The sequence below is a fragment of the Halococcus hamelinensis 100A6 genome (genome assembly GCF_000336675.1).
Taxonomy (GTDB): Archaea; Halobacteriota; Halobacteria; order Halobacteriales; family Halococcaceae; genus Halococcus; species Halococcus hamelinensis.
The window spans coordinates 1-54,557 of sequence record NZ_AOMB01000009.1; the positions used below are offsets into that span (position 1 = coordinate 1).

Here is a 54,557-nt window from a genome sequence, read left to right on the forward strand (position 1 = left end):
CCCCCTCCGGGCCCCGGCACACCGAGACCACGGGATGCCGACCGCCGCTCGTCCCGTCGGCGAGCCAGGACTCGACGAACCGCGCGACCTGGAGGGTCTGGCACTCCTTTCGGACCTGGGTCTCGCCGTCGCGGTACTTCCTATCATACTCCCGGTCGAGGCTCGCGCCGAGCGCGAGCGCCGCCTCCACGTCGCCCTCGATCCCCTGGCCGGTGTAGGCGTCGAGGAAGGCGAGAGTGAGGTCGTCGCGCCCCTCGGGGTTCGCGACTTCGAGGTCCTCCCAGTCCTCACCGACTCGTTCGCGTTCGCCAAAGCCCAGTTTGTCGTCGTAGGTCGAGAGCAGCGCGCCGCGGAACGCGCTCACGACGTTCGTGGCCTTCTCGGTTCGCGGGTCGTCGGCGTCTTCGAGTTCGGCGAGCGCCGAGTCGAGGGTGGTCTCGGTCAGGGTCCGGGTCGCGTGTTCGCGCGCCGCGCCCTCGACGTTGTGGGCCTCGTCGAAAACGGTGATGACGTCCTCGGGGTCGCGGCCGAGCCAGCGGAAGAACTGCTCGCGGATGTTGGGATCGAGGATGTGGTGGTAGTTGCAGACCACCAGATCCATCGCCTCCATGCCGTCCTTCAGGAGTTCGTAGCCACAGAGCCCCTCGCGCTCGGCGTAGTCGTAGACCTCCTCGGGGGTGCGGACGTCGGTCGTAAGCCACTCGTAGAACGCCTCGGTGTCGGCGGTGAGGTTGTTGTAGTAGTGTTCGCAGATCGAGCCCTCGCGGAGGTCTTCGAGTTCGTCCTCGACGGCGTCGAGTTCGTCCATCACCGCGCTCCGGGCCTCGGCGGCGTCCGCTTCGCCCGCCTGGCTCGCGTCGAGCAGGTCGCCCTGGGCCGCTTCGAGTTCGCGTTTCTCGCTCTCGGCCTCGACGAGGTTCTTCGTGGTGTCCCGGAGGACCTGACACTCCTCGTAGTCGACCCCGATGTGGCACATCGAGGCTTTGCCCTTGAAGACGGTGGCCTTGAGGGGTTCGTGTTCGTTAATCGCCCGCGCGTCGGCGACGAACTGGCGCATCTGCTGGTGGACGCTCGTCGTTATTACCACCGTCTTGTCCTCCTCGCGGGCGAACTCGAGCGCGGGGACCAGCGCGGAGAGGGTCTTGCCCGTACCGCAGGCTCCCTCGAAGAGGACGTCGCGCTCCTCGTCGAGGGCGTCGTGGATGCGTTCGATGGCCGCGCGCTGGTTCTCGTAGGGCGACTCGTAGGGGAAGAACCGCCACGCGCGCTGCGAGTCGGCCGCCACAGTGGTTGGATTCGGGCGCGTTCGGGCATAAGGGTTCGTGTGGCACGGTGGAAGTGGTCCGTCGGAGTCGTGGGTCGGCACTCGTACGTCAGGACCACCCACCGTGGCGCGCGCTCGCGGTCCTGCGTGAGCGACGAGGTTCGAGCGAAGCGAGAACCTCGATGCGAACGGGGAACGAGGCGTGGCCGACCACCGGGAGGTGGTTCAAAATCTCCGATTTTCGTCACTGAGCGGAGCGAAGCTCCGCGAGGTCCAAAAGAGTCGGAGACTCTTTTGACGATCACGNTTCAAAATCTCCGATTTTCGTCACTGAGCGGAGCGAAGCTCCGCGAGGTCCAAAAGAGTCGGAGACTCTTTTGACGATCACGAGAGAGCTTCGCTCTCTCGAACGACCACGAGGCGAACGGCGACCGCGGACACTGTGCGAGGTCCGCGCGAGCAGCGCGAGCGCAGTCGGTTGGGGAGGCTCGTGGCCGTTGCGGGGCGGTGCGGTGTCGAGTTTTGAAAGCGCGTACCGAAACGGAACAGCAGACGAAACCCTACCCGAACCCCATCCGCGACAGCGCCCGGTCGCGCTCGCCGGCGGTCACCCGATACGGCACCAGCGCGGCGTCGAGGTCGTCCTCGCTCGGCCGTCGGGCCTGGTGGGCGTCGAGGAAGTCGGCGATCCGGTCGGCGGCGTAGGTTTTGAGCTCGCCGCTCAGGAGGTCACCCGAGCGGTACTCGTGGGCGAGGCGGTCGAGTTCGTCGTCCTCGGGCTCGAAGAAGGCGTGGAGGAGTCGAAACGCCACGTCGACTTCGGGGTCGCCGCCGTGTTCGCGGTGGGCGTTGAGGCTCTCCCGACCGCCGGAGTACGCCCGCCCGAGCTTCCCGTGGACCGTCTCGCGGTCGTCCGTGAGGTGGATGGTGGGGGAATCGTCCGAGGAGCTCATCTTGCCCGGCCCGTCGAGCCCCGGGAGGAACTTCGAGAGGAGCGCGCCGGGTTTCTCGACCGGCAGGCGCTCCTTCGCGGCGACGTCGCGGGCGAGTCGGACGTGTGGGTCCTGGTCGACCGCGATCGGGACCGTGGTCGTATGCGGGCCGTCGATGAGTTGGGGGAGCAGGAGGTGAGCCGCCTGGACGGCGGGATAGAACCCCATCCCGATGTTCGCCGGCTCGCCGTAGACCGCGTCGCGGGCGGCGGGCGTGACGTGCTCGGCGAGCGCGACCGCGAGCGGGTAGACGAGGTCCGCGTCGGCGGTGTCGACCACTATCCGCGTGCGTTTCGGGTCGAACCCGACCGCGAGGAGGTCCCGGAGGTTCTCGCGGGTGTAGGCGCGGGTCTCGGCTCCCGTCTGGTCCTTCGAGAGGAACTTCTCGTCGTCCGAGAGCGGGATGGTGACGTGTGCGCCGGTCTCGACCTGGAGCCACTTCGCGAAGTAGAAGGCGAAGACGTGGCCGATGTGCATCGGCCCCGACGGGCCGACGCCGGTGACGACTGAAACCCGCTCGTCGGCCTCGACGGCGGCGAGAAGTGGTTCGACGTCGCGGCCCGCGTAGTAGATGCCACGCCGGAGCAGTGGGTGTGGCGGCGCTGGGAAGCGGTCGAGCTGGCCGTCGGTGAGTTCGTCCGCACCGAACCGATCGAGGAGCTTTCGGTAGTCGACCTCGCCGTCGACGGCATCGGGCGTGACGGTGAACTCGTCGTCGGTAGCGGTACGGTCAGTGGCGGCGCGGTCGGTGGCTGTGCGGTCGGGGGAGTCGGTTGCTGGGTGGTTCGTATCGTCCATCTATGTCGCTGGTGCTGGAACTCGGTCGTCGGCGGTGCGAAGGTGGGAAAAGCGGAGGGAGCGCCAGCACGCGCCCGCGGCGGTTAGGCCGTCGCGGGGGCGACCGCTGGACTGTCCGCTGGCGAAAGGGTGTGCCAGCGCCACAGTCCACGGCTCATCGTCGGTACTATCTCGTCGGACGACATGACTGTTCCGCTCGAAAACGGACGTCAGCGAACGGTCGATCCGGCCCGATCAGACGTCGCGGTAGTAGACGAACTCCGGGAGCGTTCGGTCGCCGACCGCCCGGTTGCGTTCGCTGGTTCGCTCGAAGCCCCGAGACTCGTAGAACGACACCCCGACCGTGTTGTCGCCGAGCACCTCCACGCGGAGCCGCGAGACGCCGCGGTCGGAGAGCCGGTCGAGCACCTCGTCGAGGAGCGCGGTGCCCGCGCCGCCATCCCAGTGGTCGGGGTCGACGTAGATCGCGTAGAGCTGGCCCTCCTCGTTCGCGGTCGGGGCGGCGCTCGCGTAGCCCACCACTTCCCCGTCGGTCTCGGCGACGAGGTAGACCGTTCGGGCGTTCTCGATCGTGGTCTCGAGCTGGTCGGTCGAGTACCAGTCGTCGAGGATGGTCTCGATGGTCCGTTCGGCGAGGAAATCGCCGTAGCTCGCCCGCCACGCGGCGTCCGCCACGCGCTGGATGCCGGGGAGGTCGTCGGTCGTCGCGCTCCGGACGGAGGGGTTCATGCCGGAGTAACGACCGCCGAGGTAATCAGTCTTCGCGCGCGGCCGTCACGTCCGCGAGCAGCTCCTCGCCCGTGGTTTCGAGGCCCTGGCGTGCGAAGAAGTTCGCCACGTTCTCGCAGTCGCGTTCGAGAAATTCTCGACTATTGGGGTGGTGAACCGTCACGGCCTGGCCGAGGTCGATGACCCAGAGCTGGGAGTCGTGGACCACGATGTTGTACTCGGAGAGGTCGCCGTGGACCAGTCCGGCACGGTGGAGGCGGCACATATACTCCCGGACGACTTCGTAGGCGGTCTCGGGGTTCTCGACCTCGACCTCGCCGAGCCGTCTGGCGCGAACCCCATCCGACCCCAGGAACTCCATCACGAGGACGTTGCGCTCGACCGCGATGGGGTTCGGCACCCGGACCCCCGCCGCCTGGGCGCGTTTGAGGTTGGCGAACTCCTTCTTGGTCCAGGCCAGCACGACCTTCTTCTTCTTCCCGCCGATGTCGTCGAACCTGGGGTCGCCTTCGAGGTAGCGGCGCATCTGGGTGAAGTCGCTCGCGTTGATCCGGTAGATCTTGACCGCGACGTCGGCCTCGGGAGCGGCGGCGAGGAAGACGTGGGCCTCCTTTCCAGTGGAAATGGGACCCCCGAAGGCGTCGATGTGGCCGTGCTGGACGAGGGTGTAGAGCGCGCGGAGGGTGGCCTCGTCGAAGACCCCGCCCTCGACCTTGAACTGGTCGGCGTCCTTGATCCGCTCGCGGAACTTCGAGAACTCGCGGTCCTGGCGACGCGCGGTACGGTCGACGTCGGTGTCGGAGACGTCGAGCGCCTCCCACTCGTCGCCGGGTTCCTCGGCTCCCTCGGCGTCGATCAGGCTGTGCTCGTCGCTCATGGGTTAGCGACCTCCTGGCGGCTGCGGTTGCGGTGCGGCCGCCGCGGTGGTTGCGGTTGCGGCCGCGGTGGCGCGGCCGCGGTGGTTGTGGCGGTGCCGTGCGGAGCGGGTGCGGAGGACACGGCGTCCGCGCGAGTGGAACGAGCGCGGTTCACCGCGAGCGAGGCCGGCGGCCGAGCGAGCGGCCCTTTTTAGTCCAGGTTTTTGGAGGGGGTTCGACCGAGCGAACGCAGTGAGCGAGGGAGGACCTCCTCGAAAAAAGTGGTGGTTCAGGATTGAACGTGCCCCTCCTCCCGCAGCCGGTCGGCCGCGCGGTTGTCGTAGCGCCACTCGACGTCGGCCTTCTCGTCCTGCCAGTCCCAGGGCGACACCAGCACGACGTCGCCCTCGCGGATCCAGACGCGTTTTTGCATCCGACCCGGGATCCGGGCGGTGCGGTCGGTGCCGTCCATACACCGGACCTCGATCCGATTCGCTCCCAGCATCCCGGTGACGACGGCGAACACCTCGCCCTCGTCCGGCATCCGCAGCTCCGTGTTCGTCCCCTCGCTCATGGGTCGACTTCGGTTGCGAGCGGTTTAAACCCACAGCCCGAGCGGGGGATGGTCGGGAATCGAGGCATGAACCCGTAGAGCGCGCCGGTGAGCCCGCCGTAGCGGACCCACGCGGCGAAGCCGACGGGCGCGAGGGTCGGAAGCGAGCTGCGTCGACCACGACGACCGTGAGTCAGAGCGGAACGAAGAGGACGTAGAAGCCGAGCGTCAGCCGACGACCGACCATCGCCGTCGAGACAGTGGATTTACTTCCGTCTCGAAGTACACACGAGTATGCTCGGAAAGCTCGGTCTCGCCGGTGCGGTCGGCGTGTGCTGCTGTCTCGCCGGTATCGGTGTCATCGCCTACGTCGCCCCGGTCGTCGCCGGCGGTCTCGCGCTCGTCCTCGTGGGGCTCGTGCTGGTGGCCCGCGGGCTGCTCTCCGGCGTGCTCTCGGCGTTCGGGATGGACGGGATGTTCTAACGCCGGACGACGAGAACGTAGACCACGAGCGCCAGTAGTCCAGGGATCAGCCCGGCGAACAGCAACGCGCCGACCGCGACGCCGGCCTGCCAGGCGTAGCCGATCCCGCGGCGGCTCGCGTCGCGGTAGACGACCCACGCGGCGAGCGCACAGCCCACGAGGAGGATCGCGAGCCCGAGTGGGTCGGCCCCACCCGGCATGCCGGGGATCTGGAGGGGGAAGGACACGACTCGTCCGTGGGCGAGCACCGACGAAAGCGTTCCCCTCGATCCGGGCTATCGCCGCACCACGAGGAGATAGACGACCAAGCCGAGCAGTCCGGGGACGAAACCGAAGAGGAAGAGGACCGCGACGCCGACGCCCCACTGCCACGCTCACTCGCTCCCCTGTCTTTTCACGTCGCGATAGACCCATCGGCCGACGAGGCCGAACACCACGACGAGGACGAGCAGCATGACGAGGACCTCGGGTCCGCCCGGGATGCCCGGTATCTGGAGTGCGAACATGCCTTTCCCAGATACCTCATCCTCATAAAAATTTATCGCTACTATCTCCCGAATTCCTCGTCACGGTCGCTACGCACTCGTCGCCGGCTCGTCGGTTCAGGCACCCTCGCCACGTTCGGCGCGGTGCTCGCTGATGAGTTCGTCCACCATCGACTCGTTTTTCTCCTTTCGGCGTTCCTCGGCGCGCTCGCGCCAGCCCTCGATGGCTTCCTCGACCTCGCTCTCGCGGGCCACCGCGAGGTCGTCGAGCTCCTCGATGGTGACCTCGTCGGCGGGCGCAGTGGGAACATCGTGCTCGAACAGCACCTCGCGGGCGACCTCCGAGAGTCCGCCCTCCTTCAGCACGATGCGTGGCTCGCGCTCGGCGAGCGTCTCGGCGGTCGAACGACCCGCGCCGCTCGCGTCCCGGAGGTAACAGACGTCGCCGGTCGTGAGCTCCCAGCGCTCGTCGGCCTCCCTGAGCGCGCTCTTCGTGAACTTCGCGACGGGTTTCACGGGCACGAGCCCCTGTCGCTCCTCGGCGACGTCCGCGAAGTTCGAGTGGTCGAGCCGCCAGAGCTCCTTGAGCCGGTCGAGTTTGGCCTCGATCGCCTCGGTTTCCTCGCGCTGGTCGTCGAGTTCGGTTTCGAGCCGCTCGTTCTCGCGTTCGAGCCGGTCGACCTCGCGGCGTTCGCGCGCCTCGCGGCGCTCCTCGCGCCGGGCGTCGGTGAGTTCGCGTTCGTACTCCGCGATGGTCGCCTCCTTCTCCTCGATGGTGTCGTTCAGCGACGCGACGTGGTCGTCGAGGCGCTCGACGCGCGATTCGAGCCGTTTGATACGGCGTTCCTCGGGGGTGAGCTCGCGGGGTTCGTGCTCGGATTCGTCCTCGTCGGACTCGTCCTCCTCCGTGAGGTCCGTGAGGACGGCCTCGACGGACTCCTCGCCCGCGACGACGCGCCCGATGACGGTGCCGACGTCGACTCGCGCCGGGACCTTCCGGGCGATGCGCTCGAACCGGCTCTCGTAGTCGTCGAACGCGAACAGCGCGGCGGCGAGCGCGTCGCGCTCGTGGTCGTTCTCGTAGCCCTCCTCCCTCGTGCGGTGTTGTTTCTCGTCGATCGGGAGGTCGGTCTCGGGGACCCAGCCCGCCGCCGAGAAGCTCCGCCGGATCTTCTCCACCGTCGAGGGCATCCGCTCGACGTCGGCGGCCACCACCACCGGCCGGCCGCGCTCGATGATCCACTCGATCACCCGGGCGGTATCGGCGGTCCGGGTGCTGAGGACGTCGAGCACGCCGCCGTCGAGCCCCACGATGGCGACCGCGGTCGTCGTCCCGGGGTCGATCCCCACCAGGACGTGGTCGCGGCGCTTCGCGAGCGGCTCGAACTCGATGCCGTCGCGGCGCACCCGCTGGATCTCGGTTCGGGTGTCCCCCGCGCGGTTCCGCGAGACCGGGATGTCCGAGGGCCGGGCTTCCACGGTGAAGACCGCGTTCGAGTAGCCACCGTATTTCTCGGTCTCGTCCATCTCGTAGTCGAGCCCCGCGTCGTCGAGCGCGGCCGCGACCTCGCGGGCGCGTCGCTTCACCGAGCCGTGGATCCGGCGGGTGAACCGGTCCGCGGACCAGCCGCCGCTGCCGGTCGAACGTCCGCGCGAGACCTTCACCTCGGTGGTGTCGGTGAAGGCGGCGACCTCGTAGCCGACGTTCGCGGCGGCGAGGCGGGCGGCGGCCTCGGCCTCCTTCATCGGCTTTTTCCCGTACGGAACCCCGTGGCGGTTCGCCACCCGCGAGAGGGGTTCGGGTTGCTGGTCGCCGGTGACCTGGACCAGCCGCGTCTCGTCGGGCAGGCTCCCCAGAAATCGGACGAGGGCGTCCTTGTTCTCGGCGAGTTCGTAGACGTTGTCGGTGGCGACGATGGCCGGCTCCTCGCGGTCGATGAGCCGCCGGAGCTTCCGGTAGGAGACCACGTCGCGGTCGAAGTTCTCGCCGTCGAAGGCGACGACGGCGTAGGAGGGCGCGTCGCCACGGACGTCGCCGCTCTGGATGTCGACGCCGAACACCACCGCATCGAGCGCGCTGATGCGACTGCTCACGGGAACGGGTAGGCGGGTGTCCGGCATAAATCCACGGCAGGCTTTCACACCACCCCGCGCGCGACGTTACGACGAGGCCGACAGGAGCGACCGCACCGCCCACTCGTTGCCACTTCCGACCCGCTCTCGAAGGGCCTCTGGCTCGGTCTCGCCGTCGGCGGCGACGAGGGAGGTTCGTCCCCGCTGGTCGCCGTAGGAACGGTGGAAGTCGTAGACGAAGCCGAGAACCGTCGCGTCCGTCGGGATCTCGTCGGCGTTATCGAGGAACGCGACCTGTTCGCGGACGTTGTACTCGACCAGTCGGTCGACCACGCCGTCGCCGTCGACGACCGGCCCCGAGAGCGCCTCCTCGACGACCGGAACCAGCGGCTCGATCCGTCGCCGGACACCCGGCTCTTCGGGGAGACTGCCGTCGGTAGCCGCCTCGTAGGCCGCGGTGACGGCTCCACAGCCGGTGTGTCCAACTACGACGACGGTTCGCGTCCCCGTGTTGGCGACCGGGTAGAGCAGGTTCCCGTCCACGGAATCGGGGTCGGCGAGGTCCCAGGCGACGTTGCCGATGTTCGAAGGCGTGAACAGCCAGCCGGGTTCCTCGACGGCCCACATACCCTCTTGGGAGACCCGTGAGTCGGCACAACAGAGCGAGACCACTGGGGGCTCCTGGCCATCGAGTACGTGCTCGAAGTGCTCTTCCGGAAGCCCGTCCGCGTGGGCACGGTTGCGGGCCAGCAGGTCGGAGACGGTCGCGTTCGGCATACGGGCCGAACATCGCGGGGGACCTTAGTCGTGCGCCTCGGGATAGGGGACCTCGACCCGGTCGCCGTCGTCGGGGAAGAACGCCGAACCGAAGACCTCGCGCGCCTCGGCTTCGAGTCGGTCGGCCTCGCCCGCGTAGCGCGAGGAGAGGTGCGTGAGCGCGAGGCGTTTCGCGTCCGCGCGCTTGGCGATCTCGGCGGCCTGTCGGGCGGTCGAGTGGCCCGTCGAGCCGGCGCGGTCGGTCCGGTCCTCGGCGAAGGTGGCCTCGTGGATCAGGAGGTCCGCGTCCGTCGCGGCCTCGACCGTCGCGCCGGTCGGGCGGGTGTCGCCGGTGTAGACCAGCGTTCGTCCGGGCCGCTCCGGCCCGACCACCTGCTCCGGATCGACGGTCGTCCCGTCCTCGGCCTCGACCGACTCGCCGCGGTGGAGCCGCGAGAACTTCGGGCCCTCGGGAACCCCGAGTTCGACCGCGCGCTCGCGGTCGAACCGGCCCCGGCGGTCGTCCTCGACCAGCGCGTAGCCGACCGACTGCGTTCGATGATCGGTCTCGAACGCCCGGACCTCGTAGTCGTCGTTCCGGAGGACGGTCGCGCCGGGGTGGGCCTCGTGGACCCTGACCGGGTAGCCCGGTCGCGCGCCGGTGACGCCGACGAGGTTCTCGACGGCGCGTTTGGTCCCCGGTGGGGTGTGGACCGTGAGCGGCTCCTCGCGGTCGTTGAAGTCGAAGGTCTGCGTGAGGCCGGGAAGCCCGAGCACGTGGTCGCCGTGGAGGTGGGTGAGGAAGACGTGGGAGACGCCGAACCCGGTGGAAAAACGCATCATCTGTCGCTGGGTACCCTCGCCGCAGTCGAAGAGAAACCGCTCGCCCTCGCGGCGGACGAACACGGCGCTGGTGTTGCGCCGGGTCGTCGGAACCGCACCGCTCGTCCCGAGGAACGTCGCTTCCAGACTCATGTGGACGAATTTCCGCGTCACATCGCTTGAAACTGTCGTCTTCCGTACCGACTCGCCGTTCCCGCCGGCGGTCCGGGCGAGGCTCCCCGCGAAGCGAGCGAAACCACCACAAAGCTCATTACGGAGACCCGAAAAGTCGGGGACGGGACGAGGAATACTCCCGCCCGAGGACCGGTTCGCAAGGGGCAACCCGTTGCGTGGCATCACCCGTCCTCGGGGTTTTCGGATCCAGTTCGTTCGAGCGGCGGTGCTACACGGGGTCCGGCGTGGTCGGAAAGCGCGACTCCACGACCGCGAACGCCAGCGTGCTCACGAGCCCGAGGAGCGTGCCGGCGGTGAGCGCGAGCGCCGTGTACGACAGCCCGACCTCGCCGAGCAGGAAGCCACTCACGGCGTGGAGAACGGCCGCGATGGCGGCGACGTAGACCGGCGCGTTGAGGTAGCGCCACCGGAACCGCTCGGCGAGGTAGGTGTCCGTGATCCGGCCGAGGCTGCTGGTGACGCCCGCCGCGGCGACCCACGGTACCGACCCCACGGTGAACGCCGCGAGGACCTCGACCGCGTTGACGGTGGTGTGGGCATCGAGCGCACCCAGCCCGCGAACCACGCCGACCGCGACCAGCGCGACCGCCACCACGGTCGTGATCACCATCACGCGACCGGCGTAGAGCCCGCGCCGTGCCCGCGCGACGCCCTCGTCGATGACGCGTTCGAGGCCAAGCCCACGAAAGAGGACGTAGAGACCCAACAGTGCGGAGAGGACCCCGAAGACCGCCGCGCCGGGGACGCCGAGCTGGGCGGCGGTCTCGGCGAGCGGGTAGATCAACAGGAGGATCCCGAGCGGGACGAGGATCGTCCCGCGCGTCTCGGGGTCGTCGAGGACCTGTTTCATCGTGTAGTACATCGATTCGAGGTTCTGGGCCTGCCGGACCACCACGCGCCGGACGCCGTCGATCGGCAGCCGCGAGCGGATCACGGGGATCACCGACTCGTCCTGGGCCCCGTCGGTGACGACCACCGCGCGGATCTCCTCGCCCGTGGCGAGCCCCGCGAGGATCTGGTCGATCTCGTTGCCGACCTTTCGGTTGGCGGCCACCCCGCCGCTCTCGACGCCCGTGACCGCGGCGACCTCGACCTGCTCGTCGGTGATCTCGTCGTGGATGTGGAGCCCCTCGAAGAGGACGTTCGAATCGGAGTCCTCGGGGTCCGTGGTAGCGAGCGCGACCGCGGCGTGCTCGACCCGGTCGCGACCCACGACGGGGGTCTCGACGCCGGCCTTCCGCCCGAGGTCGTCGTCGAGGTCGATACACAGCACGAGCAGCATTGGACGACGGTAGGCGAGTAGCTCTTATGTGCCTTTGGGGGTCGTTGGCGGTCGAGACGCGTTTCAGACGGTTTTTGAGGCTCGGACGAGTAGGAGGGACAGACAATGATCTCGAAGGGCTGTGAACAGTGCGCCAAGGGGGGCAAGATGGTGCTGTTCGTCTACGGCTACTGCGACCAGCGTGACTGCTTTTACTGCCCGCTCGGCGAGAACAGGAAGAACGTCACCCAGACCTACGCCAACGAGCGCAAAGTCGAGTCCGACGCCGACGTCCTCGAAGAAGCCCACAAGATGGACGCGCTCGGGACGTCTATTACTGGTGGCGAACCCCAGGAGGCGATGGAGAAGACCTGTCGCTACCTCCGCCTCCTGAAAGAGGAGTTCGGCGAGGACCACCACACCCACCTCTACACCGGGATCACGGGCGGTCGCGAGAACATGCGCCGTCTCTCGGAAGCGGGCCTCGACGAGATACGCTTCCACCCACCGTTCGAGCAGTGGGGCGATCTTCACGGAACGGAGTGGGAGGACATCCTCTACATCGCCCGTGAGGAGGGCCTGACGCCCGCGTTCGAGATCCCCGGCATCCGCGCCGAACAGGAGTTCATCGACTTCCTCGACGAGGGCGCGGCCGACTTCTGCAACATCAACGAGTTCGAGATGAGCGACGGGAACTACCGGCGAATGCAGGAGCAGGGCTTCGAACTCCGCGAGGGTCACATGAGCGCCGTCGAGGGGAGCCACGACATCCTCGAAGCGATGGGCGACCACGAGAAGGTCTACTTCTGCACCTCCGTCTTCAAGGACGCCGCCCAGCACCGCAATCGCCTGAAACGGATGGCGAAGACCATCCGCCGGGAGTTCGACGAGGTCACCGACGACGGCACGCTCGTCTACGGCAAGGCCTGGGAGACCAGCGAACAACTCGCCGCCCTCGGCGTTTCGGAGGAGTTCTACAGCGAGAAATCCGACCACGTCGAACTCGCGTGGTGGCTCCTAGAGGAGATGGTCGAGGACGGCGAGGTCGGCAAGGGCGAGATCGTCGAGCAGTATCCCACTGCCGATGGAACCGTGGTCGAACGGACGCCCCTCGCGTAGTGGGTCTGAGTGAGTATCGACGCTACTGTGTGTTGTCTACGGCGAGAAGCACAACTCGTCGAGCCGAAGCAGCGTAAATCGTACTTCAGTCGTCGCCTTCGCTGTTCTCGCGGCGGAAGAGCTTCGTGAACAGGGCGGGCGTTTGTTTACTCCGCTGCCCGTATCGTTCCAGTTCCTCCTTGCTCTTTGCCATGCTCGTCTGGTAGCCGGAGCTACACCTACTAAATGACTGCGGATAGTGCAACGAAAACGACACCGATGAAGAGAGACGCCTGAGCGACGGTCAGTGAAGCACCGTTGAACTCGATGTCGTCCGCGTTCTCGTCGACGAATCCAGCGAGAAATTCGGGCAGGTCCTTCTCCCATGTATCGCTTCGAGCGAACTCGTCCGCGATTAACTCATCGATATACTCCTGATTCAGCCCGAGATACGGATCGGTTTCGTTGTACGTGAAGATTCCCGCCCCCAACGAGGCGGTCAGGGCGAAGCCTCCAATGATCCTCGTGACCGGCTCAAAGGTGAAATCGGAGAGTCGGGCGGCTGAAACGAATACGCCAAGGAGTATCGTCGTTATCCTTACGTTCTCGATGGCTTTGTTGTCTATCTGGGTGAGGGCCGCCTGTTGTGCACCCAGTGCTGCACGTGTCTCCTGATAGGCGATTTGCCGACGCTTGCTCGACCACCCCGACTCCGGAGAACCGTTTTCGCCGTTCCCCATCAGTCCGGTTCGATATCTGAATCTACTAGCTAAGGAAGTTATCCTTAGAACGATAGAAGGCGAAACAATACCTCACTGACTGCGACCACCATGTTCATACGATGCTCGAACGGATCCGGACGAATGCAGGCGTCCCCAGGATCGCTCAAACGCCGGCTCGCGACGACCGGCGGGGGGCTCCGCGGCGACGGCCGCGGCTGGATGCTCGCCGTGGTCGCCGCCGGCTGGTTTCTGATCCTCGGCGGTCGGTATCTCTTCCCCGAGATCCTCCCCCACATCCGCGCATACTTCGGCGTCAGCAACGCCACGGCGGGCCTCGCGATCACGGTCGTCTGGGCGGCCTACGCGCTGATGCAGTTCCCCGCCGGGGCCTCGGCGGACCACTTCGGCGAGCGCACGCTGCTCGCGACCTCCCTCGTGCTTTCGGCGGGTGCGGTCGTCGCGGTGAGCCTCGCGCCCACCTTCGGGCTGTTCGTCCTCGGCTGTGCGCTCTTCGGTCTCGGGACGGGGCTCTACGGGCCGGCGCGCGGGATGGTCCTCTCGGACGTCTTCGGCGACCGTGACGGCACCGCAATCGGTGCGACGCTGGCCGCCGGGAGCGCCGGGTCGGCGGCGATCCCGCTCGTCGCGAACGCGCTCGTCGGCCCGCTCTCGTGGCAGACCACCGTCGCGCTCCTCGCGGTGCCCTTCCTCCTCGTCGCGGCCGGGATCTATCGGGCGGTGCCACGGCGGACCCCGACCGACCCGCCGCCGCGCCCGTCGGTCCGTGGGGTCGCCTGCTCGCTCGCCACCGCCGTCTCGCGCCGTTCCGCGACGGCCGTCGTCGCCGCGACCCTGTTGTTGTTCGTCGTACAGGGACTCTCGTCGTTCCTCCCGACCTACCTGATCTCGGTGAAGGAGCTCTCGGGCGGGGCCGCGGCCGGCCTGTTCGCGCTCTTTTTCCTCTCCGGCGCGCTCGCCCAGTCGATAGCGGGCAACGCCGCCGACCGCCTCGGCGACCGGACGGTGTTGCTCGCGCTCGCCGCCTTCGGCGTGGTGCCGCTCGCCGTGCTCCCGTTCGTCGAGGGCCTCGTTCCCCTCGCCGTCGTCACGATACTCCTGGGAACGCGGCTCGGCCTCGATCCGGTCAGCAACGCCTACATCATCGCCGTGATGCCGCCCGCGGTCCGCGGGATGGCGTGGGGGTTCTTCCGGACGCTGTTCTTCTTTCTCGCGGCGACCGGGTCGACGGTCGTGGGACTGTTCTTCGACTACGGCCTCCGCGACGAGGTGTTCTTCGTGCTCGCCGGCATCACCGCGCTCGGGGCCGCGTGTTACGTCTACCTCCCGGCTCGTGACGCCGTCTGAAGGGTGAGGAAAGCGGAGAACAGAACGTAGGATTCGTACCGAACGCGGTCAGACGCCGCGGCCCTGCAGCATCTCCTCCTCGGGGAGGTCGGCGTTCGCGTCGCCCTTCATTCCCTTTCCGGTGCTGGTCGCGATCCGGGCGAGCGTCTCGGGGTCGTCCCAGGCGTTCGTGGCCTCGACGATGGCCTCGCCCATCGCCTCGGGGTTCTCGGCCCCGAAGATACCGGAGCCGACGAAGATCCCGTCGCAGTCGTGGTGCATCATCAACGCGGCGTCGGCGGGGGTCGCGATACCGCCGGCGGCGAAGTTCACGACGGGCAGGCGGCCCGCCTCGGCGGTCTCGTGAACGAGGTCGGCGGGGGCTTCGATCTCGCGGGCGTAGGCCTCGCGTTCCTCGTGGCTCATCCCTTCGAGCTTGCGGATCGCGCCCTTGATCGTGCGCTGGTGGTAGACGGCCTGGTTCACGTCGCCGGTGCCGGCCTCGCCTTTGGTTCGGATCATCGCTGCGCCCTCGCCGATCCGTCGGAGGGCTTCGCCGAGGTCGCGCGCGCCACAGACGAACGGCGCGGTGAAGTCGCGCTTGTCGATGTGGTAGTCGTCGTCGGCGGGCGTCAGCACTTCAGATTCGTCGATCATGTCCACGCCCACGGCTTCGAGGATCTGGGCTTCCTTCGTGTGGCCGATCCTGGATTTCCCCATCACCGGGATCGAGACCTCCTCGATGATCTCGGCGATGTCGGCGGGGTCGGCCATCCGGGCGACGCCGCCGCGCTTTCGGATGTCGGCGGGGACGGCTTCGAGCGCCATCACGGCCACCGCGCCGGCGTCCTCGGCGATCCGCGCCTGTTCGGCGTTCACCACGTCCATAATGACGCCGCCCTGCTGCATCCGTGCGAACCCGCGCTTGACGAGGTCGGTACCGCGCTTCAACTCCTCCAGATCGGTTCCGTCGGCCATGGTGGGTCTACCGTCCGGATTCACTTAACGCTCGTCTTCGGCGAGACAGGGGATACCACGACCGCTATCGTTTTGCCACGCCCGCTCGACCCCCGCACAATGGCCGGAGAAGGCGGCGTCGGCGCGCTGGCTCGGTTCCTCGACGGGTCGATACCCGACCGCGAGGCGCTGCCGTGGTACGTCGCGCCGGTCCCCGACGTGCTGGAGGACCTCGGGCTTCGGCTCGCGTGGCTCATCGTCGCCGTCAACCTCGCGGGCACCGCCTTCGGCTTCTGGTACTACCGGTTCCAGTTCGCGTTCGAACCGGTCGTCGCGTGGCCGGTGGTGCCCGACAGCCCCATGGCGACCCTGTTCATCGCGCTCTCGATCGCCTCGTGGAAGCTCGGGCGGTCGCGGGAGTGGCTCAACATGCTCGCCTTCTTCGGCTGTCTCCAGCTCGGCTTCTGGACGCCGTTCACCCTCCTCGCGTTCCACGACGCCTTCCTCGCGAGCACCCCGCTCTGGCTCTACTGCTTCCTCTTCTTCAGCCACCTCGCGATGACCGTCGAGGGGTTCGTGATCCACCGCTACAGCGACTTCCCCGTGTGGGCGGTCGCGCTCGCGCTGGTCTGGTACGGCTTCAACGACGTCGTGGACTACTTCGTCCCGATCGTCGGGACGACCCATCACACACAGCTCCCGGGCCAGTACGTCGTCGACGGCGTCATCCAGCACGTCTGGTCGATCCACCGGGTCGCCGCCGCGGGCGCGGTGGTTCTGACCATGGTGATCACGTTCCTGGCGCTCACGACCCGGATCGAGAAACTCAAACGCGCCGATAGCTGAGGTCGCCGAAGGGTTGAAGCCGTCCGCGAGCGTGGTGAAAGTGATGGCGGACGATGGGATGCTCTCGTGGGACGAGTCGGTCTTCCGTGACGAACACGTCTTCGAGGTCGACTACCTCCCCGAGACCTTCCATCACCGCGAGAACCAACTCGATGGGCTCCAGTACGCCCTCCGGCCCGCGGTCCGCGGCTCGCGCCCGCTCAACGCGATGGTTCGCGGCCCGCCGGGGACGGGAAAGACCACCGCGATCCAGAAACTCTTCGCCGAGCTCGACGGCCGGCGCGGCGTTCGGACGGTGCGGGTCAACTGCCAGGTCGATTCGACCCGGTACGCAGTGTTTTCTAGGATCTTCGAGGCGATCTTCGAGTACGAACCGCCGGCGAGCGGGATCTCCTTCAAGAGCCTCTTCGAGCAGATAACCGACCACCTCACCGACGAGGACGAGGTTCTCACCGTCTGTCTCGACGACGTGAACTACCTCTTCTACGAAGGAGAAGCCTCGGAGACTCTCTATTCACTCCTCAGAGCCCACGAGACCCACGCCGGCGCGAAGGTCGGCGTCCTGCTGGTCTCCTCGGACCTCGACCTCGACGTGGTGGCCGAACTCGACAGTCGGGTCCAGAGCGTCTTCCGGCCCGAGGAGGTGTTCTTTCCGGCCTACGGCGAGAGCGAGGTGGTCGATATCCTCGACGAACGGGTCCGGCGCGGCTTCCGTGAGGGGGTGGTGGGACCCACGGTGCTGGATCGGGTCGCCGAACTCACCGCCGGCACGGGTGACCTCCGGGTCGGGATCGACCTCCTCCGGCGTGCCGGCCTCCACGCCGAGGGTCGCGCGAGCGAGCGTGTCGAGGCCGAAGACGTCGAGACCGCCTACGAGAAGTCACGCCACGTCCACCTCTCGCGGCGGGTCCGCGGGCTCACCGACTCCGAGCGCGCGCTGCTCCGCGTCGTCGCCGAGTACGACGGCGACCGCGCGGGCGACGTCTACGAGGCGTTCCACGACGAGACCGACCTCGGCTACACCCGCTACTCGGAGATCGTCAACAAGCTCGACCGGGTGGGCCTCATCGAGGCCACCTACACCACCGTCGAGGGTCGTGGCCGCTCGCGCGAACTCTCGCTGGCCTACGACGCCGACGCGGTTCGTGACCGGCTGGACTAGTCCGAGCCGGTCCACCGGAGTAAGAGCAGGGTCCCCTCGAACAGCGTGATCATCGTCGCGGCGACGATGATCGGGGCCATCCCGGTCGGGTCGGGGCTGAAGAGGAAGGCGATCCCGATGAACGTCCCCCAGAAGTAGAGCCGCTTGTTCGCGAGCCAGGCTCGCGTCGTGATCCCCATCATGATCGCGAGCATCACGAACAGCGGGATCTGGAAGACGAGCGCGAAAAAGCCCATCAGCAGCGTCATCAATCCGAAGGTCTCGGTGAGGCCGAACGCGATGTTCGCGGCGGCCTCGGAGTAACTCAGGAAGTAGGTGAAGATAACGGGCAAGACGACCAGGAAGGCGAACCCCACGCCGACGACCGCGAGCACGAGGCTGGTCGGGACCGCGGCGATGTAGTAGCGGCGCTCGCGGGGGTAGAGCCCGGGGCGCATGAAGGCGTAGGTCTCGTAGACGAAGAGGGGCAGCGCCACCACGAAGCCCGCGAGGGTCGAGACCTTGAGCCGGGCGAGGATCAGCCCGAGCGGATCGTAGACCCGGGGACACGCCGCGACGTCGGCGGGCGCGTCCGGACAGAGCTGGGCCGAGCCGGGCAGCAGGGAGTACCAGATGAAGTTGATGAGGTCGTCGGCCACGAGGAAGACGACCCCGGAGACCAGCGCCATCGCCACGAGCACCACCCCCAGCCGCTTTATCATCTCCTCGATGTGGTCGGCGAGCGGCATCTCGGCGTCGTCGAGCGGCGCGTTCGCCTCGCTCGATTCGTTCGTGACGCCCCCTGTCCCCGTCGATTCCGCCATCGTATGGTCGATGGTCGCGTGGGGGTTGTAAGCCTTCTTCTCCGGTCGGGCCGGGAGACAAGATTGATAACGACGAGTCGGCTATCCGCCTCGAAGGAGAGAGATGTCCGGAGCCGTCGACGAGGACGTCCGCCGGTCGGTTGCGCGCGGGCGAGAAACCCTCGGCGCGATGTTGTCCGCCGCCCAGACTCATCTCCAGAAGGTCGCCATCGTCTTCCTGATCGGCTTTCTGGGCTCGTTCTACGCGCTCTGGCTCTACGTCTGGGACCGCCTCAAGACCGACCTCTTCGCCCCGCTCCCACCACGGATCGCACGCCAGACCTCCGTCAACGCCATCACGCCGTTCGACGTGCCGTTGCTCCAGGCGAAGATCGCGCTGGTGGTCGGCGGGGTCGTCGCGCTCCCGGTCCTGCTCTACTACTCCCGGGACGCGCTCGACGAACGCGGCTACTGGCCACACGTCAGCGCCGGCTGGAAGGTCGGCGTCATCCTACTGGCGAGCGCGCTGTTGTTCGTCGTCGGCGTCGCGTACGGCTACTTCGTCTTCTTCCCGCTGATGTTCGAGTTCCTCGCGACAAACGCGGTCAACGTCGGGTTCGAACCCCACTACTCGATCGTCTACTGGGCGCAGTTCATCCTCCTGCTCTCGGCCTCGTTCGGGATCGCCGCCCAGCTCCCGCTCGCGATGACCGGGCTCTCGCTCACCGGCGTCGTCCCCTACGAGACCTTCCGCGACAAGTGGAAGTACGCGATCGTCGGGGCGTTCGCCTTCGGCGCGCTGTTCTCGCCGCCGGACCCCTTCACGCAGGTGCTCTGGGCGGTCCCGATAATCGTGCTCTACGCGCTGAGCCTCGGCTTCACGCGGATCATCGTGACCTTCCAGCGCGGCGGCCGTGCGGTCTCCGTTCGGGACGTGGCCCGCGAACGCTGGCGGCCGGTCCTCGGGGTCCCGGTGGTCGCCACCGGGCTGGTCGCGGGGGCCATCGCCCTCGGTGCCGGCGGCTACATCAACCAGCTCCTGTTCAGGACACCGTACTTCTCGTCGTCCGACCCCCTGTTCGTCTACATCGGTCCGCTGTTCGGCCTGCCGCGCGACGCCGCGATCGCGCTGGTCGGGCTCGCGCTCTTCCTGTTCGTGTTGGCGGTCACGCTGGGCGTCGTCACCTACCGGGCGGTCGCGGTCGCCGCCGAGTCCGCCCCCGGTCGTCCCGGCGCTCCGGCGGCCATCGACGTCGCCGAGCTCGACGAGGCCGGCGTCCGGGCCGCGCCCCCGGAGGTCTTCACCGCGATGAGCGAACAGGAGGCCACCGCCCAGGCCAGCATGGCGATGAGCGACGGCGACCCGAACAAGGCCCAGGCGGTCCTCGACCGCTTCGACGCCGCGAACGCCGCCGACGGCGACGACCGGCTCGATGCCGAGGAGGGCACGGGCGAACCGGGAGCCGCGGGCGAACCGGCGGACGAGACCAACGACTTCAGCGACCGGCTCACCCGGACCACCACCGGGGTGGTGGACGCGTTCACCGCCGAGGAGACCACCGAGGACGACATCGGGGGCTACTACTACGACATCACGTTCGTGCTCAACAGCCTCCGGTCGCGGGCGTTCCTCATCCTCGGGCTGTTCATGGCGGTGCTCGCCGGCACGTTCATCTGGCTCTCACAGGGCGGGATCGGCGGGATCCGAGCGGACTTCCTCTCGCGCCTCCCCGCCACGGTCCGACCCGAACAGGTCGGGGTCGTCGAGCTCCACCCCGTCGAGGCGTTGGTCTTCGAGATAAAGCTCAGCACGCTGTTCGCGGCGATCGTCGTCCTCCCGCTGGTGCTCTACTACGCCTGGCCCGCCCTCCGCGAGCGCGGCCTCGCGGGCGGGGACCGACGTGTCCTGTTCCTGTGGGGCGGCGCGCTCCTGGCGAGCCTCGTCGGCGGTATCGCGGCCGGATATACGGTGATCGCACCCAGCGTGATCTCGTGGCTCACCGCCGACGTGGTCGGCGCGAACATGGTCGTGGCCTACCGGATCAGCGCGGCCGGCTGGCTGGTCTTCTTCACCACCGCGGGGATCGGCCTGCTCGCGATGATCCCGGTCACGATGCTCCTGTTCCACCGCGCCGGGCTGGTCCCCTATCGCGGGATGCGCAACCGCTGGCGCGAGGTGACGGTGGGCGTGTTCGCGTTCACCGCCTACGCCTCGCCGCGCGGCGTGTTCATGATGTTCATCCTCGGAATCCCCGTGATGGCCTGTTACGGCCTCGGCCTCGCGCTCCTCTGGATCTACACCCTCGGCGGGCGGCGCACCGCCCAGCGTCGGGACCAGCGCGAGAGCGCCGACTGACGAACGAAGCGCTCATTTTCGCGTGGCGTCCGCCTCCGATATGACCACGACACACCGACGACGACCGTCCCGCCGCGGGAGGCGAGGGTGAGCGCCACCGCCGACACGTCGAGGGTCGGGCGCGCGTCCACGATCCAGGTCGCCCTCGTCGCGCTCTTCACGACCGCGCTCGTGACCGCCCAGCTCACCGCGACCAAGATCCTGGGGTTTCCGATCCCGGTCTCGCTCCCGGTGACGGGGGCGGAGCTGATACTGCCTGGCGCGTCGCTGGCCTACGCGCTCACCTTTCTCGCCTCGGACTGTTATGCCGAGCTCTACGGTCGTCGCGCCGCCCACGTCCTCGTCGCCGTCGGGTTCGCGATGAACCTGGTCCTGCTGGGACTCGTGTGGGCGACGATCGCCGCGCCCGCCGCCGCCTCCAGCGTCGACCCGACGGCGTTCGCGACGGTGCTCGGCGCGAGCACCAACGTCGTGGTCGGGAGCCTCCTGGCCTACGTCGTGAGTCAGAACTGGGACGTCTTCGTCTTCCACCGGCTCAGGAACCACACCGACGGCCGCGCGCTCTGGCTCCGGAACATCGGTTCGACCGCGACCAGCCAGGCGATCGACACCGTGATCTTCGTCGGGGTCGCCTTCTACCTCGCCCCGCAGCTCCTCGGGGTCGGCAGCGCGCTCCCCGGGTCGGTTCTGATCGGCCTCGCGGTCGGTCAGTACCTCCTCAAACTCCTGATCGCGCTGTGTGATACGCCCGTCGTCTACGCCATCGTGGGCTACGCGCGCTCGCGGGCCGACGCCGGCGAGCCACGACCGAGCGCGGACTGAGTCGGATCTCGACACTCAGCTCGTGAAGTCGTCGCACCAGGCGTCGGCGGCGCGGGCGGCGAGTCGGGCGATCCTGAGTGGCTCGGGTCGACCACCCGCCGGCGTGAACTCCCGAACCACTTCCTCCGCGTCGTCGTCCGAGCAGCCGACGTTCCGGACGAACACCGTCTCGTCGTTGACCGTGAGCTCGCGCCGCGGCGGGAGTTTTCGGTACACGTCGAGCCGGGTGTCGAGCGCCGCGCCCGAGAAGGCCTCGCGGAGCGGGGTTTCGAGCCCCGGACTCGCCTCGAAGGAGACCGAGAGCACGGGTCGTTCGGTGGCAGCGTGGAGCCGGGGGAGGTCGAGGAGGTTGAACCAGGCGGGCGCGATACCCGCGACTAAGAGGTAGCGAATGTCCTCGCGGTCGAGCGTCGAGAAGAGGTCGATGACGGCGGTGGTGGCGTCGGTACCGCCGACGGTACAGGAGCCGAACGCGAAGCCGTCGACGACGCGGTCGGCGCGGACCACACAGCCCGCGAGCGTGCTCCGGTCGTCGTCACGGGTGGATGCGGCGACCCCGAGCGCGCGGGTCCCGGCCTTCACTCCTCTTTGATGTCCTTGAGCCTGTCGAGGAGCTCGTCGTTCGACGCGCCGAACTCGAAGCTGACCTCGCCAGCGTGGGCCTCCTCCTCGGTTTCGAGGCTCTCGTCGAGGTCTTGGTCGTAGTCCTGGCTCGATTGTTCGGATTCATCGTAGCTCCCAAATCCCATACATCTCGATATGACGTCCTCATTGAAAAATAGTTTGTCAATTTTCGAACCTTCGCCGGCAGGCTGAAAGGCCCGCCGCACCGACCGAGGGGCATGGAGACCACGAACGTCACCGAGGGTGCGGACACGTTCACCGCCAACGTGTTCCTGGTCGAGGGCGCGCGAAACGTCCTGGTCGACGCCGGCGCGATGGCGGGCGTCGAGGACCGGGTGGCCGAGCGCGTCGACGACCTCGACGCGGTAGTGCTCACTCACCAGCACGGCGACCACGTCGCGGAACTCGACGCGGTGCTCGACGCGTTCGACGCCGACCTCCTCGCTTACGACGACCACCCACGGCGGACCGACGCGATCGACGACGGCGACACGGTCGATATCGGCGACGAGTCCTTCGAAGTGGTCCACACACCGGGCCACGCCGACGACCACGTCTCCCTGGTCTCGGAGACGACGATCTTCTCGGGCGACGTCGTGGTCCACGACGACGGCGCGTTCGACGACGGGAGCTTCGGACGAACGGACATGGCCGGCCAGTCGCGCGAGGAGCTCATCGAGAGCATCCAGCGAATCCTCGACCGGCTCCCCGATAGTGTCGAGCGGATGTACGCCGGTCACGGCGGCGAATTCCACGGCAATGTCCGAGACGTGATCGAACGCGCGCTCGAACGCGCCGAGCGACGCGAACCGAAGTACCCCGACGAGTGAGGGCGGCGGGTCGGTCGCGATGGCGGTGCGGTCGCCGGGCGGGCGCGGTGCGGTCCTTGCATCTCGGCGAGCGCCGCAGGCGCGAGCCGAGAATGCGGTGCGGGGCGGTCTTCTGGTGTCTCGGCGAACGAACGTGAGCCGAGGCTCAGGAGAGCTGTGCTCTCCTGGCGGATGAAGGGCGAGTGAACGCCGGAGGCGTGAACGAGGGCTTCGGCGGAGGCGGTGCGGTGGCGGTGCTGTGCGGAGTCATTAGTGGCTGTACCGCGAGTGAGGCGAAGCCGAACGAGCGGCCCTTTTTAGTCCAGGTTTTTGGGCGGGGGTTGAGCGCGAGAGCGCAGCGAGCGCGATTCCCCCGTCGAAAAAAGTGGGGGTGTGTTAGTCCGACTGGATGCGCGGCGCGAGCATGTAGGTGACACTTCCTTCGGCTTCGGCGATGTCGAAGTGGAGCTTGACGGGGAACTCCTCGCCGAGGTCGAGGGTGACCTCCGCGTCGCCGGGGATCGCCTTGTTCATGTCCTTCAGGTAGTCGAGCGAGAAGAGGGAGTGAGCGGGGCCGGCGGTGAGGTCGATGAGGTCGTCGTTGTCGAGCTCGAAGTGGACGTCGTCGGTGTCGCCCTCGGCGTCGACGTAGAACTGTTCGTCGGCCTCGTCCACACCGAGCGCGATGTGGTCGCTCACCATGTCGGCGGCCTTCACGGCGCGATTGATGTCCCGGCCTTCGAGCACGATCGTCGCGGGGAGGTCGAGGTCGGGGATGTCGGGCTCCTGCCTGATGGAGTCGGGGTCGATGAGCGCGAGGGTGTACTCCAGCCCGTCGATCGAGATGTGGAGTTTCCGGGTCTCCTCGTCGAGTTCGAGGTGGACGAGGTCGTCGCCGCCCGCCATCCCGGCGATGTCCTGGAGGCGCGAGAGGTTGACCCCGATGACGCCGCCGTCGGCCTCGTAGGACTCGAAGGCGGTGGCCGAGAGCGTGAGGTCGACCATCCCCACGTTGGCGGGGTCCACCGCCCGGATCTCGACCTGATCCTCGTTGAGGTGGAGCTTACACTCTTCGACGAGGACGCTCACCGAGTCGAGGGCCGTCCGCAGGGTCCCCGCGCTCACGATCGCGTTGAACATGACCGCGGTACGAACAGGCAGCTTATAAAAGATGCGCGTTCGTCGCCGCGTGCCGAACGTATCGCGGACCGAAATCGATTTACCGTTTTAGGTGGGCCTAACGACATGGCGAACGATTCGACGATGGACGGGAGGGTATCACGGCGACAGTGGTTGCGGTCCGGCGCGGTCGTGGTCGGTGGCGGGCTGCTCGCCGGCTGTAGCGGCGGTTCCGGCAGTGAGGGCGGGAACTCGACGAACGGGGGCTCGGGGGCCGGAACCGACGCGGCTAACGGGTCGGGACCGAACTCGGGAACGGGTACATCCGGGACGGCGGAGTCGACCCAGTCCTCGGGCACGGGCGGGTCGTACTCGGTCTCGATGGCCCCCGCGGGCGAGGTCAGTTTCGACGGTGTCCCGGAGGACGTGATGGTCTACAGCCTCTACGCCGCGGACGCGATGGTCGCCTACGGTGCCGGCGACGCCGTGAACTCGCTGGGGTTCAGCGCGGAGGCCGGCGGGAACACCCTCAGCGCGTACTACGAGCGCCTCGATGGCGTCTCCTTCGACAGCAGCGGTCTCCAGCAGCTCAACGAGGGCGGGTCCGGTGGCATCAGCGTCAGCAAGGAGGTTTTCTACCAGCTCGATTCCGACCTCCACCTCATCGATCCTGCGCTGGTGGTCTCGTTCGACGGTTGGAGCCAATCCGACGTCACGGAGATCGGGGAGAACGTCGCGCCGTGGTTCGGCAACAACTACAGTCGGGATCACACCCAGCCACCGAAACCCTACCGGAGCGACTACCAGTACTACACCCTCTGGGAGGTTGCCGAGAAGCTCTCGCAGGTGTTCCAGCAACACCAGCGCTTCCAGCAGCTCGCATCGATCCACGACGACCTCGTGGATCGGATCCAGTCGAACCTCCCGCCGAAGAACCAACGGCCCACGGTGGCCGAGCTCCTCTTCATGGACGGGACGTTCTACCCCTCGAAGATCAACAGTCCCGGCTTCGGCAACGCTCACATCCGGCCGCTCAAGGCCACCGACGCGTTCACGGCGAGCGACATCGCCTACGGCACCTCCTACGACTTCGAACAGATGCTCGAAGTCGACCCCGACGTGATCCTCCACCAGTACGGGATCGCCTCGTACTACGACGTGGGCGACATCCGGACCACCCTCGAAAACGATTCGGTGGCGAGCAACATCGCGGCCGTCGAGAACGACCGGGTCTACCCCTCGGGCGACCCGGTGCAGGGCCCGCTGATGAACCTCTTCCAGCTGGAGATGACCGCCAAACAGCTCTATCCCGACCAGTTCGGCGAGTGGCCCGACTATTCGAGCGGCGACCCCTATCCCCAGATCCCGAAGGGCGAACAGCTGTTCGACCGCACGAAGGTGGCGAACGTCGTCACCGAGGGCAACTGAGAGGTCCCAAACCGGGATCGACAAGAGCGCAGGGTTCCGAGAGGGGGCATGAGCGGCCGAGACGAGTACTACAACAAGGCGAAACAGCAGGGCTACCGTTCCAGATCGGCCTACAAGCTCCAGCAACTCGACGAGACGGCGGACCTCTTCGACGACGGCGACACCGTGATCGACCTGGGGGCCGCGCCGGGCGGCTGGCTCCAGGTCGCCGCCGAGCGCGTCGGCACCGGACGCGTGGTGGGCGTCGACCGCCAGCGGATCGACTCCCTCGACGGGGTCGAGACCGTTCGCGGCGACCTCACCGACGAGGACGTCCAGGCGTACCTCGCGGAGCGGGTCGGCGAGGCGGACGTCGTGCTCTCGGATATGGCCCCGAACATGACCGGCGAGTACGACCTCGACCACGCGCGCTCGGTCTACCTCGCCCGGCAGGCGTTCGACGTCGCGCTCGACGTGCTCGCGCCGGGCGGTGACTTCGTGGCGAAGGTCTTCGACGGCCGGGACCTCGACGCGCTCGAAGCCGACATCGACACCGAGTTCGAGTACGTGCAAACCGTGCGTCCCGACGCCTCGCGCGACGAGTCCTCGGAGCTCTACCTCGTGGGGAAGGGTCGGATGACCGCGCCGGTCGAGCCGGGCGACGAACTCGTCGTCGCGATCACCGAGACCGGCGACGAGGGCGACGGCATCGCGACGGTCGAGGGCTACACCCTGTTCGTCCGGGACGCCGACGAGGGCGAGGAGGTCGAAGTCCGGATCGAGGACGTGAAACCCCGGTTCGGGTTCGCCGACCGACTCGACTAGGTGAAAGTGCGGAACGTGGAGCCGTTCGGAGATGATTTTCTCGGTTCGATTCGGTATCGGAGCCGAGTCCCGACACAAACGAGAGACCGCCCCGCTACCGCACAGCACCGCCCCGCGACAGCCACGAGCCTCCCGCGCCCACTTTTTTCCGACTCGGGTTCGCCTTCGGCGAACCACTCTCTGCTCACGGGCGCGAAGCGCCCGTTCGCACGGCACGAGGGACCGAAGGTCCCTCGCTGCTCGCAAAAACCTGTTCTGTCGAGTGAAGCGAGACAGAGCTTGGAAGAGCGCGGCTCTTCCAGTGGACTAAAAAACCGCTCGCTCCCTTCGGTCGCTCACGGGACAGTCGCTAACCGCACCGGCCACACGCCTCCCCAGCCGACTGCGCTCCTCGCTCACTCGCCTTCGGCTCGTTCGCTTCGGTGCTCATCCCTCGCACGGTGTCAACGCTCGGCGCTCACCGTCGTTCGCGCCGACCGCTACCGCGCGCCACGGTGGACGGTGAGGGAGCGCGATTCCGTCACCGGTCGGCGAGGATGGCGGCGGTACCGCCGCCGACCACCGTCGGAAGGAAGTAGGTCGCGCCGCGGTGGATCGCGACGGCGGCGATGATCGTCGCCGAGGGGATGCCGCCGGTGGTCGCGCTCACGAGCGCGCCGAGGACGATCTCCACGCCGCCCAGGCCGCCGGGAAGCGGCGTGACGCCGGCCATCGCGCCCGCGGGGATCGCCACGAGCACCACCGCGACCGGGACGCTGTAGCCGAGCGCGAACAGCGAGAGCCAGAGCGAGGTCGCGAGGCCGATCCACCCGAGCGCCGAAAAGGAGAGCGCGAGCAGCAAGCCCCGAGGGTTGGTGCCGACGCGCTCGACGGCGGTGAAGAAGCCCTCGATACGGCGTTCGAGCGAGTCCTCCGTCGGCGGGGAGACGCGTGGGAGGGCCCCCGAGACCCACTGGATCAGCGGCGTGAGCTTGTCCACGGCGGCGTGTTCGACCCGGTATCGGTTCCGCCACCCGAAGTAGGCCGCCGCGACCAGCAGGATGGCGAACGCGACCACGACGACCGCCACGAACTCGAGGTTCTGACCGAACGTGATCGTGGTGGCGAAGTAGCCCAGTCCGAGGAGCGCGAGCACGATCGAGGGGACGAAGTTGAGGGCGTCGACGCTCGCGATCGCGGCGAGGCCGGTCTCGTACTCGCTCTCGGAGGCCCGCGAGACGAGCAGCGCGCTCACGGGTTCGCCGCCGGCCTGCCCGAACGGGGTGACGTTGTTGGCGAACGTCGCGCCGGCGAAGACGAGGACCGCCGAGGGGATCGTGATCGGCGCGCCGAGCACGCCGAGCACCGTGCGAAGCGAGAGCCCCCAGGCCGTGAGCCAGCACGCCGCGACCACCACGATGACCACGAGCACGGGGGGGCTCGCCATCGAGAGGGCGGAGACGACGTCGCCGACGCCGACGAACCAGAAGAGGACGGCGAGCACACCGAGCGCACCCGCGAACCCCACGAGCGTGGTTCTGAGGTCGCCCTCGCGTATCATGTCGGTCAAACGACCGACCGTGGCATGAACCCTCCGAAACACGTCCGGTGGCGGGGTTTCCGACCGGACGGGTTTTGTCGCGGGCCGACCGATCCGGTCCATGGACGAGCGGGCGGCACTCGAACGCCTCGCCGGGCGCGTCCCGGCCGCCGGCGACGACTGTGCGGTGGTCGAGGACCTCGTGCTCACCACCGACATGCTCCACGAGACCACGGACTTTCCAAGGGGAGTCACACGCTACACCGCGGGCTGGCGCGCGGTCGGCGCGTCGCTCTCGGACGTGGCGGCGATGGGCGCGGCGGCCCACGCCGCGCTCGCGGTCTACGCCGCCCCCGAGTTCGACGAGGGGCTCCTCGATTTCGTCGGGGGGGCACAGGACGTCTGTGAGGCGGTGGGAGCCTCGTACGTTGGCGGCGACCTCGACACCCACGAGGAGTTCACCGTCTCGACGACGGCGGTCGGCCGTACCACGGATCCAATTCTGCGGTCGGGCGCGGCGGTCGGCGAGGCGGTCTGTGTCACGGGGAGCCTCGGGCGGAGCGGGGCGGCCCTCCGGCTGTTCGAGGCCGGCGAAACCGAACGCGCGAACGACCTCTTTCGATTTACCCCGAGAATCGCGGCGGGACGGGCCCTCCGTCCCTACGCGAGCGCGATGATGGACGTCTCGGACGGGCTGGCGCGCTCGCTCCACCAGTTGGCCGACGCGAGCGGTTGCGGTTTCGCGGTCCGGAGCCCGCTCCCGATCGACGAGTCGGTCGATGCGGTCGCCGAGGACCGGGAGGATCGACGCGAACTCGGGGCCTCCTTCGGGGAGGACTTCGAGCTGCTGTTCACCGTTCCCGAGACTGAGTTCGAAGCCGCCCGAAATTCGACCGACGTAGCGGTCACGCAGGTCGGAACGGTTGTCGAGGACGGCATTTCACTCGACGACGAGCCGTTGCTCGACCGTGGGTACACGCACGGGTAGGTAGCCGTCGCGGTGCGGTGGCGGTTGCGGGGCGGGTGGCGGTGCGGCCGCCGCGCGGTGGCGCGGTGGCGGTTGCGGTGCGGGCCTGGTGGATGAAGGGCGAGGCGCGCGAACGAGGCCGGAGGCCGAGTGAGTAGCGACTGAAAGGAGCGCGCGGCGAGGGCTTCGGCGGAGGCGGTGCTGTGCGGAGCGGTTGCGGAGGTGGTTAGTGGTTGTACCGCGAGCGACCTGCGGGAGCGAGCGGGCCGACGACCGACCAACGGGAGGGAGGAGGCTTTTGATCCACATTTTGCCAGGGAGTGAGCGAGCAACGCGAGCGAACGACCGCAGCAAAAGGTGGGGGTTTAGAGCCAGTCGTCGGCCCACGCCTCGACCTCGTCGAACACGGGGCAGAGGGCCTCGCCCTTCTCGGTGAGGCGGTAGTAGGTCGCGATCGGGGCGTCGGTTTCGGCGCGGCGCTCGACCAGGCCCGACTCCCGGAGGTCGTCGAGTACGCGCGAGAGGGTGCGGGCGTTGGCGTCGGTCGAGCGCTTGAGTTCGTTGAACCGCTGCTCGCCGTCGAGGAGTTCGTAGAGCACGACCAGTCGCCACTGCGAGCCGATCTGGCCGAGCGATTCGACGACCGCGCACGGCCCCTCCGTCGGGACGACTTGTTGGGATGACATCGTTGTTATCTGGTGGCTCCTATGTCCGCGAGCAGATATATAGGTTCGTATCGTAACCAGCTAACGTCGTGATATCGATAGTGCGGTTCGACGGGACGACGTATCGGTCGGTGATGGACGAGTGAGCCTCCTCCAGACGGGGGTTTTCGACGCGGCGGGGGCCGGCGTGCTGTTTCTGGTCGCCCGGGTGGTCTTCGGCGGGGTGCTCGCGTACATGGGGATCGGACACCTCACGAACGCCGACGGACTCACGCCCTACGCGGAGTCGAAGGGCATCCCGGCGGCGGGCGTGCTGGTGCCGTTCTCCGGCGGACAGCTGGTGCTCGGCGGCCTCGCGCTCATCCTCGGCGTGTTCCCCACGCTCGGTGCGGGCGCGCTCCTCGTGTTTCTGGTCGTCTCGGCGGTCACCATGCACGATTACTGGGCGGCACCCGACGACCAGCGGGGAAGCGAACTGACCGCCTTCCAGAAGAACGCGGCGCTCGCTGGGGGCGCGCTCGCGTTCCTCGCCCTGAGCGGCGTCGAGTGGCCGTACGCCCTTGGCATCGGTCTGTTCTGAGGCGGCCGCGGTCGACCGGCGCTGTTTTCGAGTGACGGGTCGGGGAGCCCGCTCGGCGGAGGTGCTGACATCGATGTCAGCGGGTTACCCCGCCGTCCACCAAGAGCTATGTAGGCCACCCTCCTCCGGACCGATGTGACGAACCTACCGACTCGAACGACCGGTATCGACGGCGAACAGACCGTGGCGGAGGCCGGCCGATGAACGTCTTCTCGCGGCTCGGCCGGGTGGTCTTCGGCGGCCTGCTCGCGTTCATGGGTATCAACCACTTTCAGGACATGGAGGGCACGATCGCCTACGCCGAATCCGAGGGCGTGCCGATGGCCGACAAACTCGTGCCGTTCGCCTGTGGCATGCTCGCGGTCGGCGGCGTCTGCGTCGCGCTGGGGCTGTTCCCCGTGCTCGCCGCGGGCGCGGTCATCGCGTTCCTCGCGGGCGTGACCCCCCAGATGCACGACTTCTGGAACTACGAGGAGGGCGAAGGCCAGCGCCAGGGCGAACGGATCAACTTCCTCAAGAACGCGGCGCTGCTCGGCGCGGCGCTCACCCTGCTCGGCAACGCGCTCGGCGACGACTGAGCGACGAGACGCCGGCGGACTTCCTTCGACGATCCCTTCACGTCACCACCACTCACACCGACTGTGAACCGTGGCGGCGGAGGAATAAGCGGAATTTCTTGTTTTTCTCACCGGCAGTGAGCATCGCCAAGCGATCCACATCCCGTCCGGAGGTGTTATTAAGATCAATGGCGTAGTTAATACTGTGGAGAGCAACAACGCTTCCGATGGAGGAAGTCCCGCGTACGATGTGATCGTCGTCGGTGGCGGGCCAGCAGGCCTCAGCGCCGCGCTTCAGTTGGGGCGCTCGCTCCGTGACGTACTGGTCTGCGACGACGGCGAGCCACGGAACGGGCCGGCCGACGAGGCCCACGGCTATCTGACCAGGGACGGTATCGCACCCACGGCGCTCCGTCGGCTGGGTCGCGAGGAGGTCGCCGAGTACGGTGGCGAGTTTCGAGATGCCCGGGTGACGGACGTCACGGAGGACGACTTCGGATTCGCCGTCACGCTCGATACCGGCGAAACGGTCGTGAGCGAGAAGGTCGTCGTCGCGACCGGGGTGCGTGACGTGCTCCCCGAAACCGACGGCTTCGAAGCGCTGTGGGGGAACGGGGTGTATCACTGCCCCTACTGCCACGGCTACGAAGTCCGCGACGAACCGCTCGGGGTCCTCATCAGAGACGAACACCCGCACCTGCCCGACTACGCGAAGCTCATCTACAACCTGAGTCGGGATCTCGTCGTCTTCACCGATGGGCAGGACGTCCTCGACGCGGAGACGCGTTCGATGTTCACCGAGCGCGGCATCACGATCGAGGACGAACCGATCACCGGACTCGACGGCTCCGAGGATGGGCTCGAAAGCGTCTCCCTCGCGGATGGCCGCGACGTCGCTCGCCGCGCGCTCTTCTATCCCCCACCGATGGAACAGCACAGCGAGCTTCCGGACCGATTCGGGCTCGACGTGAACCAGATGGGCGTCGTCGAAACGACGCAGTCCCAGCACGGATTTGGTTTGACAGCTGTTCCGGGCCTCTTCGTTACGGGCGACGCGTCCAGCGGTTATCCAGCCTCGATAGCCTCCGCCGTCGCCGATGGCTCCGTGGTCGGTGCGACCGTCAACATGGAGCTCTCGAAGGAAGCGTTCGAGGACGTATCCGGTACCGCGAAAGTCGACCCGTCGGAGTAGGAGGGATCTCAGACCACGATACCGTTCGCGACCACCACCGTCACGTCCTCGATGACGAGCATACGAGTTCTCTAGTACACGCCAACAAAATACCGTAGGGCATCGGGTTTGGGGATCCCGGTTCGAGTATCGGCAGTCGTATGTCAGCGTGACCCGTCGAATCTATCCATGCCGGAGCAGTTCTGTCGAGCGCGGTGGTCGGGGCGGAGTTTTCAGCGGGGTCGGCGATGAGGATCGACCCCGACACGGTCGATTCGTTCTACCGGACCCTCGCAGGGGCGGTAGTGCCACGGCCGATCGCGTGGGTGAGTTCGATGGCTGCGGACGGGGGACTCAATCTCGCGCCGTACTCCTTCTTCAACGTGGTCAACGTCGATCCACCGGTGGTCATGTTCGCGCCGAGCGCGCGACCGGACCGACCCGAGGGGCTCGCGGACTCGGCGCGCAACGTCGAGGAGACGGGTGAGTTCGTCGTCAACGTGGTTACGGAGCCGTTCGCAGCGGCGATGAACGCCACGAGCGCCACCCTCGCGCCGGGCGAGAGCGAGTTCGAGCACGCGGGCCTCGAAACCACGCCCTCCGAACGGGTCGACCCGCCCCGGGTCGCGGGGATCGAGGTCGCCTTCGAGTGCGAACGCTACGAGACGATCGAGATCGGCTCGAACACGATGGTGCTCGGCGAGGTCGTGCTCGCCCACCTCGCGGACGGCGTGACGACCGACGGCAAACTCGACGTGACGAAAGTCGACGCAGTCGGCCGATTGTCGGGGAGTTACTACTGCCACACCGGCGACCGATTCCGGATGGAACGGCCCGACTGAGCGGGAAAAAGCGATCCCGGCGCGCGCCGCCGCCCCGGCGGTGCGGCCGCCGTGCGGTTGCGGTCGCGGTTCCTGGTGTCTCGGCGAACGAACGTGAGCCGAGGCTCGGGAGAGCAGTGCTCTCCTGGTGGATGAAGGGCGAAGGAGCGAGTGAAACGAGCGACTGAGGGCTTCGGCGGTGCGGTGCTGGTGCGGCTGGCGGTCGCGGAGGCGGGTTAGCGATCGTACCGCGAGTGAGGCTGGAGGCCGAACGAGCGGCGGTTTTTAGTTCAGGTTTTTGTGAGGAGTGGTGCGCGAAGCGCACCCGACGAGGAAAAAAAAAGTGGTTCTTAGAAGATGAGTTCGTCGTCGTTGTCGACCATGTAGAGGGTGCGTGCGGAGATGTTGACGGCGTGGTCGCCGACGCGTTCGAGGTCGCGGACCGTGAGCAGCAACCGGGAGACGTCGGTCATGAGCTGGTCGACGTCGTCGACGGGGTCGCCCTCGATCCCGATGAGTTCGCGGACCACGGTGTCGGAGGCACGCTCGCATCGCTCGTCGAGTTCGGTGTCGCGTTCGTCGATGGCGTAGCAGGCGTCGGCGTCGCCGGTCGCGTAGGCCTCCATCGCGTCGGCGACCATCGTCTCGGCGAACTCGCCGATGGCCTGGACGTCGACCTCCGGGAAGACGTCGCGGTCGGCGTCGAAGGTGTACTCGCCGAGGTTGGTGGCCAGATCCGCGATGCGTTCGAGGTCGGTGATGACCTTGAACGAGGAGGCGATGAAGCGGAGGTCGCCCGCGACGGGCTGCTGGAGCGCGAAGAGGTCGATACAGTCGCCCTCGAGGTCGAGATACATCCGATTGACCTCGTCGTCGCCCTCGATGACCTCGCGGGCGAGCCGGTCGTCCTTCCTGGCGAGCGCGTCGAGCCCCATCCGGAGACGTTCGAGCACGACCTCGCTCATGTAGAGGACGTCCTCGCGGAGGGCTTCGAGCTGGGCCTGATAGCTTTCGCGGGGCATAGCCCTCCGTCGGCCTCTTCGGGTAATGTATCCTTCGCCGGAACGGTCGCTCACGAGCATATAGTCTATATAGTAAAACAAGAACGAACGTAGTTGTAAGTACTGCTCTAGAACGTTCTATCCACGACGTGCGGCGGTCGACTGAATATACGAAGATACGTGACGTGTACTATATATTATTGAGTAGATTTATTGGGGTGGAGGTTCGACTCCCGGTATGGAGACCCGCAAGGTCCAGGTCACGGGCGGTTCGACCTACACCGTCTCGCTGCCGAAGGCGTGGGCGACCGACCACGGCATCGAGGCCGGTAGCGAAGTCGAGTTCTATCCCGAGGACGATTCGCTGTTGCTCGCGCCGCGTCGCGAGGACGCCGCCACGGAGGGGACGCTCGACGTGACGGGCCTGGAGGGCGCGGAGCTCACTCGGGCGGTGGTCACGATGTACGTCAGCGGCTTCGACGTCATCACGCTCGAAACCGCGAGCGTCGACGCCGCCCAGCGCCGCGCCATCCGTGAGGCAACTCAGGGGCTCGTCGGGCTCGAAGTCATCGAGGAGACCGCCGACCGCGTGACCCTCCAGGACCTGCTGGATTCCTCTGAGCTCTCGGTCCACAACGCCATCACCCGAATGCGACTCGTCGCGCTCACCATGCTCGGCGACGCCGTCACGGCCCTCCGCGAGGCCGACGCCGACCTCGCGGACGACGTCACCCAGCGCGACGACGACGTCGACCGGCTGTGGTACATGACCGCACGCGTCTTCCGGAGCGTGCTCCGCGACCCGAACGCCGCCACCGAGGTCGGCCTCCCCCGCGAGACGTGTTTCGATTACCATTCGAGCGCGCGCCAGCTCGAACGCGTCGCCGACCACGCCACCAAGATCGCCGAGGTCGCGCCGACGATCGACGGCGTCTCCGAAGCGGTAGCCGCGGCGCTCGACGCCCTCCACACCGAGGCCGCGACGGTCGTCGAGACCGCGATGGACGCCTTCCTCGCCGAGGACGCCGACGAGGCGGTCCGGCTGGCGAACGAGGCGATGGCGAACATCGACGCGGTCGACGAGGCCGCCCGCGAGGCCGATAGCCTGTTCCGCGACCTCGAACCCAAACGCGCCCAGCAGCTCGGGCTCGTCGTGGATTCCCTCTCGCGCACGGCCGACTACGGGGGCAACATCGCCGAACGTGCGATGCAGAAGGCCGCCCCGCGGCCCTGACTCAGCGATCGACCCGCACCTTCAACACGACGCACCACCGAGGGATCCCATGTACGCGGTGGTCGGCTGTGGCGAGTGCAGCGCGCTCTGGGTGGTCGAGGGACGACCGGAGACGACGACCTGTCCCTCGTGTGGCAAGCGCCACCGCTTCGAGGCGCTGAAGAAGTTCGCCCAACACGAGTCGGGCGACGCCGCACGCGAGGCCCGCACCCGACTCCTCGCCGCCCGAAGCGACCACGCGCCCGACGAACTCGATTCCTTCTCGACCCTCGAATCACGGGCCGAGACCGGCGGGATGAGCGACGCGGAGTACCTCGAACGGTCGGGGCTCGACCCCGACCGAACGGCCGCGGCCGCGACCGGTTCGAAACGAAGCAAGGGCCGAATGGAGGTCGTTCGCGAGTCGATATCGGCGCTCGACGACCCCACCGAATCGAACGTCGTCGCGCGTGCCGAACGGAACGGGATCCCAGCCGATTACACCGAACGCGCGCTCGAACGGCTGTCCCAGCGGGGAGCCGTGAGCCGCCACGACGGGCGGTATCGATTGTTGTAGCGAGAAAAGCCCACTCGATCCTCGATCCAGCGCCGGCTCAGGGGCCCTCGGTCGAGTACTCGACCGGGACGACCTCCTCGTCGCCGTCGCGGTCGGCGTTGAGGTCGACCTCTTCGGCGAGCGCGGCTTCGAGTTCGGAGCCGAGGCGCTCGGTCAGCGTCTGGAGTTCGTCCCCGCTCAGTTCCTCGTCGGGTCCCGGGAGGTCGAGGTCGCTGCCGACGAAGCGCTCGGGGCGGATGTCGACGCCCTCGTCGGGCTGGTCGATCTCGCCCTCGGGGTTGTCGAACCCCTCCTCGTGGACGAAGAGGTCGGCGTTCCCCTCGGGATCGACCCGAACGACCGGCTCGCCGACGTCGTCGAGGTACTTCTGCTGGAGCGCAGTTCTGACCAGGTCGGCCTCGGCGGTGATACGGTCGATCGCCATACCCCCTCTTCTCGCTCGGACGGGATGTGCGTACCGACTGCCGACGCAAGCTATCGGCCGAGGTCGGCGTGGGCGCTCGACAGGTGGCGCGAGGCCAGCGCCCCGAGTAGCGAGAGTTCGCCCGCGAGCGCGCCCGCCGCGATGACCTCGGCGAGGGCGTCGGCGTTCGACCCAGGAGGACTCCCACCGCCGCGTACCCCGAGCAGCGAGAGCGCCTCGGCCTGCGTGGGCAGCTTCGTGCCGCCGCCGACGGTGCCGACTTCGAGGCTCGCGAGCGAGACGCTGGCGTAGAGTTCGTCCTCGCGGGCCGCCACGGTCGTGATCGCGTTCGAGCCCTCGACGACCTGGGCGGCGTCCTGACCGGTGGCGAGGAAGGCGGCGGCGACGACGTTCGCGGCCTGGGCGTTGAATCCCAAACTCCCCGCCTTCGCCGACCCGACGAGGTTCTTCCGGGTGTTGAGTTCGGCGACCGCCTCGGGCGTGGCGTGGAGGCGTTCTTCGACGACCTCGTTCGGGATCGCCACGTCGGCGACGACGCTTCGCCCACGACCCTCGACGGCGTTGATAGCGGCGGGTTTCTTGTCGGTACAGAGGTTGCCCGAGAGCGCGACGAGTTCGGCGGGGGTCTCGGACTCGACCACGTCGCAGGCCTCGCGGGTGGCGATCGTCGCCATGTTCATCCCCATCGCATCCTTGGTATCGTAGCCGAAGCGGAGGAACACCGAATCACCGACCGCGTAGGGCGTGAGGTCGACGAGTTCGCCGTGCGAGGTCGTGGACTCGGCGGCGCTCGCGAGGTCGGTCTCGTGGTCGCGCACCCACCCGACCACCGCCTCGGCTTCGACCACTCCATCGACTCGGAAGACCGGTGCGCGCGTCATCGCGCGTTTCGTCACCCGCGCGTCCGCCCCGCCGGCCGCCCGGATCACCGAACAGCCCCGGTTCACCGACGCCACCAGCGCCCCCTCGGTGGTGGCGAGCGGGAGGTAGTGTTCGGCCTCGCGCTCGCCGCCCGCCACGGGGACCGGCCCGGCGACGCCTATCGGGATCTCCACGGTGCCCACGAGGTTCTCGATGGTCGACTCGGTATCGGCGGCCGCGAGATGCGATTCGCCCACCGAGTCGAGGCTCGTGCCCGCTTCGTTCGCCACCACGCGCCGCCGGGCGGCGGCCGCGGTCTCGGGGTCGGCGTGGGATTCGAGTTCGTGGAGGCGGAGGTCGCCCTCCCGGACGCGCTCGGCGAGGTCTGCGGCGTTCATGCCCCTGCCTCGTCGCGGGCGGGCTAACCGTTTGGGTTCCATCGGAGCGGTCCGGTCGACCCCGAAAACAACCGGGCGACGGATATTCATGTAACTCGGAGGAACGGTTATATCCTCGGGACGCGTTCGTACGAACAAGAACAGTTGCGTCGCGCTCGCGAGCAGTCGTTCTTGGTGACCACGATGATCAGCGAATCGATTACCTACCTGCAGAACAGTGACGAGGTCGTCAAGACCGTCCTCATCGGCGGCTTGCTATCGATCTCGAGCGTCCTCCTCGTCCCGGCGTTCGTCGTCTCGGGCTACCTCGTTCGGGTCCTCCAGCGGACGATGAACGGCAACGACGAGGCACCCGTCTTCGAGGACTGGGAACGGCTCCTCGTCGACGGCCTGAAGGCGTTCGCCATCGCCGCCGTCTACGGGCTCGTCCCCGCCATCGTCGGCTTCGTGCTCGTCGGCGGGGGGATCATGGCGGCATTTTCGGGTGACGCGGGAAGCCTCATCGGCGGGACCAGCATCTTCGTGGGGCTCCTCCTCTCGATGGTCCTCGGCCTCGCCGCGTGGTACGTCATCCCCGCCGCGACCGCGAACTTCGCCGAGACCGGCCGTCTGAGCGACGGGTTCGATATCGGCACGCTCCGCCCGGTCCTGCTGAGCAGGACCTACGCGACCGGCTGGCTGCTGGCGCTCGGTGTCATCGTCCTCGGCGGCCTCGTCGCCGGCGTGCTCAACGTCGTCCCGCTCCTCGGGACGATCGTGGGCGTCTTCGTGAGCTTCTACGCGGCCGTGGCGGCCTACTACATCATTGGCCACACTTGGGCGGACCTGCGGACCGTCGAAACCCATCACGAAGGGACAGTCGACGAACGACCGGCGGCCTGAACCGGGCCGAACCCGCCGTCCCGTTTTCCCCACCTCGCAACCGTCCGAAAGGCGTTCCTCGACCCTACGCCGTCGTCTCGGTCCGGGCCGCCGCCCGTCGGTCGGGGATCAGGTCGAGCGCCTCGTCGGTGTCGCCGAGCACGAGGAGCGCGTAGAACCGGAAGTAGGTCTCGACGGGGACCTTCACGAGGAGGATAGCGACGAGCGCCAGCACGAGGTAGACGAGACCGATGACCGCGAGCGCGACCACCTCGATCGTCGAGAAGCTCCCGAAACCGCCGACGAGCAGGACGACCCCGGCCAGGATCCCGAACGGGATCGCGAGCGCGACGAGGACGAGGAGGTCGACGATCGCCACGGCGATGCCGGCCGCGATCGAGAGCACGAACTCGACGACGACGTAGACCGCGTACTGCGCCCACCGGCCGCGGAGCGTCGGCCAGAACCGTCGCCACCCCGCCAGCACGCCACGCTCTTCGAGCAGCATCACCGGGACGACGAACATCGTCGTGAACCCGGAGACCAGGGCGGCGACCACGGTGACGAGGAGGACTACCGGCACGACCACCAGCACCGTCCCCACCGCGGCACCGGCGCTCGGGCCGGAGCCACCGAGAAACGGGAGCAGCGCGAGTCCAACGGGAACCGCGATCGCCGCGAGCGTGAGGAGCCCGAGCACGACCCGGAAGCCGAACAGCCGGAGGCCGGCCCCGAGATATCGCCGGCCGAACCGCCGGATATGGACGGTATCGGAGCGGAGCGACTCGACGAAGACGAACTCCATGACCGACCCGACGAGGGCGAACAGGAGCGCGAGCACGAGGAGCAAGGCGACGACGAGCGCCACCGCGGCGAGGGTCCACTCGGGGAGGTCGGCGGCCGGTACGTCCCCCGGAACCGTCTCGGGAACGCCCGTGGTGTCGGTTCCGCTCGACTGGAAACTGAACGTCGACGTGCCACCGACGAAGAACACGACCAGCGCGAGGCGGAGCCAGCGGGACCGGTCGAACGGGAGGAGATACGAGCGGGTGACGTCGAACGCGTCGCCCAGCGCGTCGACCGCGTAGTATGTCATATCCTAATGATTGTGCGGCTGTCGTCATAAGCGGAACGCCGGATCTGACTCGTGTGTGGTGTCGGTTCGGTGGGATACCGAATGCGGACCTGACTCACCGAAGCGCTTTCGCGCCCTTCGTGCCTCGCTCCGGTATGGCCGCCGACTTGGTCCTCACGAACGCCGAGATCCACACCCTCACCGACCCCGACGACGTCCACGAGGCGCTCGCGGTTCGCGACGGCCGGGTCGTCCGGCTGGGGTCGGCCTACGAGGTTGCGTTTCTCGAAGGGGTCGAGACGCGAACCATCGACCTCGAGGGCCGCGTGCTCCTGCCGGGGTTCGTCGACGCCCACACCCACCTGACCGAGGTCGGAACGCGGCTGGTCCACGCCGACCTCTCGGGAGCGGGGTCGGCGGCCGAGGCCGTCTCGCGCCTCGCCGACCGCGCCGACGAAACCGACGCCGGCTGGGTCCAGGGCTACGGCTACGACGAGTCCGGGTGGTCCGACGCGCGCTATCTCGACCGGGACGACCTCGACGGCGTGAGCACCGACCGCCCAGTAGTAGCGTTCCGCGAGGACATGCACACCGCGGGGATCAACGGCGTCGCGCTCGACCGTCTCGGCGACCGACTCCCCGTCGACGACGTGCTGGAGGCGAACGGCGTTCCCACGGGCGTGGTGGTCGAGGACGCGCTCGGACCGGTTCGTGAGGCTATCGCGCCGGACGTGGACGAGACGCGCGACCGCCTCCGGGCGGCCATCGACCACGCCAACGCGTGCGGCGTCACCGGGATCCACGACCTGGTGCGTCACTCGCACGCGCCCCGCGTCTACCGCGACCTCCGTCGGGAGGGCGACCTCTCGCTCCGCGTTCGCATCAACTACTGGTCCGACCACCTCGACGCGCTCCGCGAGGTCGGCCTCGGGACCGACGACGGCGACGAGTTCGTCCGGACGGGTGCGATCAAGAGCTTCACCGACGGGAGCTTCGGCGGCCGCACGGCGAAGCTCTCCGAACCCTACGCCGACGGCGAGGGGAGCGGGAAGTGGGTCGTGTCGCCCTCGGAACTCCACGACCTCGTCGAGCGCGCCGACGCGGACGGCTATCAGTTCACGGCCCACGCCATCGGCGACGCCGCCATCGACGCGGTGCTCGACGCCTACGAGGCGACCGAGGCCGGAGCCGCGCGCCACCGGATCGAACACGTCGAACTCCCGTCCGAGTCGGCCATCGAACGCCTCGCCGAGACGGGCGTGGTGGCCTCCGTCCAGCCGAACTTCCTGAAGTGGGCCGGGGAGGACGGACTCTACGAGTCGCGGCTGGGGACCGACCGCCGTCGGCGCTCGAACCCGTTCCGGGACCTGCTCGATGCGGGGGTTCACCTCGCCTTCGGCAGTGACTCGATGCCGCTCGACCCGCTGTTCGGGGTCCAGCAGGCGGTGAACGCCCCGGTCGAGGGACAGCGCCTCACCGTCACCGAAGCCCTGCGGGCGTACACCCACGGTGCGGCCTACGCGGGCTTCGACGAGGACCGACTCGGCACCGTCGAACCCGGCAAAGCGGCCGACTTCACGGTCCTCGATTCGTCCCCGTGGGACGAACGGGAGGCGATCGCCGACATCGACGTCGCGATGACGGTCGTCGACGGGGCGGTCGTCCACGACGCGCGCTGAGCTGCGGGCCCCACCGACATCGGCTCAATCGAGCAGCGAGTCGCCGGTCATCACGTCGGGGACGTCGATCCCGCAGCGTTCGAGCAGCGTGGGCGCGAGGTCCGAGAGTTCGCCGCCCGCCCTCATTCCCCTCCCACCGTCGGTGCCGTCGGGTGCGAGATACACCATCGGAACCGGGTTGGTGGTGTGGGTCGTGTCGGGGTCGTCGGGGGTGCCCATGTCGTCGGCGTTGCCGTGGTCCGCAGTTATCAGGACGTGCCCGCCCGCCTCCTGGCAGGCCCCGACCAGGCGTTCGAGTTGGTCGTCGACGGCTTCGACCGCCGCCACGGCGGCGTCGAAGTCGCCGGTGTGACCCACCATGTCGGCGTTGGCGTAGTTGCACACCATCAGATCGGGGTCGTCGGTCTCGATCACCTTGATGGCGGTGTCCGTCACCCCCTCGGCGCTCATCTCGGGTCGCAGGTCGTAGGTCGGCACGTCGGGGCTGTCGATGATTCGCCTGATCTCTCCGTCGAACGCCCCCTCCCGCCCGCCGTTGAGGAAGTAGGTCACGTGGGGGTACTTCTCGGATTCGGCGATCCGGAGCTGACTCAGCCCGTGGGCGGCGAGCGTCTCACCGAGAGTGTCCTCGGGTTCGTGTGGCGCGAACGCGACGGGGAACTCGAACGTCTCGTCGTACTCGGTCATCGTGACGAGTTCGACTTCCGGAGGCGAGGTCTCGAACGCCCATTCCGGACGGGTGTCCGTGAGCATCCGGACGAGCTGGCGCGCCCGGTCCGCCCTGAAGTTGAAGAAGACGACGCTGTCGCCGTCTTCGAGCGCCGGCCCGCCCTCGACCAGCGTCGGCGCGACGAACTCGTCGGTCTCGCCGCGCTCGTAGGCGTCCTCGACCGCGGCCACCGCCGACTCTGCCGTGTGGTCGGCCTCCCGCTCGACGATCGCGTCGTAGGCGCGTCTCGTCCGCTCCCAGTTCTCGTCTCTGTCCATCGCGTAGTACCGCCCGGAGACCGTCGCCACGTCGCCGGTGCCGTATTCTTCGACGGCGGCGTCGAGGTTCGCGAGGAACTGGGTGGCGCTCTCCGGGGCGGTGTCCCGGCCGTCGGTGAACGCGTGGGTCACCGCCTCGACGCCCGCTTCTGCGGCGGCCCCGACGAGCGCCTGGAGGTGAGCCTGGTCGGAGTGGACCCCGCCGTCGCTCACCAGCCCCACGAAGTGGACCCGACCGTCGTCGTCGAGCGCATGGTCGAACGCGGTTCGGACCGCCTCGTTTCCGTCGAGCGAGCCCGATTCGACCGCCCGCGTGATCCGGGTGTAGCTCTGGTCGATCACCCGGCCCGCGCCGATCGTGAGGTGGCCGACCTCGCTGTTGCCCATCTGGCCCTCGGGGAGGCCGACCGCCCGCCCCGAAGTGTCGAGGGTGCCGCTCGCACCCTGTTCGGCCAGCCGGTCCATCGTGGGCGTCTCGGCCGCCCGGACCGCGTCGAGCCGGTCGTGGTCGGCGAGCCCCCAGCCGTCGAGGATCACGAGCGCCGCCTGCATACGTCAGTTTGGCCGGGCGCGCGTAACTACCCTTCGCACTCGCGGGCTTCGTGGTTGATGTCTTAGGACTGCTCGCTGGATTCGACCTCGGAGAATTGGAATCCGTTAATACAAAAAAAAAAGAGCAGCGAGGGTCGGCGAGGCTAGTCGTCCTCGTTTCTCTCGAGTGCCTCCTCGACCTTGTTCTTGGTTAGGCCGTGGACTCCCTTCGCGAAGCGGTATCTGCTGGGGTCTGAGTTGATTCCCAGCACGTTTCTACCGACTGCCCCGTTGACAGCCTTCACGACGGCGTTGAAGTCCGTTCTGTCAACGCTTCCGAGAGCCGCTTTGGTCTTGCCCTCTCGGCTGAGGACTTGTGTGACGATATCGTCGAGCGCGGCCTTGTAACCGAACGGGGCGGCTGACCGAATGTCTCGGCCCTCGTCGTACTCCCAGTCGATGACGATAGGGTTCACGCCACCCTGGAACGTTTTGTCGAGATATCCATCCTCCTCGGCGAGGTCGTTGAGGAGCCTGGTATACTTGAGACTCGTTAGGACCCGGTCTTTATCGTCGATGACCTTTTCGAGGTCCTTGGTTGCCTCAACGTCGTCTCTGAGACTCGGGCGTTCGAAGACCACCGGGCCGTTGACGTATGCGATTGTCAGCACGATGCGTTTCCGGGCCGTGGTCAGCTCCCCCCACGGCGTAGGGTCAGTGGCCGTTTCAGGCCTGCTTGAGTCAGAACTCAATGTCGGTTACCGACCTAAGACGCGAGGGAAACCTATTTCATTTGGGCTGCCTAAGCGGTAGGCACGCCCAAAACCCTCGCGTGGAGACCCCACTCTCCGCGGCCGGCGGGGGTGGATGGCGGGCATTTCGCAGATGGCTCACGTCGATGCTACCAGGCAGGAACGTGGGCCATTTTGTTTTTCGGCGTGCTTCGTTGTGTTAGACCGGGGTCCACCGGCGTTTCACCCGGGCATTTGCGGCGGATGCACTTAAGTCCCTCGTCCAAAAATGACCTCAGATTGGGTTTTCGGGCATAGGTTGAATGTTCGGAGACGTGCTTTATTACTAATGATGGTTATGGACCAGCGAGTGTCTGCTGGGTGGACCCACACCCGCTCGTAAGACGTGTAGAAGAGATATCGACATATGACGAATCGTTGATTCACATTCGACTAGTTAAGCCACCAACTCTTCCGGGGATTCATTGAATTTCCGCGAAAACCTTTTCATGGAAGCTCCCACCATATTAGACGTGCTATGAAGACAAATGTGAAACTAGAGTACGGCTCAGCAACGTTCGAGATACAGGCTCTAGAAGACGATAATTACAAAGATGAAGTACTAGAAATGCTTGAATTTATTGGCGAACACGAAGACCAATTTGAGATTCTTGGAGAGATGAAATCCGCTCCAAAGATGGCCGACTCCGGAGCAGAAGACAAATCTTTGGATGAGTTTTTGCCGTCGCAAACAAAGAACGAAGAGGAAGAGAACGCAGAGAGCGACCCGCTATACCCTATTGCTTCACGGATCAAGGTACCAGTTTCTGAGCTCAATACGTTTCTCCACGTTGAGCCAGAAGAAGACAGCCCTCCTTTTGTGTACACGGAGGATCTAGATATAGACGCTCGTAGGCAGGTTGATAAGCAGAGAATCGTGTCGCTCATAATATTGTACCTATGGGACGAGTGCTATGGATATGACCGGATGAAATCAACCCAGCTAAAGGATTCTCTTGAATTTTCAGACACTTCGTCAAGTGGTATGGCAAATATGTACCAGGGAAAAGGGGACCGCTATTTTGACCGCCGGGGGAGGGGTCCCTCCGCAACCGTGGGGCTGACCCCACCTGGTAAGCGTCAGGCACGAAAGGAGCTGACTCAAATTGTCAATCAAAGGTAATTGTCTTAATTCGTTCGTGTGGACTCAGAACGCCTAGTACGGACTCGGTAAAATACGTGTCAAGTTGTTAATCGCACCTGTTCATATTTCCTACTGTCTATAGTAGGGCTCATGAACAGCATCAGTTAATCTGGTGACACGATATTAGACATCGAGCTTGAAGACGCGATCGAGATACAGGTCCTCAACGTCCTCGTAGTAGGTATGGATATAGTGGTGCATAGCACCGTCCTCAATACTGGTTCCGACCTCGTCGCCCGGCATATAGTGGACCAGTTCGGCGTTCACGTCCTGATGCACGGACCAGCACGTCGCAAACCAGTATCGAGACTTATCGCGCCGCCGAATCCGCCTTCTGGACTTCGATCTCGACGTCCGACTCCGCCACACCGACCCGCGCGAACTGGGTTCTGAGGTGTTCTTTCGCCCCTTCGACCGCCCGGTCGCGCGTCTCGAAGCCGTGGGCCACCGGGGACTCGAAGGCGACGTTAACGGTTTCGTCGTCGATCTGCTGGGGCTGCCCGCCGGACTCGACCTCGTAGAACGAATCGCAGACCCAGACGTAGGGCGCGCTCTCGTCGGGCGCGCCGCTGAACGACGGCGCGTCCTCGCCGCGCTCGTAGAGCGTGCCGGTCAGTGCCGTCCCGCCGGCGTGGCCGCGAACCAGGAGCATGACCGATCTACTCGGCGGGTCGGCAAAACATCGACGTTCGGCGTGGGGGTCGGTCCGAGGGTTTAATCCGTCGCACGCGATATCACTCCACATGGTCAAACGGGTACTGGTTCCGATCGACGGCTCCGAGCAGGCCTGGGACGCGCTCGACCACGCGATGGCCGAGTACCCGAACGCCGACGTCACGCTGTTGTACGTCATCAACCCGGTCGGGGCCGGCTCGGGCGCGCAGGTCGGCGACGTGAGCTACGGCGAGGAGTGGTACGAGGCCTCGAAGGCCCGCGCCGACGGGCTGTTCGAGGCCGCGCACGAGCGCCTCCCGGACGGGACGTTCGCCACCGAGACCACCGTCGACCGCCCCGCCAGCGGGATCGTCTCCTTCGCCGAGGACGAGGCCTTCGACGCCATCGTGATGGGGAGCCACGGCCGCGACGGCGTCTCGCGGATCCTCCTCGGAAGCGTCGCCGAGACCGTCGTCCGGCGCTCGCCCGTCCCCGTGACGGTAGTCCGGTAACCCGGCCCCACCTCGAGCCCACCTTTTGCTGCGGTCGCTCGTTCGCCTTCGGCTCACTCGCTCCCTGGCAAAATGTGGATCAAAAGCGCGTCGGGTTCCCGCTGGTCACCCTCGCGCCCGCTCGCTCCCGCTGGTCGCTCGCGGTACGATCACTACTCTCTCCGCAACCGCACAGCACCGCACCGCCGAAGCCCTCGACCGCTCGCTCCGCTCGCGGTCTCGCCCTTCATCCGCCAGGAGCCGCGCCAACCGCGCCGCAACCGCACAGCGGCCGCGCCGCACCGCGACCGCCGCAGCCGCCGCTATCGGGTTTTGGGAGAAAAAACGGTGGTCTGGACCGACTTACGCAGCGGCTTCGGCGTAGTTCCGTTCGAGGTACTCGACGATGTCGTCGGACTCCGCCATCCCCTCGACGTCGTTGTCGGGGTCGACGAGCACCGGCACGCCGGTCTGGCCGCTGACTTCTTCGACTTCGGTCCGCTCGTCGTGCGAACTCGGCACCATGTGCGATTCGTACTCCAGGTCGAGCTCTGCGAGCTTGTCCTTGACTTTCGCACAGTACGGGCAGCCTTCGAGTTCGTAGAGTTCGAGGTTGGACATTACACCTCGTGGTAGGCCGTCCAGCCTCAAGAACACCACGGTGGTGCGAACCGCTCGCAAACCCGCTCAGGGGAGCCGTCGTGCGAGTTCGCGCCGGATCCGCCCTCGCCGGTAGACGACCTCACCGACGAACCAGCAAAGCCCGAGCACCATTCCGCCGAGCGCCGCCGCGAATCCCCAGCTCGACAGCCACACGGGCCGGACGAACGGCGTGACGTGGCCGTAGCCCCGGGCCAGCGAACCGACCTCGGTCTCGACCGGGGTCCCCCTCGCCGTCCTCGAAACCCACTTCGGGAACGACGGGTTCGCGTCCGAGGCGTTCGTCCCGCCCGAGGCGGCGTAGCGTCCCGCGACCCCGAGATCCGCGATGGTCGGTCCGTTCGACCCCCCGATCGAGGCGTTCCCCGCCCCGGTCGCGTTCGCGGCGGAACGCCGCTCAGCGTCGTAGGGGGCCCACGGCGCGAAGTACTCCCAGACGACCTCGCCCCGCGGCGTGACCTCGACCACCCGCTGGTTCAGGGTGTCCGTGACGAGGGTGTTCCCGTTCGGCAGGCGGTCGGCGTCGCGCGGCCAGTCGAAGCCCGTGAGTGTCCAGGTTCGCGTCCACGTCCCCTCACCCGCCGGCCCGCCGGTCTGCTCGTACTCCACCACCCGGTCGTTCTCGGAGTCGGCCACGAGGATCGTGGGGGTGCCGTTCTCGCTTTCGAGGTAGTCCGGGTTGTGCTGTTCGTCGAGCGTGGCGTGCGCGCCGTCGCGACCGAGACGCAGTTCGATCCGCTTCGTCGAGCGGTCGACCACGACCGCCTGGTCGAAGTTCCGGAGCGAGACCAGGTACTCCCCCTCACGGACCTCGTCGACGTCGTTGACGTGGGTCCAGTCCGCCGAGTAGCCCCCGTCGGTCGCCCTCGGGAAGTGGTTTCGAACGGTCCACTCCCAGACGACCCGGTCCTGGCTCCGGTTGTAGACGAAGACCCGGTCGTTCGGCACACCCGAACCGTTGGTCGCGCGCATGTTCGCCACGAGGAGCTCGTCGTCGCCGATCAGGTCGACGTCGTGGGTGTCCTTGGCGTCGAAGCGCTCGGTCCAGACCCGTTCGTCCGACCGGGGGTCGTACTCGTAGACCACCGTCTCGCCGGGCTCCGTCGAGGTCACCAGCAGATTGCCGTCCGAGAGGGGGTCGACGTCGTAGTACCACCGCGAATCCGCGCCGCCGTCGTGAACCCACTGCGTGGTGGCGTTCGGGCCCGCGCTCACCAGCCGCGCGGGCTTCTTGCCGTTGCCGATCCCACGGAAGTGAAAGCCCTGGACGCTCACGACGGTGTTCCCGTTCGCGGGCTGGGTGACGTTTCCGGGGCCGAGACCGGTGGGGTCGTAGGTCATCGCCGAGGTGGCCGCCGCGAGCGCGAGCGCGCACAGCGCCGCGCCGAGGAGCCCCCTGAGAAGCCAGCGCCGGGCGGGGAGCGAATCAGGCATCTCGACTCCCAGCTATCAGAGCTGTCCCGCGAGGATCCCGCTCGTGCGGACGAAGAAGTAGCACACGAACGCGAGCGCGAGCACCCACTGGCCGGCCGAGACGTCACGCACCTGGCCGCGGGCGGTCTTCACGATGGGATAGGAGATGATACCGGCGGCGATGCCGTAGGCGATCGAGTAGGTGAACGGCATCACGAGGATCGTGAGGCCGGCGGGAACGGCGTGGGTCAGGTCGTTCCAGTCGACCTCGGCGACGTTCTGGAGCATCAGGACGGCGACCATCACCAGCGCGATGTGGGAGGCGTACTGGGGGATCGCCGACGCCAGCGGGACGAACAGCAACGAGACGAGGAACAGGACGCCGACGACGACCGCGACCAGCCCCGTCCGGCCGCCCTCCTCGACCCCCGTCGAGCTCTCGACGTAGGTCGTCACCGTCGACGTCCCCAGGATCCCACCGATGGTGGTGCCGACCGCGTCGGCCATCAGCGGTTTGTCGATGTCGGGGAGGTTGCCGTCGTCGTCGAGGAAGCCCGCGACCTGGCCGACGCCGGTGAGGGTTCCCGCGGTGTCGAAGAAGTCCACGAAGAAGAAGGTGAAGACGATCAGCGCGAACGAGAGCGCGTCGACGTTCTGGAAGCCCTGGACGAACGCGCCGACGAGTGGTGTGATGTCGTACCCAGCGGCGCTGTACTGGAGCCCGGAACTCGAAACCAGCGAGGCCGAGAGCAGGGTCGTTCCCTCGGGGGCCTGGTCGGCCGGGAACGCGCTGAAGCCGAGCAGCGAGGCGACGTAGCCCGCGAGCGCGGTCGTGATGATGCCGATGATGATCGCGCCCTTGGTCCCGCGGACGTAGAGCACGAGGGTGAAGAAGAGCCCGAGCACCGCGAGCACCGCCACCGGGTCGGAGGCGAAGACGGGGTTGAACTGGACGAACGTCGAGGCGTCGCCCGCGACGACCCGCATCGCCTCCAGCCCGATGATCGCGAGGAAGAGACCGATACCCGTCCCGACCGCGAACTTCACGGGTTCGGGGATGAGGTTGATGACGAACTCGCGTGCGCCGACGGCGGTCAGGACGAGGAAGAGCACCCCCTCGACCACGACGGCGGCGAGCGCGGTCTGCCACGGCACGCCGAGGCCGAGCACCACGGTGAACGCGAAGAAGGCGTTGAGGCCGAGACCGGGGGCCTGGCCGAACGGGCGATTCGCGTAGAGGCCCATCACCAGCGTGGCGACCGCGGCGGAGACGAGCGTCACCACCGCGATCATCTGGATGGTCTGTGCGTCGGTCCGGCCCGGAACCGAGATCGCTGCCCCGAGGATCGAGGGGTTGACCACCACGATGTAGGACATCGTGAGGAAGGTCGTCAGCCCCGCGAGGAGCTCGGTCCGGAGGTCAGTGTCGTGTTCGTCGAAGCCGAAGTACGCTGCAACGGTGTCCCTGGCACCCATCGATACTCAGAGGCCGGGGAGGGTGGTGTTAAACATTTTCATCAAGGTCTGACAAAAGTGAAACAAACGTCTACGCGTCCGCGAGGAGATCCTCGGCCGTGACGAGCGCGTCGAGGTCGACGTCGTGCTCGGCGAGGCGCTCGCGCGCGCCCTCCTCGCGGTCGACCACGACCAGCACACGGTCGACGACCGCGCCCGCCTCCCGGAGCGCCTCGACGGCATCGAGCGCGCTCTGACCCGTGGTCGCGATGTCCTCCAGCACGGTCACGCGCTCGCCCTCGGCGAGTTCGCCCTCGATCTGGTTCCCGGTGCCGTACTCCTTTTTGGACTTCCTGACGACGACGTAGGGCGACCCAGTCTCGACGCTCGTGACGGCCACGAGCGGGACCGCACCCAGCGCGACCCCGGCGAGTTTCCCGTCGTCGAGTTTCGCCGCGAAGGACCGGGCGATCCGCGAGAGGCAGTCCGGATCGGTCTCGAAGCGGTACTTGTCGACGTAGTACTCGCTGGTGCCGCCGTGGGAGAGTTCGAACTCGCCGTACTGCACGGCGTCGGCGCTCCGGAGCGCCTCGATGAGGTCGGTGTCGGCCATGGCGGCGAGTCGAACGGCCCGGTGATAAACGCCGCGGGCGCGGCGTGCGGCGGCGGAACGGCCGCCGTGCGGTGGTGGACGGTTCCGGTGCTGGTCCGGTGTCCCGGCGAGCGGGAGCGAGCGGTCGAGGGTCCGGCGGTGCTGTGCGGAGACGGTTCAGCACCGGAAGGCAACGGGCACGGCGGGATTCGAACCCGCGACCGTCGGATGGCTTCCCGTGGCGCTGGCGCGACACGGATAGAAGTCCGACGCTCTATCCGGACTGAGCTACGTGCCCTGGGTCCGGGTTCGGCGGGACGGATAAAAGCGGTTGGGTCGAGTGCGGAGCGTTTAACCCGGATTCCGGCCAATCCCGCCCATGCAGGTCATCGGCGTCGTCGGCCTTCCGGGCAGCGGCAAGAGCGAGGCCGCGACCGTCGCACGCGAACGGGGGGTTCCGGTGGTAACGATGGGCGACGTCATCAGGCAGGCGTGTCGCGAGCGCGGGCTCGACCCCGCCGACCACCACGGCGCGGTCGCGAAGGCGCTCCGCGAGGAGGGCGGTCCGGGAGCCATCGCCGAGCGCTCGCTCCCGACCATCGAGGCCGCGCTCGACGACGCCTCGACCGTCGTCGTCGAGGGGATCCGCTCCGACACCGAGGTCGAACGCTTCGAGGCGGCCTTCGGGGAGTCGTTCACCCTCGTCGCCATCGAGGCTCCCTTCGACACGCGGGTCGACCGGGTCAGCGCCCGTGGACGCGACACACCCGCCGAGGAGGGCGGCGAGAGCCTCGACGCCCGTGACGAACGCGAGCGCGGGTTCGGGATGGACGCCGCCATCGAGCGCGCCGACGTCGTGGTCGAGAACACCGGCTCGCTGGCCGCCTTCCACGAGGAGATCCGTGGACTCCTGACGGAGGAGCCATGATCTACCGGGTCGACGTCGAGGTCACCGCGCCGGTCCACGACACCGAGGTCACCGACCGGGTCGCCGACGCGGTCGAGACCCTCGTCCCGGGGGCCGAGATGGAACGCGCACCGGGCGAGATCCGCGCCGAGGCCCACAGCCTGGATCGGTTCTCCGAACTCCTCCACGAGCAGGAGATCCTCGACAGCGCCCGCAACGAGTTCGCCGCCGGCACCCGGGGGGACGTCATCGAGTTCGAGTTGAAGAAACAGCCCGCCTTCGTCGGTGTCGTCAACTTCGCGGTGGGCGATCCCGACGAACTCGGCGGGATCCGCTTCGAGGTACACGTCCACGAGCCCTCGGTCGCCGCGTACATCGACCACGTCGCGCCGCCGACCGAGGAGGGAAGGCCGGTCGAGCGGGAGAGCTGACCACAGCGGCTTTGCGTCCCGACGGAAACGGGTCGTATGTCCACGGCCGTCTTTTTCGACCTCGATGGAACGCTCCTCGAATTCACGAAGCCTTACCGCGAGGTCATCGAAGCGACCTTGAACGCGTGTCTCGACCGCTCGACGGCAGCGCTGGTCGAGACGTACAACGAGAACTTCTACGAGGCATTTACCGCGATCGAACCGGAGCCGTATCGGCACGGAATGCGGGCGGTTCGGGCAGAAGCAGAGAGCGACGTGGCCCCTGAGGCGCTCGTCTCCGAGTTGTACGAACGGGAGGTGGCGATGACGACCGTGAGCGATGGCGCTCGGAAGCTGACCGAGTCGCTCGCGGAGCGCCATCACCTGGGGGTCATCACGAACGGCCTGACGGAGTGGCAACGAGCGAAGCTCGCTCATCACGACCTGCTCGAACGTTTCGGGACGGTGGTCACGTCCTACGAGGCCGGCGCGCACAAACCCGACTCGGCACCGTTCGAGCTGGCGAGAGAGCGCGTCGACGCCGACACCTACGTGATGGTCGGCGACGACTACGAGGCGGATATCGAAGGTGGAAGGCAGGCCGGGTTCGTTCCCGTTCATCTCGATCGTGGGGTGTCGGGCGGAACGCAGGTCCGCGACCTCGGGGCGCTTTCGAACCTGCTCGATTCGCTGGCCTAGCGGTCGAAGCCGCTCACGAATATCGCGAGCCACTCGCCGAGGTCCCGCCGTCGAGTCACGTCGACCGCCTCGACCCACTTCACCCACTGGAAGCCGCGGCGACCGGGGGCCACGAGGCGGAGCGGGTAACCGTGGCCGTGGTCGAGGCGCTCGCCGTCGACGTGGGTCGCGAGCAGCGCCTCGCGGGCCTCCTCGACCGGGAGGCTCCAGCGATAGCCGGTCACCGACCGGAAGGAAACCCACTCGGCCTCCGTCCCCGGCTCGACGGCGTCGAGGAGGTCCCCCACCCGGACCCCGCGCCAGTCGTGGGTCGAGTACCAGCCGCTGGTGCAGTCCAGGGTCGCCCGATGGCCGTTCTCGGGGTCGAGGTCGGAATCGGTGAGTTCGAGCTCTCGTCGGGTCTCGCCCCCGATACGGAGGGTCCAGGCGTCGGCCTCGATGGGATCCGGGTCGTCGGCGACCCAGCTCGTGACCGGGAAGGCGTTGCCGGCGTCGGAGCCGTCCTCCGTCGACCCGGTGAAGCGGTGGTCCTCGCCGCCGGTGTCGAGGAGGCGGTTCGCGGTTCGCTGGAGCCGCCACGTCAGCGCGCCGAAGCCCACCACGGCGAGCGACGAGAGCGCGGTTCGTCGCCCCTCGAAGTCGTGGGTGCTCGGGAGCCGGAAGCGGCTTCGGAGGTGGACGAGCAGGACGGGCACTACGAGCGCGCCGAGGACCATGTGGACGAACAGGAGTGGCCACGGGCCGAGGCGGGGGGTCACACCGAACGACCAGACCGCACCGGTGGCGAGCGCTCCCACCGCGAGGAGGGCCAGGAGGATCGAGACCGGCGTGTGGCGGTCCCACGCCCGTCGCACCGTGACCCGTGGCCGAACCCGGCGGAGCTTCCAGAACAGGAGAAGGACGAGCGCCAGCCCGCCTACGCCGTGGAGGGCGAACACGACGGCATCGCTCGGTCGACCCGAGATAAGGGTCAGGAGGCCGGTCGCGGCGACGAACCCCACGGTGACGAGGATCGACCAGTCGACCAGCCGTGGCGGGAGTTCGAACCGCGAACGCGTCATGCGTTCGTATAGGCTCTCCGACGGGTTAACCCCCGCGACGACTCACGCGGCCTCGTACCCCCAGAGACCGGTTCCGTTGCGCTGGGCACGCGCCTCGGCCCGTTCGAACGCGTCGGTGCGCGTCAGTGGCGCGTCGTAGAACCGGGCGTAACCCCGGACGAGGAGCTGTCGGTTGAACGGCTGGCCGTCGACGGAGACGTAGACCAGCAGCCGACCGTAGCTTCCGCGGGTGTCGGCGGCCGGGTCGAGCGCGACCGTGACCTGCCGGCCGTCGAGTTCGTCGCGAGCGAACCGGCTCGCGTTCTCGCCCCAGGCGTGAAGCCAGTCCGCGCCGGCCTCGGTCTCGGGGACTCCCTCGAACTCGTCGGGCGTGTTGTCGCCGTAGACCTCGGGCGTGTCGACGCCGAGGAGTCGGACGGTGTCCGTGGTGCCGTTCGCAAAGCGCACGTCCATCGTGTCGCCGTCGACCACCTCGACGACCGTGACGGTCCAGGAGGTCCCATCGTTCGACCCAACGGGTCCGGAGCTCGTCGTCGGTCCCGTGAGTCCGCTACAGCCGGCGAGCACGACGAGGAGACAGACCAGCGGCACGGTCGGTTTCACGAGCCACCCACTCCCGAGGGCGTGCTGAAACCGATGGAACCGGCAGGGAACGCCGCGGGATCGACGGCTCAGACCACGACCCGGACGACCGCGAACAGCACCAGGACACCCAAAACGTCACACACGTTCGTCACGACCGGGATCACGACGTCGTCGGGGTCGAGGCTGAATCGGTAGGCGGCGTAGGTCGCGACCACCGTGACGAGGACGGCGAGCACCGCGAGCACGGCCCCGCTCGCGGTCGCGACCACGAGGACCGTCACCAGTGAGAGCGCGGTGCCCGAGAGGAGTTCGGAGAGGAGCCACGCGCCGGCACCCACGGCTGGAAACATGGTGAGCGAGAGCCCGACGGTGGCGAGCGCGTTGCCCGCGAGGGTCTCGTCCGCGGGTGAAAAGGAGAGCCGCCCGAGGTGGAAGGCCGTCGAGAGCCGCGCGGCGAGCACGCTCCCGAGGTTGCCCGCGGTGCCGATGGTGACCGGCACGAGCACGAGCAGCGAGGGATACCGGAGGAGCGTGGCCTGAAACGAGTCGAGAACCAGCCCGCTGCCGAGTTCGACCAGCGCGAGCACCACGAGCACCGGCACCGTGGCGCGGGTGATCGCCCGGACGGTCCACTCGGTCGGCACTCAGCCCCCACCCCCGCCGAGCGCGAGCACGATCCGGGCCGCGAGCAGGAGGAAGACGAGGCCGAAGACGTCGCCCGTCGTCGTCACCACCGGGCCGACGATGGTGTCGGGGTTGTAGCCGCGCCGATAGCCCGCGAACACGACCACCACCACCGCCGTCGTCAACACCGCTCCCGAGAGGAGTCCCGCGATGACGGCGACGGCGACCAGGGTGGTGATCGGTGCCGAAGGCCGACCGAGGATCCCGAGGATCACGTAGGCCGCGACGGCGGCGAAGCTGCTGACCATCAGCCCGTTCGTTATCGCGGCCACGATGGCGGCGACGAGACGGTCGTCGCCGGCCCCGACCCGTGGTTCGATCAGTCCCTGGTGGAGCGCGGTGGCGAGCCGCGCGCCGAACGAGCCGTAGACGTTCCCCCGGGTGGCGAGCAGCGCCGGCACGAGCACCAGGAGTCCGTCGATCATCCGGAGTTCGGTCCGCATCCCGCCGAGGACGACGCCCGCGACGAGGCCACCGACCAGGCTCGCCGACAGCGCCGGCAGCGCCTCGCGGTAGGCCTCGCGCGCGACCTCGACGATACTCATCACCCGAGAGAACCGCCGCCAGCGGTAAAAACTCGTTCCGTTGGGCAACGGGACTATGGGAAGGGAGCAAATGTTCTCGGGTCGCACCCAGAACGTTTTACTCAGATGGGCTCTATTCTGGACGAAATGGTATCGTCCCGGATGCAGGCCGTGTCGTGCTTGGTCTCCGTCGTCATCGGTGGGGCGATACTGCTCTTCGACTCACTCTCCGGCCTCACGGTCTCTTCCGGCGAGTATTCGGTTTCGCTTGGACCATACGGCTTCCTGTTTCTCGTGCTTAGTGTAGCCTTGCTTGCTGGGGACGCCACTGGACGCACACGAATACTTGGTTCGGCAGGCTGGATCACTGGTCTCTGCCTCATCATCGTCGTCGATGGATTGGTAGCACTCGGTCCGTACATCTACGATGCTGGGGTCGTGGTGCTGGTCGTGACTGGT

60 protein-coding genes and 1 tRNA gene (1 of these 61 running past the window's edge) are annotated in these 54,557 nt (G+C 67.4%); 25 read left to right on the top strand and 36 right to left on the bottom strand.

Features of this window, described 5'->3' with window-relative positions; all coding sequences use genetic code 11:
- The 5 genes from C447_RS03120 to eif1A all read right to left on the bottom strand — a co-directional run.
- On the bottom strand, positions 1 to 1,285 hold a 1,285-nt coding region (locus C447_RS03120; RefSeq protein ID WP_007690818.1), incomplete at its 3' end, for a DEAD/DEAH box helicase.
- Between the two features lie 539 nt (positions 1,286 to 1,824).
- Entirely contained in the window at positions 1,825 to 3,054 is a 1,230-nt protein-coding gene (locus C447_RS03125) for a tryptophan--tRNA ligase (protein ID WP_007690820.1), read from the bottom strand.
- Between the two features lie 234 nt (positions 3,055 to 3,288).
- Positions 3,289 to 3,783 carry a GNAT family N-acetyltransferase gene (locus C447_RS03130; RefSeq protein WP_007690822.1) on the bottom strand — a complete coding sequence of 165 codons (495 nt, stop codon included), beginning with the start codon at positions 3,781 to 3,783 and terminating at the stop codon, positions 3,289 to 3,291.
- Between the two features lie 25 nt (positions 3,784 to 3,808).
- Positions 3,809 to 4,660, bottom strand: a complete 852-nt coding sequence (rio1, locus tag C447_RS03135) for a serine/threonine-protein kinase Rio1 (protein WP_007690824.1) — start codon at positions 4,658 to 4,660, stop codon at positions 3,809 to 3,811.
- Positions 4,661 to 4,929: 269 nt separating this feature from the next.
- Positions 4,930 to 5,214, bottom strand: a complete 285-nt coding sequence (gene eif1A, locus C447_RS03140; RefSeq protein ID WP_007690829.1) for a translation initiation factor eIF-1A — start codon at positions 5,212 to 5,214, stop codon at positions 4,930 to 4,932.
- Positions 5,215 to 5,487: 273 nt separating this feature from the next.
- Here eif1A and C447_RS03145 point away from each other — a divergent pair, with 273 nt between their 5' ends.
- On the top strand, positions 5,488 to 5,676 hold the full coding sequence (locus C447_RS03145) for a DUF7470 family protein (protein WP_007690831.1): 189 nt from the start codon (positions 5,488 to 5,490) through the stop codon (positions 5,674 to 5,676).
- On the opposite strand, the gene C447_RS03150 is transcribed toward C447_RS03145, so the two are convergent.
- From C447_RS03150 to C447_RS03170, 6 genes are all read right to left on the bottom strand, one after another.
- Positions 5,673 to 5,903: a hypothetical protein gene (locus tag C447_RS03150; protein ID WP_237713386.1), complete on the bottom strand. Its 231-nt coding sequence runs from the start codon at positions 5,901 to 5,903 to the stop codon at positions 5,673 to 5,675. The two genes, C447_RS03145 and C447_RS03150, sit on opposite strands and share 4 nt — an antisense overlap.
- A 147-nt stretch (positions 5,904 to 6,050) precedes the next feature.
- Entirely contained in the window at positions 6,051 to 6,182 is a 132-nt protein-coding gene (locus C447_RS18720; RefSeq protein ID WP_272942157.1) for a hypothetical protein, read from the bottom strand.
- 96 nt (positions 6,183 to 6,278) lie between these two features.
- Positions 6,279 to 8,255 (bottom strand): DUF460 domain-containing protein, encoded by a 1,977-nt coding sequence (locus tag C447_RS03155; RefSeq protein ID WP_029601882.1) that lies wholly within the window; start codon positions 8,253 to 8,255, stop codon positions 6,279 to 6,281.
- 66 nt (positions 8,256 to 8,321) lie between these two features.
- Complete coding sequence (locus C447_RS03160) at positions 8,322 to 9,011, bottom strand: carbonic anhydrase (RefSeq protein WP_007690836.1); 690 nt, start codon at positions 9,009 to 9,011, stop codon at positions 8,322 to 8,324.
- Between the two features lie 24 nt (positions 9,012 to 9,035).
- Positions 9,036 to 9,965, bottom strand: a complete 930-nt coding sequence (gene rnz / locus C447_RS03165; RefSeq protein ID WP_007690838.1) for a ribonuclease Z — start codon at positions 9,963 to 9,965, stop codon at positions 9,036 to 9,038.
- 250 nt (positions 9,966 to 10,215) lie between these two features.
- Positions 10,216 to 11,289, bottom strand: a complete 1,074-nt coding sequence (locus tag C447_RS03170; RefSeq protein ID WP_007690841.1) for a DUF373 family protein — start codon at positions 11,287 to 11,289, stop codon at positions 10,216 to 10,218.
- A gap of 105 nt (positions 11,290 to 11,394) precedes the next feature.
- On the opposite strand from C447_RS03170, the gene C447_RS03175 reads away from it, so the two are divergent.
- Complete coding sequence (locus tag C447_RS03175; RefSeq protein ID WP_007690843.1) at positions 11,395 to 12,387, top strand: radical SAM protein; 993 nt, start codon at positions 11,395 to 11,397, stop codon at positions 12,385 to 12,387.
- 221 nt (positions 12,388 to 12,608) lie between these two features.
- Here the strand turns inward: C447_RS03175 and C447_RS03180 are convergent, their stop codons facing one another.
- Positions 12,609 to 13,106: a hypothetical protein gene (locus tag C447_RS03180; protein ID WP_007690845.1), complete on the bottom strand. Its 498-nt coding sequence runs from the start codon at positions 13,104 to 13,106 to the stop codon at positions 12,609 to 12,611.
- A 123-nt stretch (positions 13,107 to 13,229) separates the two neighbouring features.
- On the opposite strand from C447_RS03180, the gene C447_RS03185 reads away from it, so the two are divergent.
- Positions 13,230 to 14,453, top strand: coding sequence for an MFS transporter (locus C447_RS03185; RefSeq protein ID WP_007690846.1), 1,224 nt, complete (start codon positions 13,230 to 13,232; stop codon positions 14,451 to 14,453).
- Positions 14,454 to 14,501: 48 nt separating this feature from the next.
- Here the strand turns inward: C447_RS03185 and pdxS are convergent, their stop codons facing one another.
- Complete coding sequence (gene pdxS / locus C447_RS03190) at positions 14,502 to 15,410, bottom strand: pyridoxal 5'-phosphate synthase lyase subunit PdxS (RefSeq protein WP_029601880.1); 909 nt, start codon at positions 15,408 to 15,410, stop codon at positions 14,502 to 14,504.
- A 99-nt stretch (positions 15,411 to 15,509) separates the two neighbouring features.
- Between pdxS and C447_RS03195 the strand changes: the two genes are divergently transcribed.
- Both C447_RS03195 and C447_RS03200 read left to right on the top strand, forming a co-directional pair.
- On the top strand, positions 15,510 to 16,235 hold the full coding sequence (locus C447_RS03195) for a DUF1405 domain-containing protein (protein ID WP_007690849.1): 726 nt from the start codon (positions 15,510 to 15,512) through the stop codon (positions 16,233 to 16,235).
- 43 nt (positions 16,236 to 16,278) lie between these two features.
- Positions 16,279 to 17,397 carry an ORC1-type DNA replication protein gene (locus tag C447_RS03200; protein ID WP_010612285.1) on the top strand — a complete coding sequence of 373 codons (1,119 nt, stop codon included), beginning with the start codon at positions 16,279 to 16,281 and terminating at the stop codon, positions 17,395 to 17,397.
- Here C447_RS03200 and tatC (C447_RS03205) read toward each other — a convergent pair.
- Complete coding sequence (tatC, locus tag C447_RS03205; RefSeq protein ID WP_007690854.1) at positions 17,394 to 18,200, bottom strand: twin-arginine translocase subunit TatC; 807 nt, start codon at positions 18,198 to 18,200, stop codon at positions 17,394 to 17,396. The genes C447_RS03200 and tatC (C447_RS03205) overlap by 4 nt on opposite strands.
- Positions 18,201 to 18,303: 103 nt before the next feature.
- On the opposite strand from tatC (C447_RS03205), the gene tatC (C447_RS03210) reads away from it, so the two are divergent.
- Together tatC (C447_RS03210) and C447_RS03215 are read left to right on the top strand one after the other, a co-directional pair.
- Positions 18,304 to 20,535, top strand: a complete 2,232-nt coding sequence (tatC, locus tag C447_RS03210; RefSeq protein ID WP_007690855.1) for a twin-arginine translocase subunit TatC — start codon at positions 18,304 to 18,306, stop codon at positions 20,533 to 20,535.
- 87 nt (positions 20,536 to 20,622) lie between these two features.
- Positions 20,623 to 21,357 (top strand): queuosine precursor transporter, encoded by a 735-nt coding sequence (locus C447_RS03215; RefSeq protein WP_007690863.1) that lies wholly within the window; start codon positions 20,623 to 20,625, stop codon positions 21,355 to 21,357.
- A gap of 15 nt (positions 21,358 to 21,372) precedes the next feature.
- Here the strand turns inward: C447_RS03215 and C447_RS03220 are convergent, their stop codons facing one another.
- Positions 21,373 to 21,939 (bottom strand): endonuclease dU, encoded by a 567-nt coding sequence (locus C447_RS03220; protein ID WP_007690865.1) that lies wholly within the window; start codon positions 21,937 to 21,939, stop codon positions 21,373 to 21,375.
- Positions 21,936 to 22,106 (bottom strand): DUF5786 family protein, encoded by a 171-nt coding sequence (locus C447_RS03225; protein WP_007690866.1) that lies wholly within the window; start codon positions 22,104 to 22,106, stop codon positions 21,936 to 21,938. Before C447_RS03225 ends, C447_RS03220 begins: the two co-directional genes overlap by 4 nt.
- A 93-nt stretch (positions 22,107 to 22,199) precedes the next feature.
- On the opposite strand from C447_RS03225, the gene C447_RS03230 reads away from it, so the two are divergent.
- Positions 22,200 to 22,811 (top strand): MBL fold metallo-hydrolase, encoded by a 612-nt coding sequence (locus C447_RS03230; RefSeq protein WP_007690868.1) that lies wholly within the window; start codon positions 22,200 to 22,202, stop codon positions 22,809 to 22,811.
- Positions 22,812 to 23,186: 375 nt separating this feature from the next.
- Here the strand turns inward: C447_RS03230 and C447_RS03235 are convergent, their stop codons facing one another.
- Positions 23,187 to 23,930: a DNA polymerase sliding clamp gene (locus C447_RS03235; RefSeq protein ID WP_007690870.1), complete on the bottom strand. Its 744-nt coding sequence runs from the start codon at positions 23,928 to 23,930 to the stop codon at positions 23,187 to 23,189.
- Positions 23,931 to 24,035: 105 nt separating this feature from the next.
- Between C447_RS03235 and C447_RS03240 the strand changes: the two genes are divergently transcribed.
- Positions 24,036 to 25,337 (top strand): ABC transporter substrate-binding protein, encoded by a 1,302-nt coding sequence (locus C447_RS03240; RefSeq protein ID WP_007690871.1) that lies wholly within the window; start codon positions 24,036 to 24,038, stop codon positions 25,335 to 25,337.
- 48 nt (positions 25,338 to 25,385) lie between these two features.
- Positions 25,386 to 26,141, top strand: a complete 756-nt coding sequence (locus tag C447_RS03245; protein WP_007690873.1) for a 23S rRNA (uridine(2552)-2'-O)-methyltransferase — start codon at positions 25,386 to 25,388, stop codon at positions 26,139 to 26,141.
- A gap of 520 nt (positions 26,142 to 26,661) precedes the next feature.
- On the opposite strand, the gene C447_RS03250 is transcribed toward C447_RS03245, so the two are convergent.
- A complete protein-coding gene (locus C447_RS03250; protein WP_029601809.1) occupies positions 26,662 to 27,681 on the bottom strand; it encodes a lysylphosphatidylglycerol synthase transmembrane domain-containing protein in 1,020 nt (339 codons plus the stop codon).
- A 100-nt stretch (positions 27,682 to 27,781) separates the two neighbouring features.
- Here C447_RS03250 and thiL point away from each other — a divergent pair, with 100 nt between their 5' ends.
- Positions 27,782 to 28,648, top strand: coding sequence for a thiamine-phosphate kinase (gene thiL / locus C447_RS03255; RefSeq protein ID WP_007690877.1), 867 nt, complete (start codon positions 27,782 to 27,784; stop codon positions 28,646 to 28,648).
- Positions 28,649 to 28,992: 344 nt separating this feature from the next.
- Here the strand turns inward: thiL and C447_RS03260 are convergent, their stop codons facing one another.
- Positions 28,993 to 29,313 carry a winged helix-turn-helix transcriptional regulator gene (locus tag C447_RS03260; protein WP_007690879.1) on the bottom strand — a complete coding sequence of 107 codons (321 nt, stop codon included), beginning with the start codon at positions 29,311 to 29,313 and terminating at the stop codon, positions 28,993 to 28,995.
- Positions 29,314 to 29,434: 121 nt separating this feature from the next.
- Between C447_RS03260 and C447_RS03265 the strand changes: the two genes are divergently transcribed.
- From C447_RS03265 to C447_RS03280, 4 genes are all read left to right on the top strand, one after another.
- Positions 29,435 to 29,872 carry a DoxX family protein gene (locus C447_RS03265; RefSeq protein WP_007690882.1) on the top strand — a complete coding sequence of 146 codons (438 nt, stop codon included), beginning with the start codon at positions 29,435 to 29,437 and terminating at the stop codon, positions 29,870 to 29,872.
- 200 nt (positions 29,873 to 30,072) lie between these two features.
- Positions 30,073 to 30,450 (top strand): DoxX family protein, encoded by a 378-nt coding sequence (locus tag C447_RS03270; RefSeq protein WP_007690884.1) that lies wholly within the window; start codon positions 30,073 to 30,075, stop codon positions 30,448 to 30,450.
- 184 nt (positions 30,451 to 30,634) lie between these two features.
- Positions 30,635 to 31,621, top strand: a complete 987-nt coding sequence (locus C447_RS03275; protein WP_237713425.1) for an NAD(P)/FAD-dependent oxidoreductase — start codon at positions 30,635 to 30,637, stop codon at positions 31,619 to 31,621.
- A gap of 227 nt (positions 31,622 to 31,848) precedes the next feature.
- A complete protein-coding gene (locus C447_RS03280; protein ID WP_029601935.1) occupies positions 31,849 to 32,442 on the top strand; it encodes a flavin reductase family protein in 594 nt (197 codons plus the stop codon).
- 329 nt (positions 32,443 to 32,771) lie between these two features.
- Here the strand turns inward: C447_RS03280 and phoU are convergent, their stop codons facing one another.
- The gene (gene phoU, locus C447_RS03285) at positions 32,772 to 33,443 is read right to left on the bottom strand and encodes a phosphate signaling complex protein PhoU (protein WP_007690890.1); all 672 of its coding nucleotides are present in this window, start codon (positions 33,441 to 33,443) and stop codon (positions 32,772 to 32,774) included.
- A 217-nt stretch (positions 33,444 to 33,660) separates the two neighbouring features.
- Between phoU and C447_RS03290 the strand changes: the two genes are divergently transcribed.
- Positions 33,661 to 34,656, top strand: a complete 996-nt coding sequence (locus tag C447_RS03290) for a phosphate uptake regulator PhoU (protein ID WP_007690893.1) — start codon at positions 33,661 to 33,663, stop codon at positions 34,654 to 34,656.
- A gap of 49 nt (positions 34,657 to 34,705) precedes the next feature.
- The gene (locus tag C447_RS03295) at positions 34,706 to 35,212 is read left to right on the top strand and encodes a DUF5817 domain-containing protein (protein ID WP_007690895.1); all 507 of its coding nucleotides are present in this window, start codon (positions 34,706 to 34,708) and stop codon (positions 35,210 to 35,212) included.
- 37 nt (positions 35,213 to 35,249) lie between these two features.
- Here the strand turns inward: C447_RS03295 and C447_RS03300 are convergent, their stop codons facing one another.
- Together C447_RS03300 and hmgA are read right to left on the bottom strand one after the other, a co-directional pair.
- Positions 35,250 to 35,636: a hypothetical protein gene (locus C447_RS03300; RefSeq protein ID WP_007690897.1), complete on the bottom strand. Its 387-nt coding sequence runs from the start codon at positions 35,634 to 35,636 to the stop codon at positions 35,250 to 35,252.
- Between the two features lie 50 nt (positions 35,637 to 35,686).
- On the bottom strand, positions 35,687 to 36,895 hold the full coding sequence (hmgA, locus tag C447_RS03305) for a hydroxymethylglutaryl-CoA reductase (NADPH) (RefSeq protein ID WP_007690898.1): 1,209 nt from the start codon (positions 36,893 to 36,895) through the stop codon (positions 35,687 to 35,689).
- 183 nt (positions 36,896 to 37,078) lie between these two features.
- On the opposite strand from hmgA, the gene C447_RS03310 reads away from it, so the two are divergent.
- A complete protein-coding gene (locus C447_RS03310) occupies positions 37,079 to 37,777 on the top strand; it encodes a DUF4013 domain-containing protein (RefSeq protein WP_029601936.1) in 699 nt (232 codons plus the stop codon).
- Between the two features lie 64 nt (positions 37,778 to 37,841).
- Here C447_RS03310 and C447_RS03315 read toward each other — a convergent pair whose 3' ends face one another.
- A complete protein-coding gene (locus C447_RS03315; protein WP_007690902.1) occupies positions 37,842 to 38,852 on the bottom strand; it encodes a DUF7544 domain-containing protein in 1,011 nt (336 codons plus the stop codon).
- A 134-nt stretch (positions 38,853 to 38,986) separates the two neighbouring features.
- Here C447_RS03315 and C447_RS03320 point away from each other — a divergent pair, with 134 nt between their 5' ends.
- Positions 38,987 to 40,510, top strand: coding sequence for an amidohydrolase (locus C447_RS03320; protein WP_007690904.1), 1,524 nt, complete (start codon positions 38,987 to 38,989; stop codon positions 40,508 to 40,510).
- Positions 40,511 to 40,534: 24 nt separating this feature from the next.
- Here C447_RS03320 and gpmI read toward each other — a convergent pair whose 3' ends face one another.
- Together gpmI and C447_RS03330 are read right to left on the bottom strand one after the other, a co-directional pair.
- A complete protein-coding gene (gpmI, locus tag C447_RS03325) occupies positions 40,535 to 42,049 on the bottom strand; it encodes a 2,3-bisphosphoglycerate-independent phosphoglycerate mutase (protein ID WP_007690905.1) in 1,515 nt (504 codons plus the stop codon).
- 143 nt (positions 42,050 to 42,192) lie between these two features.
- A complete protein-coding gene (locus C447_RS03330) occupies positions 42,193 to 42,780 on the bottom strand; it encodes a hypothetical protein (RefSeq protein WP_237713426.1) in 588 nt (195 codons plus the stop codon).
- Between the two features lie 517 nt (positions 42,781 to 43,297).
- Between C447_RS03330 and C447_RS03335 the strand changes: the two genes are divergently transcribed.
- Positions 43,298 to 43,942: a hypothetical protein gene (locus tag C447_RS03335; protein WP_007690910.1), complete on the top strand. Its 645-nt coding sequence runs from the start codon at positions 43,298 to 43,300 to the stop codon at positions 43,940 to 43,942.
- 144 nt (positions 43,943 to 44,086) lie between these two features.
- Here the strand turns inward: C447_RS03335 and C447_RS03340 are convergent, their stop codons facing one another.
- Positions 44,087 to 44,242 (bottom strand): hypothetical protein, encoded by a 156-nt coding sequence (locus tag C447_RS03340; RefSeq protein ID WP_007690917.1) that lies wholly within the window; start codon positions 44,240 to 44,242, stop codon positions 44,087 to 44,089.
- A gap of 31 nt (positions 44,243 to 44,273) precedes the next feature.
- Positions 44,274 to 44,615: a DUF7113 family protein gene (locus C447_RS03345; protein WP_007690919.1), complete on the bottom strand. Its 342-nt coding sequence runs from the start codon at positions 44,613 to 44,615 to the stop codon at positions 44,274 to 44,276.
- 91 nt (positions 44,616 to 44,706) lie between these two features.
- On the opposite strand from C447_RS03345, the gene C447_RS03350 reads away from it, so the two are divergent.
- Positions 44,707 to 45,129: a universal stress protein gene (locus C447_RS03350; protein WP_007690921.1), complete on the top strand. Its 423-nt coding sequence runs from the start codon at positions 44,707 to 44,709 to the stop codon at positions 45,127 to 45,129.
- 342 nt (positions 45,130 to 45,471) lie between these two features.
- On the opposite strand, the gene C447_RS03355 is transcribed toward C447_RS03350, so the two are convergent.
- From C447_RS03355 to C447_RS03375, 5 genes are all read right to left on the bottom strand, one after another.
- Positions 45,472 to 45,729 (bottom strand): glutathione S-transferase N-terminal domain-containing protein, encoded by a 258-nt coding sequence (locus C447_RS03355; protein ID WP_007690924.1) that lies wholly within the window; start codon positions 45,727 to 45,729, stop codon positions 45,472 to 45,474.
- 66 nt (positions 45,730 to 45,795) lie between these two features.
- Positions 45,796 to 47,202: an aryl-sulfate sulfotransferase gene (locus tag C447_RS03360; RefSeq protein WP_007690926.1), complete on the bottom strand. Its 1,407-nt coding sequence runs from the start codon at positions 47,200 to 47,202 to the stop codon at positions 45,796 to 45,798.
- 15 nt (positions 47,203 to 47,217) lie between these two features.
- Positions 47,218 to 48,657 (bottom strand): NCS2 family permease, encoded by a 1,440-nt coding sequence (locus C447_RS03365; protein WP_007690928.1) that lies wholly within the window; start codon positions 48,655 to 48,657, stop codon positions 47,218 to 47,220.
- A 70-nt stretch (positions 48,658 to 48,727) separates the two neighbouring features.
- Entirely contained in the window at positions 48,728 to 49,249 is a 522-nt protein-coding gene (gene pyrE / locus C447_RS03370) for an orotate phosphoribosyltransferase (RefSeq protein WP_007690929.1), read from the bottom strand.
- Between the two features lie 173 nt (positions 49,250 to 49,422).
- Positions 49,423 to 49,526 (bottom strand) — tRNA-Arg (locus C447_RS03375).
- 81 nt (positions 49,527 to 49,607) lie between these two features.
- Between C447_RS03375 and C447_RS03380 the strand changes: the two genes are divergently transcribed.
- From C447_RS03380 to C447_RS03390, 3 genes are read left to right on the top strand one after another with little or no spacing between them, the layout of a single operon-like run.
- Complete coding sequence (locus tag C447_RS03380; protein ID WP_007690931.1) at positions 49,608 to 50,156, top strand: AAA family ATPase; 549 nt, start codon at positions 49,608 to 49,610, stop codon at positions 50,154 to 50,156.
- Positions 50,153 to 50,566: an RNA-binding domain-containing protein gene (locus C447_RS03385; protein ID WP_007690933.1), complete on the top strand. Its 414-nt coding sequence runs from the start codon at positions 50,153 to 50,155 to the stop codon at positions 50,564 to 50,566. Before C447_RS03380 ends, C447_RS03385 begins: the two co-directional genes overlap by 4 nt.
- A 36-nt stretch (positions 50,567 to 50,602) precedes the next feature.
- Positions 50,603 to 51,244 (top strand): HAD family hydrolase, encoded by a 642-nt coding sequence (locus C447_RS03390; RefSeq protein WP_007690935.1) that lies wholly within the window; start codon positions 50,603 to 50,605, stop codon positions 51,242 to 51,244.
- Here the strand turns inward: C447_RS03390 and C447_RS03395 are convergent.
- From C447_RS03395 to C447_RS03410, 4 genes are all read right to left on the bottom strand, one after another.
- Complete coding sequence (locus C447_RS03395) at positions 51,241 to 52,305, bottom strand: molybdopterin-dependent oxidoreductase (RefSeq protein ID WP_007690937.1); 1,065 nt, start codon at positions 52,303 to 52,305, stop codon at positions 51,241 to 51,243. The genes C447_RS03390 and C447_RS03395 overlap by 4 nt on opposite strands.
- Positions 52,306 to 52,347: 42 nt before the next feature.
- Entirely contained in the window at positions 52,348 to 52,908 is a 561-nt protein-coding gene (locus C447_RS03400) for a thermonuclease family protein (protein ID WP_010612021.1), read from the bottom strand.
- A gap of 68 nt (positions 52,909 to 52,976) precedes the next feature.
- The gene (locus C447_RS03405; RefSeq protein ID WP_007690941.1) at positions 52,977 to 53,534 is read right to left on the bottom strand and encodes a magnesium transporter; all 558 of its coding nucleotides are present in this window, start codon (positions 53,532 to 53,534) and stop codon (positions 52,977 to 52,979) included.
- Positions 53,535 to 54,119, bottom strand: a complete 585-nt coding sequence (locus tag C447_RS03410) for a magnesium transporter (RefSeq protein WP_007690942.1) — start codon at positions 54,117 to 54,119, stop codon at positions 53,535 to 53,537.
- Between the two features lie 126 nt (positions 54,120 to 54,245).
- Here C447_RS03410 and C447_RS03415 point away from each other — a divergent pair, with 126 nt between their 5' ends.
- On the top strand, positions 54,246 to 54,557 hold the 5' portion of the coding sequence (locus C447_RS03415; protein WP_237713312.1) for a hypothetical protein. Its footprint extends 60 nt past the window's final position; the window shows 312 of its 372 coding nt (coding positions 1–312); it begins with the start codon at positions 54,246 to 54,248; the stop codon falls past the right edge of the window.

Bases quoted from the DNA above. Each gene is read 5' to 3' on its own strand.
- C447_RS03360 (WP_007690926.1), bottom strand. From the start codon at position 47,202: ATGCCTGATTCGCTCCCCGCCCGGCGCTGGCTTCTCAGGGGGCTCCTC.
- thiL (WP_007690877.1), top strand. From the start codon at position 27,782: ATGGACGAGCGGGCGGCACTCGAACGCCTCGCCGGGCGCGTCCCGGCC.
- C447_RS03365 (WP_007690928.1), bottom strand. From the start codon at position 48,657: ATGGGTGCCAGGGACACCGTTGCAGCGTACTTCGGCTTCGACGAACAC.
- C447_RS03145 (WP_007690831.1), top strand. From the start codon at position 5,488: ATGCTCGGAAAGCTCGGTCTCGCCGGTGCGGTCGGCGTGTGCTGCTGT.
- C447_RS03300 (WP_007690897.1), bottom strand. From the start codon at position 35,636: ATGGCGATCGACCGTATCACCGCCGAGGCCGACCTGGTCAGAACTGCG.
- C447_RS03410 (WP_007690942.1), bottom strand. From the start codon at position 54,119: ATGAGTATCGTCGAGGTCGCGCGCGAGGCCTACCGCGAGGCGCTGCCG.
- C447_RS03380 (WP_007690931.1), top strand. From the start codon at position 49,608: ATGCAGGTCATCGGCGTCGTCGGCCTTCCGGGCAGCGGCAAGAGCGAG.
- C447_RS03160 (WP_007690836.1), bottom strand. From the start codon at position 9,011: ATGCCGAACGCGACCGTCTCCGACCTGCTGGCCCGCAACCGTGCCCAC.
- hmgA (WP_007690898.1), bottom strand. From the start codon at position 36,895: ATGAACGCCGCAGACCTCGCCGAGCGCGTCCGGGAGGGCGACCTCCGC.
- rio1 (WP_007690824.1), bottom strand. From the start codon at position 4,660: ATGAGCGACGAGCACAGCCTGATCGACGCCGAGGGAGCCGAGGAACCC.
- rnz (WP_007690838.1), bottom strand. From the start codon at position 9,965: ATGAGTCTGGAAGCGACGTTCCTCGGGACGAGCGGTGCGGTTCCGACG.
- eif1A (WP_007690829.1), bottom strand. From the start codon at position 5,214: ATGAGCGAGGGGACGAACACGGAGCTGCGGATGCCGGACGAGGGCGAG.
- C447_RS03280 (WP_029601935.1), top strand. From the start codon at position 31,849: ATGAGGATCGACCCCGACACGGTCGATTCGTTCTACCGGACCCTCGCA.
- C447_RS03310 (WP_029601936.1), top strand. From the start codon at position 37,079: ATGATCAGCGAATCGATTACCTACCTGCAGAACAGTGACGAGGTCGTC.
- C447_RS03335 (WP_007690910.1), top strand. From the start codon at position 43,298: ATGAAGACAAATGTGAAACTAGAGTACGGCTCAGCAACGTTCGAGATA.
- C447_RS03350 (WP_007690921.1), top strand. From the start codon at position 44,707: ATGGTCAAACGGGTACTGGTTCCGATCGACGGCTCCGAGCAGGCCTGG.
- C447_RS03315 (WP_007690902.1), bottom strand. From the start codon at position 38,852: ATGACATACTACGCGGTCGACGCGCTGGGCGACGCGTTCGACGTCACC.
- C447_RS03345 (WP_007690919.1), bottom strand. From the start codon at position 44,615: ATGCTCCTGGTTCGCGGCCACGCCGGCGGGACGGCACTGACCGGCACG.
- C447_RS03320 (WP_007690904.1), top strand. From the start codon at position 38,987: ATGGCCGCCGACTTGGTCCTCACGAACGCCGAGATCCACACCCTCACC.
- C447_RS03245 (WP_007690873.1), top strand. From the start codon at position 25,386: ATGAGCGGCCGAGACGAGTACTACAACAAGGCGAAACAGCAGGGCTAC.
- C447_RS03125 (WP_007690820.1), bottom strand. From the start codon at position 3,054: ATGGACGATACGAACCACCCAGCAACCGACTCCCCCGACCGCACAGCC.
- C447_RS03185 (WP_007690846.1), top strand. From the start codon at position 13,230: ATGCAGGCGTCCCCAGGATCGCTCAAACGCCGGCTCGCGACGACCGGC.
- C447_RS03250 (WP_029601809.1), bottom strand. From the start codon at position 27,681: ATGATACGCGAGGGCGACCTCAGAACCACGCTCGTGGGGTTCGCGGGT.
- C447_RS03225 (WP_007690866.1), bottom strand. From the start codon at position 22,106: ATGGGATTTGGGAGCTACGATGAATCCGAACAATCGAGCCAGGACTAC.
- C447_RS03170 (WP_007690841.1), bottom strand. From the start codon at position 11,289: ATGCTGCTCGTGCTGTGTATCGACCTCGACGACGACCTCGGGCGGAAG.
- phoU (WP_007690890.1), bottom strand. From the start codon at position 33,443: ATGCCCCGCGAAAGCTATCAGGCCCAGCTCGAAGCCCTCCGCGAGGAC.
- C447_RS03235 (WP_007690870.1), bottom strand. From the start codon at position 23,930: ATGTTCAACGCGATCGTGAGCGCGGGGACCCTGCGGACGGCCCTCGAC.
- C447_RS03295 (WP_007690895.1), top strand. From the start codon at position 34,706: ATGTACGCGGTGGTCGGCTGTGGCGAGTGCAGCGCGCTCTGGGTGGTC.
- C447_RS03200 (WP_010612285.1), top strand. From the start codon at position 16,279: ATGGCGGACGATGGGATGCTCTCGTGGGACGAGTCGGTCTTCCGTGAC.
- C447_RS03230 (WP_007690868.1), top strand. From the start codon at position 22,200: ATGGAGACCACGAACGTCACCGAGGGTGCGGACACGTTCACCGCCAAC.
- C447_RS03270 (WP_007690884.1), top strand. From the start codon at position 30,073: ATGAACGTCTTCTCGCGGCTCGGCCGGGTGGTCTTCGGCGGCCTGCTC.
- C447_RS03385 (WP_007690933.1), top strand. From the start codon at position 50,153: ATGATCTACCGGGTCGACGTCGAGGTCACCGCGCCGGTCCACGACACC.
- gpmI (WP_007690905.1), bottom strand. From the start codon at position 42,049: ATGCAGGCGGCGCTCGTGATCCTCGACGGCTGGGGGCTCGCCGACCAC.
- C447_RS03180 (WP_007690845.1), bottom strand. From the start codon at position 13,106: ATGGGGAACGGCGAAAACGGTTCTCCGGAGTCGGGGTGGTCGAGCAAG.
- pdxS (WP_029601880.1), bottom strand. From the start codon at position 15,410: ATGGCCGACGGAACCGATCTGGAGGAGTTGAAGCGCGGTACCGACCTC.
- C447_RS03130 (WP_007690822.1), bottom strand. From the start codon at position 3,783: ATGAACCCCTCCGTCCGGAGCGCGACGACCGACGACCTCCCCGGCATC.
- C447_RS03395 (WP_007690937.1), bottom strand. From the start codon at position 52,305: ATGACGCGTTCGCGGTTCGAACTCCCGCCACGGCTGGTCGACTGGTCG.
- C447_RS03290 (WP_007690893.1), top strand. From the start codon at position 33,661: ATGGAGACCCGCAAGGTCCAGGTCACGGGCGGTTCGACCTACACCGTC.
- C447_RS18720 (WP_272942157.1), bottom strand. From the start codon at position 6,182: ATGTTCGCACTCCAGATACCGGGCATCCCGGGCGGACCCGAGGTCCTC.
- tatC (WP_007690854.1), bottom strand. From the start codon at position 18,200: ATGGCGGAATCGACGGGGACAGGGGGCGTCACGAACGAATCGAGCGAG.
- pyrE (WP_007690929.1), bottom strand. From the start codon at position 49,249: ATGGCCGACACCGACCTCATCGAGGCGCTCCGGAGCGCCGACGCCGTG.
- C447_RS03195 (WP_007690849.1), top strand. From the start codon at position 15,510: ATGGCCGGAGAAGGCGGCGTCGGCGCGCTGGCTCGGTTCCTCGACGGG.
- tatC (WP_007690855.1), top strand. From the start codon at position 18,304: ATGTCCGGAGCCGTCGACGAGGACGTCCGCCGGTCGGTTGCGCGCGGG.
- C447_RS03240 (WP_007690871.1), top strand. From the start codon at position 24,036: ATGGCGAACGATTCGACGATGGACGGGAGGGTATCACGGCGACAGTGG.
- C447_RS03260 (WP_007690879.1), bottom strand. From the start codon at position 29,313: ATGTCATCCCAACAAGTCGTCCCGACGGAGGGGCCGTGCGCGGTCGTC.
- C447_RS03390 (WP_007690935.1), top strand. From the start codon at position 50,603: ATGTCCACGGCCGTCTTTTTCGACCTCGATGGAACGCTCCTCGAATTC.
- C447_RS03355 (WP_007690924.1), bottom strand. From the start codon at position 45,729: ATGTCCAACCTCGAACTCTACGAACTCGAAGGCTGCCCGTACTGTGCG.
- C447_RS03175 (WP_007690843.1), top strand. From the start codon at position 11,395: ATGATCTCGAAGGGCTGTGAACAGTGCGCCAAGGGGGGCAAGATGGTG.